Source organism: Bradyrhizobium embrapense, from assembly GCF_001189235.2.
Taxonomy (GTDB): Bacteria; Pseudomonadota; Alphaproteobacteria; order Rhizobiales; family Xanthobacteraceae; genus Bradyrhizobium; species Bradyrhizobium embrapense.
Genome location: NZ_LFIP02000010.1, coordinates 1 through 55,755, shown reverse-complemented (window position 1 = coordinate 55,755; position 55,755 = coordinate 1). Strand labels below are relative to the sequence as shown.

Genomic DNA, 55,755 nt, shown 5'->3' with positions numbered 1-55,755 from the left:
ATTAGCCTGTACAGGATTGGGCTGATGTCGTATCGCCAGAGGCTGTAAATACGCTCAATCGCTCTCGAATCCGGCAGGAATGGACCTCATGGCATCGAACCTGGAAACGCTCGTCACGGTATTCGGCGGATCCGGATTTCTGGGGCGGAACGTGGTCCGGGCGCTCTGCAAGCGCGATTACCGCGTGCGGGTCGCGGTGCGGCGGCCTGAACTGGCCGGCCATCTGCAGCCGCTCGGCCGCGTCGGGCAGATTCATGCCGTCCAGGCCAATGTGCGCTACCCGGCCTCGGTCGAGGCGGCGATGCGTGATTCGCATATCGCGATCAACCTGGTCGGCATCCTGGCCGAAGGCGGCGGGCAGAGCTTTGACGCCGTGCAGGTGAAGGGCGCCGAGACCATCGCCAAGGCAGCCGCCGCCGTGGGCGGGCGGATGGTCCACGTCTCGGCGATCGGTGCCGACGCGGATTCGCCCTCGGGTTATTACCGCGCCAAGGCGAAGGGCGAGCAGGCCGTGCAGGCGGCCCTGCCAGAGGCCACCATCATGCGGCCGTCGCTGCTGTTCGGGCCCGAGGATCAGTTCACCAACCGGTTTGCGGCACTGGCGCGGATGTCGCCGGTGCTGCCGCTGGTCGGCGGCGGGGTCAACAAGGTGCAGCCGGCCTATGTCGCAGATGTCGCGGACGCCGTGGCCAATGCCGTCGACGGCAAGGCGAAGGCAGGCGCGACCTACGAGCTCGGCGGGCCGGAAGTGCTGACCATGCGCGAGGTGATGCAGATCATCCTTCAGATCACCCAGCGCGACCGGGTGCTGGCGCCGCTGCCGTTCGGCCTTGCCAAGCTGCAGTCGTATGTCCTGCAATTCGCGCCCGGCCCCTTCACCTTGACGCCGGACCAGGTCGCTATGCTGCGTTCGGACAATGTGGTGTCGGATGCCGCCAAGGCCGCCGGCCTTACTTTCGCGGGCCTCGGCATCACGCCCGATTCGATGGAAGCGATCGCCCCGCAATATCTCTGGCGCTTCCGCGCGACCGGGCAGTTCCAGAAGAAGAGCGCGTAGGCACCTCTCCAATCGTCGTCCCGGCGAAGGCCGGGATGACGAGATTAGGTCTTACTTTCCCATCGCCAGCGCGATCAGACCGAGCGTGCCGACGATCACGCGCCACCAGGCGAAGAACGTGAAGCCGTGGCGGGTGACGTAGTTGAGGAACGTCTTCACCACGACCATTGCCACGACGAAGGAGACCACGAAGCCGACCGCGATGACGCTGAGATTGTCCGAGGTGAAATCGGCGCGGTTCTTGTAGAAATCATAGACGAACGCACCGACCATGGTCGGGATCGCGAGGAAGAACGAGAACTCCGCCGCCGAGCGCTTGTCGGCGCCGAGCAGCATCGCGGCGACGATGCTGGCGCCCGAGCGCGACACGCCGGGGATCATCGCCAGGCACTGCGCGACACCGATCCAGAAATACATCAGCAGCGGGAACCGGGTCGCGTCGTCCTCGTACACCTTGAGATCGAGCTGATCGACCCAGAGCAGGATGGCGCCGCCGACGATCAGCGTGAAGCAGACCACCCACGGATTGAACAGGAATTCCTTGATGTACTTGCCGGCGATCAGGCCGATCACGACGGCCGGCAAGAACGCCACCAGCACGCCGATCACGAAGCGGCGGTCGTCGGGATTGGAGAACATGCCAAGCGCGACGCGCCACAATCTGGTGAAATAGAGCACGAGGATCGCGAGGATCGCACCGAGCTGAATCAGGATCGCAAAACTCTTCCAGAAATTGCCTTCGCCGAGATTGAAGAAGCGTTCCGCGAGCAGCAGGTGGCCCGTCGAAGAGACCGGCAGGAACTCGGTGACACCCTCGACAATGCCGAGAATCACCGCCCGCAGCATATCCGTCATCATGATCTGATCTGCCCTGTGTGGAAAACCGAATTCTTCTCGCTTATTCGCACATAGGCCGCAATCGCAAAGAATCGTCAAACAATGGGTTACCCGGCCGATTTGCTGGGCTATAGCGTTTTTGTGACCCGCACCATCTGCGGGGGCGGCTTCCGGTTTGCGCGCCGACGCGACATAGAGACGAGCGGAACTGGTCCGGCCAATTCACAGGTCAGGTCACACAGGTTGATGGTTTCTTAAGCGCCACGACACTACCAAGGGCTTCATGTATACGCTGTATCACCATCCGTTCTGTCCGCATTCGCGCTTCATTCGGCTCGTGCTCGGCGAGTATGGCCTCGATCTGCGCCTGGTGGAGGAACGGGTCTGGGAGCGGCGCGAGGCGTTCCTGGCGCTCAATCCGGCGGCGACCACGCCGGTGCTGATCGCCGAGGGATTTCCGCCGATTCCGGGTGCGCCTGTGATCGCAGAATATGTCGACGAGACGCATGGCCTCGACGCCGGCGAACGTCGGCTGCTGCCGACGTCTTCGGCCGAGCGTGTCGAGGTGCGCCGGCTGATGGCGTGGTTCAACGAGAAATTCTTCGAGGAAGCCTCCAACCCGCTGGTGACCGAGCGGATCTACAAGCGCTTCATGAGCGAGGACAATGGCGGCGGCCCGCCGGCACCCGACATCATGCGCGCCGCCAAGGTCAATGTGCGCTATCATCTGAGCTATATCGGCTGGCTGGCGAAGACGCGGAACTATCTCGCCGGCGACCGCCTCACCTACGCGGACCTCGCCGCCGCTGCGCATCTCTCGGCGATCGACTATCTGGGCGACGTGCCATGGAGCGAGGACGACGCGGCAAAGGCGTGGTACGCACGGGTGAAGTCCCGCCCGTCGTTCCGCCCGCTGCTCAGCGAATGGCTGGCGGGGGTGCCGGCGTCGCGCACCTATGTGGACCTCGACTTCTGAGCCAGGCGGTCCGGCTCTCTCCGTCCGATCTCAAGGACGCACTTCGGCGCGAGGCGCGCGCGCTCGGCTTCGATGCCATCGGCTTCACCGATCCTGATGCGACGCGCGAGGCCGGCAGACATTTTCTGGAATTCCTCGGCTCCGGCGGCCATGGCGAGATGGACTGGCTCGCGGCCAATCCGGAACGGCGCACCGACCCGCGCGTGCTGTGGGATGGCGTGCGCTCGATCATCATGCTCGGCGTCAATTACGGGCCCGCCGATGATCCGCTCGATATTCTCGCGTGCCGATCGCATGGCGCAATCTCGGTCTATGCGCAGGGCGACGACTATCACGACGTGATCAAGAAGCGGCTGAAGACGCTGGCGCGCTGGCTCGCTGCCGCGACCGGCGACGAGGTGAAGGTGTTCGTCGACACCGCCGCGGTGATGGAGAAGCCGCTCGCACAGGCCGCCGGCATCGGCTGGCAGGGCAAGCACACCAATCTGGTGTCGCGCCAATTCGGCTCGTGGCTGTTTCTCGGCGCGATCTATACCGCGACCGAGCTGCCGCGCAACGAAGCCGAAGCCGAGCATTGCGGCAGTTGCCGCGCCTGCCAGGACATTTGTCCGACCGCGGCGTTTCCTGCTCCCTACAAGCTCGATGCGCGGCGCTGCATCTCGTATCTGACGATCGAGAACAAGGGTCCGATCCCGCAGGAATTCCGCAAGGCCATCGGCAACCGCATCTATGGCTGCGACGATTGCCTCGCGGTGTGCCCGTGGAACAAGTTCGCCGAGGCCGGCCGCGAGCAGAAGCTTGCGGCACGCGATGCGTTGCGCGCGCCCGCGCTCGCCGATCTCGCGCGGCTCGACGATGCGGCTTTCCGCACATTGTTCACGAAATCGCCGGTCAAGCGCATCGGCCGTGACCGCTTCATCCGCAATGTGCTGATCGCGATCGGCAACTCCGGCGACGCAGACCTCGCCGCCGAAGCGCGTCGTCTGCTCGATGACGCAAGCCCGCTGGTGCGCGGCGCTGCGGTGTGGGCGTTGTCGCAACTGATCGCCCGCGACGCGTTCGCGGCGCTGGCGTCACGTGCCGGCGGCGAGCCTGATCTCAGCGTGCAGCAGGAGTGGCGCGCGGCAGCCGCCTCTTGATTTCATCGCGCTGTTCCCGTCATGGTCGCGGACCATGACAAACCAGCCCTTCTTCACCAGACATGGCGACGGCTTCATGCCGACGTCAGTTGCGAACGGTCCGTGGAGCCCGGAATCGATGCACGGCCGCGTCGTGATCGGCCTGCTCGGCTTCGTCATCGAGGAGCGCCACGGCTCCGACGATTTCGTCCCCGCGCGGCTCACGGTCGACATGTTCCGGCTGCCCAACATCACGACGCCGGTCGAAGTGACGACCAGGCTGGTACGCGATGGGCTCCGCATCAAGGTGATCGAGGCCGAGTTCGTCTCCGGCGGCACCAGCATGGCGCGCGCCTCCTGCCAGTTGTTGCGCAGGACGGAAAATGCACCCGGCAATGTGTGGTCGCCGCCGAACTGGCAGGTGCCCGCGCCCGCCGACATTCCGAAGCCGGCCGATCCAAGGCTCGGCATGAACGGCAAATGGGAGACGCGGCCGATCACAGGCCAGATGGGCTCGCTCGGCGAACGGCGGCTGTGGATGAGCGAAGTCCGCGAGCTCGTCGAAGGCGTGAAGATGACGCCGTTCGTCCATGTCGCGACCGGCGCGGATTTCGCGAGCCCGTTCGCCAATGCCGGCGACCAGGGCCTCGGCTACATCAACAGCGACGTCACGATCTATCTGCACCGTTTGCCGGTGAGTAACTGGATCGGCTTCGAGGTGGTCAATCACCACGCGACAGACGGCATCGCGATCGGCGAGTGCTGGCTCTATGACGAGAAGGGCCCGATCGGCACCTCCACCGTGGCCGCACTCGCCCAGCGCAAGCCGATGAGCAATCCGCCGCCGCCGTAGAATCTCCACCGTCGTCGTTTGGCCCGGTTCAGGCTGCACGCCACGCTGCGATTTAACATGACAGTTTTAAGAATGATCTAGCGCAAGGATAGCGCCGCTTGGGTGACGCATACAGGTGAGACCGAAATCTCATCTTGCCCTGTGTGTCATGAAAGCCCAGATCCTCAAAGAACTCGGACAGGCAGACATACTGCTGCCGTCCCTGGTAGCCGCCGGTCTGTCCGCCAACGATCGCATCAAGGTTCGCCTGAGCGCGCTGCAGGCCGCCGCCGCACATGCGCGGGAACCCGGGCGTCCGGTCAATGAGCTTGCAGTTGAGAGCCATGCCGCCGGCATCGCGCCGGCGGCGATCGCATCCTTGATCAACAGCGCGGATCTGATAGGCGAAAGCCGGCTGACTGCCCCCAATCTCGCAAAGCTGATGAAGGAGATCCAGGGCGACATCGACACCATGATCCGCTCCGTCAGCGCCGGCGATGCAGTGGAAGCGGATAGGGCGCGCGGCCGCCTGAATGCGATTCAAGCCGCTGGACTGCTCGATGCGTCGCCTGAGATCGAGCTTAGCCGGATCACCCGTCTGACAAGTGCGGCGCAAGACGCTGGCGACACCCTGCATCGGCTGGTCATGGATCTGCACAAGGCGTTGAACAGGCTTGCCGTCGGCTGCTCGGAAGAAAATCTGGCGGGGGCACGGGTGTTCGGCCTGCAGAGCGAGGATCGCGTGCCGATCGAAAGTTTCATGCGAGGTCTGGCAGAGACCCGCGCGCTGAAATTCGACCATCCCGGCCTTGATACGATGGCAACCAGATCGGACGGCCGGCTCCTGATTCAGAACGACATCGGAACTACCGACGCGCATGTCCTGGTGGTAGCCGTCAAACGCAATGCGGTGACCGTGACTTATACGGACGTGCACCTGGCTCGCGCAAAATTCTTCGTCTCGCTATTCGGCCACTTCGACGCCGAATGGAGCGGTCTCGATCATCATGCGTCGACGGGATTTGAAGACGGCGGCTTCTTCCTCGTGACCGGCCGATTGCAGGCCAGGACGGCCACGGATCGTAATGAATTCCTTACCGCCGTCGGCTCTGCGCTCGTGTTCCTGATCGACTGGAACAAAGCCCGCAAGCTGTTGCGAAACTGGGTCAACAAGGATGACGCGGCGAAGATTCTCGAATGGGCGGCGCGGCAGCGGGTTGGCCATCGTGGCTTTCTCGAACTCGGCGGCAATGAGTTGCTCGGCAGTGCCGTTCGCAACGCGGCACCAACGCGTATCGGCTTCGGCGAGCGATTGGACCAGGTGCTCGGCCGCACGGCAGCAATGGATTTCCTGAAGAGCGCGCTGCGCCTCTCGACCGAAGCGCTGCTCGCAGGTCATTCGGTCAGGACCGTGCGGGACGAACTCGAGGCCGAGCTGGTCAGGCGCCTGGAGCGCGTCGAGAGCGCGTTGCTTGCTGTGGTGCTGCGGCAGGTCGGGCTGGCACACGACCTCAGCATCACGATCTCTGGCTATATCGCCGGACTGCTGGCCGGCCAGGAGACCGACGGCAAGGCATTGGCCGCGCGCGCCAGCCGGATCGAGCAGAAGGCGGACCGCATCGCGCTCGAAGCGCGCAGGGAGGTCAACCGCTTCGGTGCCCGGCCGATCATCGAACAACTGGTGGACCGCGCGGAGGAGGCCGTCGACGAACTCGAGCAGGCGGCCTTTATAGCTTCCCTGACGTCGGCGAGCGTCGACAAGCAGCTGATCTCCGCACTGGGTGAACTCTGCGCGATTGCCGTCACCGCCGCCGAGGCGGCGGCCAGCGGGCTGGCCGCCGCCGCGGAAGTACCGGAGGGCCGTCGTGCCGATTCCGAGGACGCGCTTGCCGCGGTGGTGCGTCTTGTCGACGCCGAGCACGCCGCGGACTGCCAAGAACGGGCGATCACGTCGCTGGTCTTCACCGGTAACCACGACACCACGACATCGCTCTCGGTGCTCGAACTGGCGCGCGCCATCGAACGTTCGACCGATCGTCTCGCCGGCTTCGGCCATCTGCTCCGGCAGCACGTCATGACTGATCTGGCAGCCTGAAGAGGGGTCCAACATGCACATCGTATGCATTGGCGGGGGATCGACCGCTTTGCACCCTGCCGAAGAGATCGGTGCCAAGGCGGCGAATCTCGCCCGGATGGCCGCGCTTGGTCTTGCGGTGCCGCCGGCGTTCGTGCTGCCGGTCGGGCTGTGCGCCGACATCATCGGCGGGCGGACGGCTGCGGAGCGCCATTTGCTGGACGGATTGAAGGAAGGCATCGGGTTCCTCGAGCGCTCCACCGGCAGGCGCTTCGGCGATCACAGACGTCCGCTGCTGGTTTCGGTGCGGTCGGGCGCAGCCCGCTCGATGCCCGGCATGCTGGACACCGTCCTCAATGTCGGCTGCACGACGCGCGCCGTGCGCGGCTTGATCCGATCGACGGGACGCTCACGGCTCGCATGGGATTGCCGGCGCCGATTTCTGGAGAGTTACGGCGAGGCCGTGCTCGGCCTCGACCCTGCGCCCTTCGCGGCGCGGATCGCCGCGCTGACCGCCGAGGAAGGCGTCGCCAATGACCGCGAGCTCGACAGCGAAGCGATCGAGCGTCTTGCCGGTGAGGAACTGGCGCTGATCGAGGGCGGAGACGATCGCTGGCTCGAGGATGCCGACGAGCAGCTCGAGCGGGCGGCGCGGGCGGTCTATCGATCCTGGATGAGCGAGCGGGCGCAGACCTATCGCCGGCTGCAAAAACTCGAGCATCTGGCGGGAACGGCCGTGACCGTGCAGGCCATGGTATTCGGCAATGGCGGGCTTTCATCGGGAGCGGGCGTCGCGTTCTCCCGCGACCCTTCGACCGGATCGACGCAGCCCGTCATCGATCTGGTACTCGACGCGCAGGGCGAGGACGTCGTGTCGGGCCGGCGCACGCCGGATAGCGGGGAGATGATCGCCCGCGCATTGCCGATGCTCATCGCCGATCTCGGCAACGTCCTGACGCGCCTCGAGCATGAGTTCGGCGACGTCCAGGACGTCGAGTTCACCGTCGAGGACGGAAAGTTATGGATCCTGCAGACGCGTCCGGCAAAGCGCACGCCCCGCGCCGCGCTCAGGATCGCGATCGACCTCGTCCATGACCGGCTCATCACTCCGAAACAGGCACTCGACCGCCTGAGCGATCTCGATCTTGCGTCGCTGGAGGAAGTTTCCCTGGTCTCGGCCGACGATCCGATTGTCGCAGGGATCGGTGCGTCCGGCGGCATTGCCGTCGGGCGTGCCGTCTTCGACTCCGACGCTGCGCAGCGGCTTGCAGCAGCCGGCGATCCCGTCATTCTGATGCGTCCCGATACCAGCACTGCAGACGTTGCCGGTTTTGCCGTGGCCTGCGGCATCGTAACCAGGGTTGGCGCGCGGACCGCTCATGCCGCGCTGGTGGCGCGTCAGATGGGAAAACCGTGTGTGGTGGGCTGCGGCGGCATGACGATCGACGCCGCCAGCGAGCGCGCCGCACTCGGCAAGGCGGTGATTTCGGCAGGCGACTGGGTCACGATCGACGGAGACAGCGGTGGCATCTTTCTCGGGCGGCGGGAAACGCGGACAGTCCGGCCCGAAACGGAGCTTGCCGAAGTCGCGAAATGGCGATCGGAAGTGCGCGGGGCCGCGGTCCGTCGCCGCCGGACGCGCAAATCGGCCGCGGCCTGATCCACGCCGCATTGCAGTCGCCAGTAGCGACGATCAGGTCTCCAGGTGCCGCTTCATCTCCGGCCGCGCCCGCAGCGCAGCGCCCTGCTTGCCGACGATCTTGGCGATCCGCTCCGGCGCGAAGTTGAGGTCGACGAAGGCCGGCGCGGTGTTGGCGACCTCGTGATATTCCGCGATCTTGCCGTCGCGCAGCCGCATGATCGCGACGCCCTCGAACATCGCCCGCGCCCCCTTGGCTTCCGGCAGGGTCGAGCGGTAGCTGAACGTGTAGCGCGCGTAGAGCGTCGTGCCGTCGCTGACGGGATCGTGCATCACCCAGCGGAAATCGGTCGCAGTCCGGTAGAACCAGTCGTCGATCATCTCGGCGATCCTGGCGTGCCCCTCGAACGCGCCATAGAACACGTCGTGGTAGACGCCGTCCTCGGTGAAGAGGCTTGCGAAGGCCTTGCCGTCGCGCTGTTCGACCGCGTCGCAGAACGCGCGCAGCATCGTTGTCGTGTTCATGGCGCCTTTCCCAACCACTTCTGTCATGCCCGCGCATGCGGGGCATCCAGTATTCCAGAGCTCCCGCCTTGAATCGAGAGGCCGCGGCGTACTGGATCATCCGCTTTCGCGGATGATCACATCGAACAAGATGGGCGAAGTTAGCCGATCTCCGCCACCGCGGCGATGATGCGCGCGATGTCCTGTGGCCGCGACAGCCGATGATCGCCGTCCTGGATCATGGTCAGCACCACATCCTCGGCCGGCAGCCGATGCACCAGCGCGAAGGCGTGCTTCCACGGCACGTCGGGATCCTGCGCGCCCTGCAGGATGCGCACCGGACAGCCGACATCGATCTTGCTTCCGAGCAGCAAATGGTTGCGGCCCTCCTCGATCAGATTACGGGTGATCGGATAGGGCGAGCCGTCGCCATATTCGGATGGCCTGAGCCAGACGCCCTTGGTCTCGATCTCGGCACGGATCTCCGGCGAAAAACCCTTCCACATCAATTCCTCGGTGAAGTCGGGCGCCGGTGCGATCAGCACGAGGCCGGCGAGCTGTGCCTTCGCCTTGCCGCGCTTTGCGATCTCGCGCGCCAGCAGCAACGCCATCCAGCCGCCCATCGAGGACCCGATCACGACCTGCGGCCCGCTGCAGAACTGCGAGAAGACCGCGACGCTCTCCTCTAGCCAGCGGCCGATGGTGCCGTCGGCGAATTCGCCGCCGGATTCGCCATGGCCGGAATAGTCGAACCTGACGCAACTGCGGCCGTGCTCGGCGGCCCATGTGTCGAGCGCGATCGCCTTGGTGCCGGTCATGTCGGACTTGAAGCCGCCGAGCCAGAACAGTCCCGGCGCGCTACTTGCGCTGCCCGGCGCGCCACTGGCGCTGCCGGGATTGCTCCCCGCCCGGGCGCGCACCGCGATCCGGCGTGCGCCATGGCCCTCGCCGACCTCGATGAAGGCAGGTTCCTGCTCGGATGCGGTGGTTTGGCTCATGGTTCGGTCACTCGCGTGTCAGAGATCTGGTTTTCAATCGTGGCGCGGCAGCGGTCAACGGCAGCAGGCCCGCCTTGCAGAGCGGGCGCGCCCGCTATATGTGCCGAGCGTGGCCAAAATGCCTCGCAATTGACGGTTTTGCCGCTTAAAAGAGCGAGTTCGCTTGCCCGTCGCAGCGTCTTGCTTCAAAATATCCGCCTTCCCTTTCACAACTTTGGAGAGTTACCCATTCGCCGTCCCAATAGAGCCCCGCCCACAGTCGCAAAAGACGGGCCGCGCACCAATGATGAGATTCGCAACGCGCAGATCCAGCTGATCGATCAGGATGGTGTCAACCAAGGCACCGTCGAAACCATGGTGGCCATCAAGATGGCCATGGAAGCCGGCATGGACCTCGTCGAGATTTCGCCGAATGTCAGTCCTCCGGTCTGCAAGATCATGGACTACGGCAAGTACAAATATTCCGCGCAGAAGAAGGCCGCCGAGGCTCGCAAGAAGCAGAAGGTCGTCGAGATCAAGGAGATCAAGCTCCGCCCGATGATCGACGATCACGACTATGACGTGAAGATGCGCGCCATGCAGCGCTTCTTCGAGGAAGGCGACAAGGTCAAGATCACATTGCGCTACCGCGGTCGTGAGATGGCGCACCAGGAGATCGGCACCAAGCTCTTGGACAAGGTGAAGGCCGACGTTGCCGAGTTCGCCAAGGTCGAGCAGGACGCGAAGTTTGAGGGCCGCCAGGTCGTGATGGTGCTGGCGCCGCGCTAATTCGAGTTTGTCGCTTTGTTGAAATGAAGTGGCCCGCCGGATCGCCCGGCGGGCTGTTTCCATTTTGGTAGCCCGGATGGAGCGCAGCGCAATCCGGGACGGCAGCGTCCGCGGCGCGACCTGCCCCGGATTGCGCTTCGCTCCATCCGGGCTACCGGTTCCGCCAAAATCTCGAAAACAACCCCATGCAAAGGAGCCGACGACTGCTGCGGAGCGGACCGATCTGCCGCCGGTTCCGCGCTTCAAACGTTGCAAAAGCGCCGATCCTCTGTCATAAGCCGGGCCTTCGCCGCCCGGCTGATCAAGGGCTGCCGTGGCGACGTCCAGTGCAGGTTCTTTCAATTCGGAAAAAACCTTAGCACTTTCAACGCTCTAACGAGCATTTTAGCCGGCCGAACGCCTCTTTGGGCGATATTCGTGTTGGGCGACAGGAGAGCTAAATGCCCAAGTTGAAGACCAAGTCGGGCGCTAAAAAGCGCTTCAAGGTGACTGCCACTGGCAAAGTCATGCACGCCCAGCGCGGCAAGCGCCACGGCATGATCAAGCGGACGAAGAAGCAGATCCGGCAGCTCCGCGGCACCCGCGTGCTGTTCAAGACCGACGGCGACAACGTCAAGAAGTACTTCTTGCCGAACGCCTGATCGCGCTCATCCGCTTGAACCCGGCCGCGTCTCGCGCGGCGCCCCGTCACTTCTTCTAGATCTCAAGGATTTCCGTCATGTCTCGCGTCAAACGCGGTGTGACCGCTCACGCCAAGCACAAGAAAGTCTACAAGGCCGCCAAGGGCTATTACGGCCGCCGCAAGAACACCATCCGCGTCGCCAAGCAGGCCGTCGAAAAGGCCGGCCAGTACGCCTTCCGCGACCGCAAGCGCAAGAAGCGCACCTTCCGCGCGCTCTGGATCCAGCGCATCAACGCCGCAGTCCGTCCGTTCGGCATGACCTACAGCGTGTTCATCAACGGCCTGTCCAAGTCGGGCGTCGTGGTGGACCGCAAGGTGCTGTCGGATCTCGCGATCCACGAGCCGGTTGCGTTCCAGGCGATCGCCGAGAAGGCCAAGGCCACGCTGGCCGCCTGATCCTGGCGGGCGATCCTAGCGCGCGCTGGCGCCCGCTTTCAGCGCCTTCTGCGAATAGCGCTGGGCGACCTGCGCCCGGCAGAACGCCGTAAACGAGATGTACATGGTGCCGGATTCATTCCGGTACTTGCGGTCGCAGACCTGCATCTCGTGCTGGTACGTCCGTTTCGGCCCGCCCTTGAGGCCGGACAGGAAGTCCGCCTCGCATTTCTTCTCGACCACGGCACCGAACTGGACGTCGCCGCTGGCGCCGTATTCGCACGCCTCGAAGATCTTCATCGCGCGGTTGCAGCTCGGCGCCTTCTCCAGCACCGCGATGATGTCGTCCATCTGGGTCGATTTGGCAGGACATTCCTCGGTCGCGGCATGCGCCGGGACCAGCATGAACAGGACCGCCGGCACGGCCAGGCAAGATCGCAGCAACATCGTGTGGGTCTCCTTGCACTCCCCTTGGGTAGCGCGGCCTCCGCGCGAAGTTCAATGCCGCCGGCCACGAGCCCGAATGACCGGCTTTTTGCTTGACGTTACGGCCTTCGGGCGGCGACAACCCAGCCGAATTTTGGCGCATGGTTCGGAAGCCGGCTCTTCCCGCCGGATCATGCTCAGCGCAGGAATTGACCGTGTCCGACCTCGCAACGCTCGAAACATCCATCCTCGACCAGATCGCCTCGGCCGCTGACGAGGCCGCCCTCGAGGCGGTGCGCGTCGCAGCACTCGGCAAAAAGGGCTCGATCTCGGCCTTGCTCGCCACCCTCGGCAAGATGTCGCCGGAGGAACGCAAGACAGAAGGCGCGAAGATCAACCTCGCCAAGGATGCGGTGACGCAAGCGCTCGCGGCCAGGCGCGACGTGCTGAAGGCGGCTGCGCTCGATGCCCGCCTTGCCGCCGAGACCATCGACGTCACGTTGCCGCTGCGCGATGCGCCGGCGGAGACCGGCCGCATCCATCCGCTGAGCCAGGTGTGGGACGAGCTCACCACGATCTTCGCCGACATGGGCTTTGCGGTCGCCGAAGGTCCCGACATCGAGACCGACGATTACAATTTCACCAAGCTGAACTTCCCCAAAGGCCACCCGGCGCGCGAGATGCACGACACCTTCTTCTTCAGGCCGAAGGAAGACGGCTCGCGCATGCTGCTGCGGACCCACACCTCGCCGGTGCAGGTGCGCACGATGCTGAGCCAGAAGCCGCCGATCCGCGTGATCTGCCCGGGCCGCACCTATCGCATCGACTCGGATGCGACGCACACGCCGCAATTCCACCAGGTCGAAGGCCTCGTGATCGACAAGGGCTCGCATCTCGGCCACCTGAAATGGATCCTGCACGAGTTCTGCAAAGCGTTCTTCGAGGTCGACCACATCAACATGCGGTTTCGGCCGTCGTTCTTCCCGTTCACCGAGCCGTCGCTCGAGGTCGACATCCAGTGCCGCCGCGACAAGGGCGAGATCCGCTTCGGCGAGGGCGAGGACTGGATGGAGATCCTCGGCTGCGGCATGGTGCACCCGAACGTGCTGCGCGCCTGCGGCATCGATCCTGACGTCTACCAGGGTTTTGCCTGGGGCATGGGCATCGACCGCATCGCGATGCTGAAATACGGCATCGCCGATCTGCGCCAGCTGTTCGAGAACGACATCCGCTGGCTCAGCCACTACGGCTTCAAGCCGCTCGACATCCCGACCATCGCGGGGGGATTGAGTTCGTGAGGCTCGTTCTCAACCATAATCGCATCCGGTCTCTCTCCGTTCCCTCCCCCCTTGTGGGGGAGGGTCAGGGAGGGGGGTAGCCCAGGATGCCGCACGCAGTCGTCAGCGAACGTCAGCGCAACAGAGCGAAGCAGCTTCGCCAAGCGATGACGCGCGCCGAAACGCTGCTGTGGCGCCACCTGAAGGCCAATCGAATGGACGGGGTCGGATTTCGTCGTCAAACGCCGATCAAGAATTACGTCGTCGACTTCGTTTGCTTCTCCGCAAATCTGATCATCGAGCTCGATGGCGACTCGCATGATTTCGAGGAGCGTCAGAAGGCGGACGAACGTCGCGATGCTTTCTTTATCTCTGAGGGCTTCCGGGTTCTTCGCTTCACCAATGAACAAGTGACGTCGAATCTGGAAGGAGTCGTAGAAGCGATCCGCGAGGCGACCAGGGTCGGAGCAAGCGGCTCACCCCCCTCCCTGACCCTCCCCCACAAGGGGGGAGGGAACGGAAACACCGATCAAGATCAATCAGTAACCACCAACAAGAACCGAGGCATGCAGCCGTGAAGTTCACCCTCTCCTGGCTGAAGGAACATCTCGAGACCGACGAGCCGCTCGACAAGCTCGCCGACAAGCTCACCATGATCGGTCTCGAGGTCGAGAACATCGAGGACAAGGCGAAACAGCTCGCCCCATTCACCATCGCACGCGTGATCTCGGCCGAGCAGCATCCGAATGCCGACCGGCTGCGCGTGTGCATGGTCGACACCGGCGACGGCGGCGCGCCGGTGCAGGTGGTGTGCGGTGCGCCGAATGCGCGTGCGGGACTGATCAGCGTGTTCTCGCCGCCCGGCACTTACATCCCCGGCAAGGACATCACGCTCGGTGTCGGCACCATTCGCGGCGTCGAGAGCCGCGGCATGCTGTGCTCGGCGGCCGAATTGCAGATCTCGGAAGACCACGACGGCATCATGGAGCTGCCAGCGGACGCGCCGATCGGCAAGGGCTATGCCGAATGGGCCGCGCTCGGCGATCCCGTCATCGAGATCAATCTGACGCCGAACCGGCAGGACTGCACCGGCGTGCACGGCATCGCGCGCGATCTCGCCGCCGCCGACATGGGCAAGTTCAAGGATTCCGGCATCAGGCCGATCAAGGGCGAATTCCCCTGCCCGGTTCAGGTCAAGGTGGAAGACGCAGCGCTGTGTCCGGGCTTCGCGCTGCGGCTGGTGCGCGGGGTGAAGAACGGTCCGTCGCCGGAATGGCTGCAGAAGCGGCTGACCTCGATCGGCCTGCGCCCGATCAACGCGCTGGTCGACATCACCAACTTCATGACCTACGACCGCGCCCGTCCGTTGCACGTGTTCGACGCCAAGAAGGTGCAGGGCAACCTCACCGTACGCCGCGCGAAAGATGGCGAGACACTGCTCGCGCTCGACGGCCGCACCTACACGCTCGACAGCAAGACTTGCGTGATCGCCGACGAGCATGGCGTCGAGTCGCTCGCCGGCATCATGGGCGGCGAAGCCTCGGGCTGCGACGACAACACCACCGATGTGCTGATCGAATCGGCGTTGTGGAACGAGATCAACATCGCGCAGACCGGCCGCAAGCTCGGCATCAATTCGGATGCGCGCTACCGCTTCGAGCGCGGCGTCGATCCGGCCTTCATGGTGCCCGGGCTCGAGCTCGCCACCAGACTGGTGCTGGAGCTGTGCGGCGGCACGCCGTCCGAGAACGTCGTGGTCGGCAAGCAGTTCGGCGAAGACCGCGTGATCGACTTCCCGCTCAGCGAGGTCAAGCGGCTCGCCGGCATCGAGGTGCCGTTGGTCGAGGTCAAGCTGATCCTCACCCGGCTCGGCTTCATGCTGGCCGGCAACGGGCCCGTCGTGAAGATCGCGATCCCGTCCTGGCGCACCGACGTGCAGGGCAAGGCCGACATCGTCGAGGAAATCGTGCGCATCGTCGGCGTCGACAAGGTGCCGATGACGGCGTTCGAGCGTGGCGAGGAGCCGCGCAAGCCGGTGCTGACGCCGATGCAGCAGCGCACCCGACGCGCCAAGCGCGCGCTCGGCGTCCGCGGCATGGTGGAAGCCGTGACCTGGTCGTTCATCACCAATGATGCGGCAAAACTGTTCGGCGGCGGCCAGAGTGAGCTCGTGCTCGCCAACCCGATCGCGGCCGATCTCTCCGACATGCGGCCGAGCCTGCTGCCCGGCCTCGTCGCGGCGGTTCAGGCCAACATCAACCGCGGCTATCCTGACGTGGCGCTGTTCGAGGTCGGCCAGGTGTTCCGCGGCGACCGCCCGGAAGACCAGCTCATGGCCGCCTCCGGCGTGCGCCACGGCTACGCCTCGTCGAAAGGGATCGGACGGCACTGGACCGGCACGGCCGCAGCCGATGCGATGGATGCCAAGGCCGACGCTTTCGCGGTGCTGGCGGCAGCCGGCGCGCCGATGCAGGCGCTGCAGATCGTGCCCGGCGGTCCCGCCTGGCTGCATCCGGGACGTTCCGGCACCATCCAGATCGGCCCGCAAAACGTGCTCGGCTATTTCGGCGAATTGCATCCGCGGACGGCCGAGGCGCTCGGCGCAGACGGTCCGATGCTCGTGTTCGAGGTGATCCTCGAGCGCATCCCGCAAGGCAAGCAGAGGGCGACGCGCGCCAAACCGGTGCTTGAGCTCTCCGCGTTCCAGCCGGTGTCGCGCGACTTCGCCTTCATCGTCGACCGCGGCGTCAAGGCCGGCGATATCGTCCGCGCCGCACAGAACGTCGACAAGAAGCTGATCACTGATGTGAGCGTGTTCGACGTCTACGAAGGCAAGGGCATCGATCCCGACAAGAAGTCGATCGCGATCGCGGTGACGATCCAGCCGCGCGAGAAGACGATGACCGACCAGGAGATCGACGCGGTCGCCGCCAAGGTCGTCGCCGAGGTGACCAAGAAGACCGGCGGCACGCTGCGGGCGTGAGGCGGGCTGGGGTGCCGCATAGCTGCAGGGCCGCGGACTCAAACCCATCACCGTCACCCTGAGGTGGCCGCTTCTTCAGCGGCCCTCGAAGGGTCGATGGCCCCGTCGGTGGCCGTGCATCCTTCGAGGCTCGCTGCGCTCGCACCTCAGGATGACGGGGGTTGATAACATGGCGCTCGCGTTTGAGGCTCTCTTCGCTCACTCATGACCTCTCTCTCCCTGATCCCCTCCGACATCTCCACCAACATCGCGCTTGCGATCTGCGCGATCGCGTTCGTGTCGGGCACGGCGCGCGGCTTCTCCGGGTTCGGTTCGGCGCTGATCTTCATGCCGCTCGCGAGCAGCGTGGCGGCGCCGCGGCTGGTGGCCGCGCTGCTGCTGATCATCGATTTCGTCGCCGCGGCGCCGCTGCTGCCGAACGCCTGGACCCACGCCGACCGCAAGGCCACCGCGGTGATGGTCGCAGGCGCGCTGGTCGGCGTTCCCGTCGGCACTTATTTCCTGACCGTGCTCGAGCCGGTGACGACGCGCTGGATCATCTCCTGCTTCGTCGCGGCGCTGCTCGCGCTGCTGCTGTCCGGCTGGCGCTACCACGGCAAGGATCACCCCGCGCTCTCGATCGGCGTCGGCGGCCTGTCCGGCTTCTGCAGCGGCCTCGCACAGACCGGCGGGCCGCCGATCGTGGCCTACTGGCTGGGGCGCCCGATCTCGTCGGTGATCTCGCGCGCCAACATCGTGCTGTTCTTCGGCGCCTCGGATTTCTTTTCGCTGGCCAGCTACTGGTTCACCGGACTGATCACGATCGAATCGGTCAAGTTCTCGCTGATCGTAGGTCCGGTCTACGGCATCGGCGTCTGGTTCGGCGCCGCGCTGTTCGGCAAGGCAAGCGAGCAGATGTTTCGCGCGATCTGCTACGCGCTGATAGCAGCCGCGGTCATCGTCGGCCTGCCTGCGCTTGATGGCATTTTGCGCGGCGGTTAGGGTCGCGTTCGGAATAAAGCCAAGGGAGGAAGACCATGATCGATCGCCGCAATGCATTGAAACTGGCGCTCGGCAGCGCTGCCCTGCTCGCGGCCCCCGGCGTGCACGCCCAAGGCACAAAGCCGCGCACACGCATCGTGTTCCTCGGCACCAAGGGCGGACCGCGGGTCGGCATCGGCGCCTCCAATCCCGCCAATCTCGTCGTCGTCAACGACACGCCGTTCGTGATCGATTGCGGCATGGGCGTCAGCCGCCAGCTGGTCAATGCCGGCGTGCCGATCCCGTCCGTGAAATACATCTTCATCAGCCACCACCATTCCGATCACAATCTGGAATACGGCAATCTGTTCTACAACGGCTGGGCGGCCGGCCTCTCGACGCCGGTCCATTCGTTCGGCCCCAAGGGCATCGAGGCGATGACCAAGGAATATTGGGAGCTGAACAAGTTCGACGTCGAGACCCGGATCGCGGATGAAGGCCGGCCCGATCCGCGCGAGCTGCTGATCGCCAAGGACATCACCGACGACGGTGTGGTGCTGAAGACGCCTGACGTCACCGTCACCGCGTTCCGCACGCCACATCCGCCCATCGTCGACAATTTCGCCTACAAGTTCGAGACGGCGGACGGTGTGATCGTGTTCTCCAGCGACACCGCCTACAATCCGAAGCTCGCCGAGTTCGCCAGGGGTGCCGACGTGCTTGTGCACGAGTGCCTGTACATTCCGGCGGTCGATCGGCTGGTGGCGAAGACCAGGAACGGCGCGACGCTGAAGAAGCACCTGCTCGACAGCCACACATCGACGGAAGATGTCGGCCGCATCGCAGCCGCCGCGGGCGTCAAGACGCTGGTGCTGAGCCACTTCGTTCCCGGCGACGACCCTGATGTTACCGACGACGACTGGACGCGGGACGTGAAGACCAATTTCAAGGGCCGGATCGTGGTGGCCAAGGATCTGATGGAACTGAAGCTGCCCGTGTGAGGCGGATGTGCGACTCCAAGATCGTGCAACAAACCCGCTGTCGTCCCGGGCAAGCGAAGCGCGGCCCATAACCACAGGCCCTGATTGCTGCACGACGCGGCGCCACAGCTCACTCCTGCGACACGCCCCTGTGGGTGATCGGTCCCGGCTTTCGCCGCGACGACAGCTGTTATGCGGCAGCGTTCTGGTCGCATATCGAGCAGCGCTACCCGATCTCACCCCACCGTCAATTCATCGGCCCGGCAGAGCGCGGCGCTTGTGTTTTGCGGCGGGCGCTGCAGGTTCCGGCGTCGTCTCCTTCACCCCTCCGATCCGGCGCAGCGCGGCGTCGGCGGCGCGCTCGCCGCTCTCCCAGGCGCCGTCGACCGTGCCCCATAGCGTCTCATGCGTGGCCTCGCCGGCGAGATACATCGCGCCGATCGGCTCGGACAGGATCCGGCGCGAGAATTGCGCGCCGGGCGCCGCCGCCGACATCGCGCCGAGGATGAAGGGCTGCGCATTCCAGCGCGTCGCGCTGGTCTTCTTCACGGCGGCGCCGGCCTCGCTGCCATAGAGCTTGCTCAGCCACTCCACTGCGAAAGCTGTCATCGCCTTCTCGCCCTGTACAGACAGGTCGCGGCCGAACGAGCCTGCGACGTCGATGGTGCACAACGAGGAGCCCGCGATATTGCCGTAGAACAAAGCCGTCCTGGTCGAATTGCTCTGCTCGACGATGACGTCATCGCGCGACAGCCCGAGCGGATTGCCGGGGATCTGCAACGCGATGCGGTCGTAGCTGCCGAGGGTCAGCTTGGCGGCCGCGTCGAGCGCGCGCTTCGGCAGCTCCGGTGCAAACTTGATATTGCCGCTCGCCAGCACGTTGCTCGACACCGTGACGATGGCCGCGCGCGCGACAATCTTGCCGGATGCCGTCTCGACCGTCACGTCGCGATTGCTCCACAGGATGCGCTGCGCCGGTGTCGACAGCACGAGCGGCAGCCCCTCACCGAGCTTTGCGATCAAGGCCCCGAGCCCCTGCCGGCAGGCGATCGCGGTGTTGCGATCCTGCGCTCGCACCTTGTCGACGGCCGAGAGGTCCTTCAGATCCTTGCCGCTGAAATTGGCGCCGAGCAGGAATTCAGCGGTGCCGGCCCAATCGCCGAGATCCTTCGGCATGGCAGCAGCGCAGGCGATATCGCCCTTGCGCGAGGCGTCGTCGATGGCGCGATTGGCACGCACCAGCGCCGCCAGAAACTCCTCGGTCTCGCCGGGGCGAGCGTAACGACGGCCGATGCGAATCTTCTGGCCGGCGGGCGCCGTGACGATGTCGAGGCCCGCCGAGCGCGCCAGGCGGATCATCGGATTGGTTTCGGGATTGTGCATCCAGCGCGCCCCCCGGTCGAACGGCACGTCGAAGGTCGTTGCATCGGTCTGGCAGCGCCCGCCGACCTGGCCGGACGCCTCCACCACGATCACCTTGCGGTTCGCGGCGGCGATCCGCCGCGCCGCGGCGATGCCCGCGGCCCCCGCGCCGATCACGACGATGTCGGCCTCGCGCGGCAGCGGCGCGGCGACAACTCGCCCGCCGAGCGCGGGCGCCAGCGCGAGAGCTGCAGACGCCGACAGGAAATCGCGGCGGGTCACTGGCATGACATAGCTTCTGGCATGGTTTCCGGGGACTTGCGGAGAAAGGGAACGCTTCGCGAACTGTGCCGCATCTCACCGACCGCAGCAACCATCATGGTAAATCAATCATGATTGATCCGCCGATGGCATGAACTAAATTGCAACGGCTTGCGACCATGATTAAGTGAACGGAAGCGGTCGTAGAACCGCTGGGGGGAATCCATGGGCGTAATGCTCGATACCGTCGGTAAATGGATCGCGGGGTACCTGTCGAAGGAAGTGCCCGGCTACGAGCCGTTCACGCCGAGCGATCCCGACCATCTGCGTGGCATCATCCAGGAAGGCGATGTCCTGCTGGTCGAGGGCAACAACCGGATTTCCGGCATCATCAAATACCTCACGCAATCGACCTGGTCGCACGCGGCGCTGTTCGTCGGACCGATCGACGGCGCATTCGAACCAGACGGCGAGCAGCATGTGCTGATCGAGGCCAATGTCGGCGAGGGCGTCACCTCCGCGCCGCTGTCGAAATATTTCACCTATCACACCCGCCTCTGCCGCCCGGTCGGGCTGTCCTTCGAGGACCGCACCACGGTGTGCCGCTACGCCATCAACCGGATCGGCTTCGGGTACGACACCAAGAACATCGTCGATCTCGCACGCTATCTGTTTCCGCTGCCGATCCCGCAGCGCTGGCGGCGCCGCATGATCGCGTTCGGCTCCGGCGATCCGACCAAGATCATCTGCTCGGCGCTGATCGCGCAGGCGTTCGACGCCGTGCGTTACCCGATCCTGCCCAAGATCACGCGCGCCGCCAGCCGCAAGGCGCGCCGCGAGATCCTGCACATCCGCGATTCCTCGCTCTACATGCCGCGCGACTTCGACATCTCGCCCTATTTCGAAATCGTCAAACCCACCATCGTGCACGGTTTCGACTACACGGCCCTGCACTGGGCCGACAAGCAAAAGCCGCTCCAGGAGGTAGCCGGCGAATTCAGTGTGTTTCCAGAGCGCAAGTCGCCGCCGCTTGTTCCTGAAGCGACTGACGAAGAGACGGCGCTTCCGGCTGCGGAAATGACCGCGGCAGAGATCGCGCCGGCGTGACGGACGCGGGCGTCGGGCTCGACATGTCGAGCACCGGCCGCGTCAACCATTGATCCGGAATCCGTCTTATCGTCCCGCTTCGTCGTTGAGTTCTCGCGGCCGCATCATTAGGGTGCGCGCGCTTCAAGCTTGCTTTCATTCGGTAGTTTTACGGTGCTTTCGCTCATCAATTTCTCGGCGATGGCCGCGGCGTCGGAGAAGGATCCGGCGCGCTGGCGTCGTCCATTGATCACATGGCTGGAGGGAATCGAGACCGGCTGGTCGATCCCGATCCTGCTCGTCGTCTTCGTCGCGATCTGGACTGCATATCTCGTCATCGCCTATCTCGGCGCCGGCCTGCACCCCGACGTGCTCGAGACCTGGACGCTCGGCCGGCATCTCGCATGGGGATACCCCAAGCATCCGCCGTTGATGGGCTGGATCGCGCGGGGCTGGACTGCGGTTTTTCCTCTGACCGACTGGTCGCTTCAGTTGATGGCGATGGGCAACGCGGCGGTGGCGCTGTGGGCGGTCGATCTGATCGCCCGCCGCTTCGTCCGTGGCGAGAAGCGGGCGATCGTGCTGCTGCTGTTGATGCTGCTGCCGGTCTATCAATTCCATGCCCAGCGGTTCAACGCGAACACGGTGCTGCTGGCGCCTTGGCCGCTGGCGACTTACTGCTTCCTGCGTGCGTTCGAGGCGCCGAGGCAGCTCGGCTGGGCGATCGCGGCGGGGGCCGCGTGCGCACTCGCGATGCTCGGCAAGTATTACTCGATCTTCCTGGTCGCAAGCTTCGTGTTCGCTTCCGTGCTTCATCCGGATCGCCGCCGCTACCTGCTGTCGGCTTCGCCCTGGATCTCGGCGCTGGCCGGCATGCTCGTGCTTGGGGCGCATCTGCACTGGCTCGCCACGACAGGGGCGACGACGTTCGACTATGCGCTCGCGCATGCCGGCGTCGATCATGTCGCCGCACTGTGGGAAGTCACCTATTTCATCCTGGGCCTGATCGCAGCGCTCGCGATCCCGGCGGTGACCTGGGTATTCATTGCCGGCCCCCGGCTGGCGCGGCTGCCGGCCGATTTCCGCGCGATGAACGCCGGGCTCCGCCTGCTGCTGCTGGTCGCAATTGGAACCATCCTGTTTCCGGCGATCGTCTCGCTCGCGGTCGGCACCGACCTGCCCTCGCTCTGGGCGGTGCAGGGTCTCTTCCTGTTCGTGATCCTGATCGTGTGCACGACGAGCTACCCGATCGAGCGCTTCTACGCGGTCAACTTGGCTGTCATGGTGGCCGGGATCGCCATTCTCGCGGTCGTCGTCGGCGCACCGATCCACGCCCTTTATCGGAACGCTTACGGCTACGAAGAAGGCCGCGACTTCTATCACGCCGCCGCGGCAGAGCTCACCGCGCGATGGCGCGACGCGGCCGGGACGCCGCTCGCCGCCGTCAGCGGCGACGACGCGCTCGCCTTCGCTGCCGCCTTCTACAGCCCGGATCATCCGCGCTATGCCCGGCCGTTCGCCTATCAGTACACCTGGGGCCTGCCGCGCAAGACCACGCTCGATCGCGGCTGGGCCGCATTGTGCTTCGCCGACCAGACGGACTGCCTGAGCTGGATGGCGCGCACGACGTTGCGCGCAACCGACGTCTTTCGCTCCGAGTTCGATGCACAGGCGACGCTGCTGGGCAGGCCCGGTCGGACACGGCGGGTCGTGATGCTCATCGTCCCGCCTTATCGCGAGACACCGCCTGTGCAGCCCGATGTCGAGGACTTCAGCTCGATCCGCCGCACGCGCGACTGATCAGAACGTCGCCGCCAGCGTCAGGCGCACGGCGAGCGGCTCGGCGGGATGCACATGACGGTCGGCGACGCCATCGATCGGCTCGCCCGGCAGCCGCGACAGATAGTAATATTCGATCTGGTTGGTTTGCGCATTGAAGAGATTGAGGACGTCGAGCTGCAGCCGCATGCCGTTGTCGAATTTGTAGCCGGCGCGGGCGTTGACGATGAACGACGACAGCGAACGCACGCTGTCGTCCTCGATCAGCGGACGCGGGCCGAAATAGCGGGCGCGCAGGCTGCCGAACCAGCCGGTGTCGCGGCCGAAGGTGACGCCGCCGCTGGCGACCCAGGCCGGAGCGCCGGGAATAAAATTCCCGATCGGATCGAAATCGGTGAAGCGGGCGCGGGTATAGGCGAGGTCGAAATCGAGACTCATCCATGGCAGCACTTTGTACTGGTTGGTCCACTCGACGCCGACCCGCCGGCTCGGGCGGCTCGGCTCGGTGGTGCCGGCGTCGCCGACGAACAGCAGTTCGGAATCGAAGTCGAGCACGAACACCGCGAGCGACGAGGTGAGACCGTCGATCGCCTTGCTGCGGATGCCGAGCTCGGCCCCCTTCGAACGCACCAGGAGCGGGACGCGTCCGAGCGGCGTCATCTTGTCGTTGGGATCGACGGTGATGGTCGCGCCGCGGATATCATTGGAATGCAGGCCGAACCCGACATTGCCGTAGAACTCGGTCCTGGACCAGGGGCCGAGCACGATGCCGGCCTTCGGGCTCGTCATCGCCGCCTGCGCGTTGCCGGAATTCTGCGGCGCGTCGCTCAGCACGTGGCCCGCGAAATAGTCCTCGCGGATGCCCACCGTAGTGCGCAGCCAGTCAGTCCAGCGCGCGGTGCTATCGGCCCACAGCGCGACGCTGCCCTCCTGCACCTGGTCGTTGCGTACGGTAGACAGGATCTCGCGCTGCGCGGTCTTGAACAGGCCGACATTGATGTCGTCGTAGCGCGTCTGCACACCGACCCGGGTCTGGGTGTCGATGCCGGCGATACGGATATCCGCGGCATGGCTGGCATCGAAGCCATAGACGGTGCGCCTGTCGGTCTGGCTGAACTGATCGCCGTTGATGGGATCGTCAAGGAAGTAAGTGAAGTCGTTGTAGAGCTGCAGCGAGGAGTGGATCACGTAGGCGTTGAGCCTGGTCTGCCCGTAGTCGCTGGACTGCGCCCAATTGCCGGACAGGCTAAAGCGGCTGGAGATGCCGCCGTCGGTCGGATCGAGCGAGCCGTAACGGCCGATCAGACCCCGATCGATCGCGCGCTGCGCCACCTGGTCGGTCGAATTCCAGCCGTTGGAATAGGCCATCGCGGTCAACGAGAAGCCGTCGGTCGCGGTGCCCTGGCTGTAGCGCAGGACGCCATTTAGCTTGCGGATGTCGTCGGGCACGTCCCACGGGCCATTGTACTTGGTGGCCTCGAAGGCTGCGAGCAGCGTCCCGTCACCGATCTTGGTCGAGCCCGCCGCCATCGCGCGCTGGTAGCCGAAGCTGCCGGCGGCCAGCTCCACGATATTCTTGGAAAGCCGATCGAGGTAGTTGATGTCGACCGCGCCCGCGGACGCGAAGTCGCCCTTGTCGGCGTAGTAGGGACCCTTGCGGACATCCATTGACCGGATCAACTCCGGGATCAGGAAATTTATGTCGGCATAGCCCTGGCCGTGACCATGGGTCGGCATGTTGACCGGCATGCCGTCGACGGTGATGGCGAGATCGGTGCCGTGGTCGAGATTGAAGCCGCGCAGAAAATACTGATTGGCTTTGCCTTCGCCGGAATGCTGGGTGACGATCAATCCCGGCACCGCCTCCAGGACCTCGCCGACGCGCGAGACCGGCCGTGCATTCACCTCCTCGCCGCTGATCTGCCGCTCGCTCGCCGCGGTCGGTTGCAGGCTGGAGGCAGACACGGTCGCAGAGTGGCCGCTGACGCCGGTCGCCGGCACAGCTTGGCTCGCTTGCGGTGCCGTGGGCGTGCGGCGACCAGCGGCGACGTGATGTCGACGCTGCGATGGCCCGGCGCGCTTGGGCGGAGCCTGATCGGGCGAGGTCACGGTCACCGGCGGCAATTGCCCGGGCGCGGTGGGAAGCATCTGCGCTTCGGCGATCGGCGCGAATGCTGCAATGGATGCGGCGGCGGGAAATATCCGCCATGCAGTACGACGCAATGCGCATGCCCCCGCATGATACCTGCTACAGTCACGCGACGACCGCACCAGCCCAAACCAATCCCGGCGAAACGACGCTAGCAAGCTCGGTATGATGATTCAAGATCAATGTCATACTGACGACCAAGACGGATAGTCCATGCAACGCATCACCATTACCATCGAGGATGATCTGCTCGCGGAGATCGACGCCGCCGCCGAAGCGCGCGGCTATCAGAACCGCTCCGAGATCATCCGCGATCTCGCGCGCGCCGGCCTGCAACAGAGCGCGGAGCACGCGCCGTCAGGGCAATGCGTCGCGGCACTGGTCTATGTCTACGATCACGCCGCGCGCGACCTGTCGAAGCGGCTGGTGCAGAATTTCCATGGCCATCACGATCTGTCGTTGGCCACGCTGCATGTGCATCTCGACGACGACAGCTGCATGGAGGTGACGGCGCTGAAGGGCGCCAGCAGCGAGGTCCGCCACCTCGCCGACCACGTCATCGCCGAGCGCGGGGTGCGCTACGGCCGCGTCGTGATGATCCCGACAGCGGCGGACAAGAAGCCGCGCAAGCGGGGGCACCGGCACGATTGAGCTTGCGTGCCTCCATCCGGGCTACGCAGGCGTCACGCCGCCTTCGCGTTGGTGCCGCGCGGCAGGCCGGCGCGGGCGAGGCCGCCGTAGAGCTGCTCGTTCGGCATCTCGGCCTTCAGGATCGCGCGCACCTCGACCAGCCGGTCGAGATCGATGCCGGTCGGAAATCCCTTGCTCTCGCAGAGGAAGACGAGGTCCTCGAACACGACATTGCCGGTCGCGCCCGGCGCGAACGGGCAGCCGCCGAGACCGCCGAGCGAGCCGTCGAGCACGCGGGCGCCCTCGTCGAGCGCGGCGGAGGCATTGGCGATGCCCATGCCGCGGGTGTCGTGCAGATGGACGCAGACCGGCCTGGAGCCTGCGATCCTCACCGCGCCCCGCGTCAGCTCGCCGACCTGCTTCGGCCCGGCATAGCCGACGGTGTCGGCGATCGCGACCATGTCGACGCCGACCTCGTAGAGCTTCTCGGTGAGGCGCAGCACTTCCTTCGGATCGACCGCACCCACGATTGAGCAGCCCAGCCCCATCGAGATCGCGGCATTGACCAGCGGCTTGTGTGCGCTGGCGTCGCGCAGCTCGCAGAGACGCTTGATGTTCGCGATTGCCGACTCGCGCGAGCGGTTGGCATTGGCCTGGCTGTGCTCCTCGGTCGCCGACACCACCGAAGCGATCTCGGCGACCCCGGAGGCCAGCGCCTCGTTGACGCCGCGCTCGTTCAGCGCCAGCGCGATGCCATGCGCCCCGGGCAGCGATGCGATGGTGGCAACCACATCGCGGACATCGACGAACTGCGGAAAGGTCTTGGCCGGCAGGAACGAGCCGACCTCGAAGTGCCGGACGCCGGCGGCATATTCGTCGCGCACCCAGCGCTGCTTCGCCGCGGTGGAGGGGAATGTCTTCACGAGCTGCAGGCCGTCGCGCAGACCGACCTCGCGCAGGCTTACCTTGTCGTTGGGATAGATATCGTGGACGCGGGTCATGTCAGCCTCACGCAGCGTTTCCGGTTGATGAAATTGTCTGTTGCGCGAGTTCAGCGCGCACATCATCGGTATCGGCGCCAAGCACCGGCACTGTCAGGCCTTCGCCGATGTTGCTGCCGTTCCACTCGACCGGCAGCGCAGGGACGCGGAACGGCTTGCCGTCAGCGTTGACATTGTTGACGAGTCCACCCGGACGCAACACATGCGGGTCCTGCAAAAGGTCCTCGGGCCGGTTGATCGGCGAGAAACAGATGTTGAGCGCGTCGAGCCGCGCCGAGAGGTCGGCGACGTTCCAGCCCTCGATCACCTCGGCGACGCGCGGAATGATGCGGTCGCGCGCCATGATGCGGTCCGTGGTCGAGCTCAACGACGGATCGTCCGCGAACTCCTGCAAACCGAACTCGCGGCAAAAACTCTGCCAATGGCCTTCGGTGACGACCCCGATGAAGATGCGATCGCCGCCGGCGGTATCGAAGATGTCGTAGATCGGCCAGGCATGCTCGCGCTCCGGCATCGAGCGCGGCTTGCGCCCGGTCATCTCGTATTCGACCATGTGCTGGGCAACCAGGAACAGGCAGTTCTCGAACAGGCCGATGCGGATGTCGGCGCCATCAGTGTTGCCGCCGCGCTTCTGGTAGAGCGCGGCGAGGATCGAGATCACGCCGAACATGCCGCCCATGATGTCGTTGGCGGAAGAGCCGACGCGCTGCGGCTTGTCGCGCGTGCCGGTCATCGCCGCGAGCCCGGACATCATCTGCACGACCTCGTCGAGCGCCGGCCGGTGATCGTAGGGCCCGGAGAGAAAGCCCTTGTGGCCGGCGATGATCAGATGCGGATACTTCGCGCGCAGCTCCTCAGGCCCGAGCCCCTGCTTGTCGAGCTGTCCGTCGCGGAAATTCTCCAGGAACACGTCGGCGCTCGCGAGCAGCCGGTGCATCGTGTCGCGGTCCTCGGGCTTGGCGAGGTCGAGCACGACGCTGCGCTTGCCGCGATTGAACAGCGGGAAGAACGAGACGCCCATACCGCCGAGCGAGCGGGTCTTGTCGCCGGCGGGAGGCTCGACCTTGATCACTTCGGCGCCGAGTTGCGCCAGGATCATGCCGCAGGTCGGCCCCATCACCATGTGGGTCATCTCGATGACCCTCACGCCCTCCAGCGGCAGTCCGCTCCCGGTCATCGGTTTCTCCGTGCTCGTTGCGCTCGTTTGAGTGATCGGCGCAGGTTAGGCTTCCGCACGCTATCTGAAAAATATAATCTGTCGAATAGTCTATTCGTCGTTTTAGAACGCTCATCCCGTATGGATTCACGCCAGCTCCGCTATTTCATCGCAGTTTACGAGCAGCGCAACCTGTCGCGGGCGGCGGATCAGGCCAATGTCGCGCAATCTGCGCTCAGCCACCACATCGCCAATCTGGAGGCGGAATTCGCCACACCGCTGTTCGAGCGCAAGCCGCGCGGCATGGAACCGACCGCGGCAGGTGAGCGGCTGTACGAGCATGCCCGCATAATCCTGCGGGCGATGGCGGCGGCCGAGCGCGAAATCAAGGAAGGCGGCAGCGCGATTGCCGGCGAGATCTCGATCGGCATGGCCAATTCCGGCATGAAGGCGATCGGCGTGCCGCTGATGCGCACCGTGCTGGCGAAGTATCCCAACCTGAAGCTGTCGCTGACCGAAAGTCTCTCCGGCGCGACACTGCTGCATCTGATGAGTTCCGAGGTCGACCTGGCACTGGTCTACAATCCGCCGTCGGAAAAGGATCTGATCGCCGAGCCGGTGCTGGAGGAGCAGATGTTCTGCGTCGGCACGGAGAAGCTGATCGGCAAGAAGGGACCGATCACGTTCGACGAGGTAGCACAGCTGCCGCTGATCCTGCTGCGGCACGGGCTGTCGGCCCGCGCCCTATTGGATGACCCCGTGCCGCTGAAGCGGCTGGAGGCCAATGCCATCCTGCACCTCAATTCGACCAGCGGCATGATCGGCGCGCTGACCGCAGGTCTCGGCTGCACGATCGCCACGACGCACTTCGTCAGCGAGCCCTTGAAAGCGCGATTGCTGGTCGCACGCGAGGTGATCGAGCCGAAGCTGAGCCGGACGCTCTATCTCTGCCGCCTGCGCAACCGGCCGATGACCTACGTCATGGAGGAGATGTGCCGGCTGATCCGCTCCCTGATCGCCGAACAGGTCGGACGCGGCGCCTGGGAGGCAACGCTCCTGATCTAAATGTGCCTCCAAGCGCATCAGAAGCAACGCTATCGAAAATATCGAACGGTTCCTTCGATATGTTCGTCTGGATTTCTGGCACCCGGCCGCCAAACATGCCGGAGCGGCACGCCTTCGCAAGAAGGGCGGCCGCCGGACCATTCGGGGAGGACCATCATGAGCGCCGTCGAACTCGGCTCGGTTGCCGATCTTGCCAACACGACTTGCGGACCTGACGAGATCTCGCGCCGGCTCGAGGCGCTGCCGACTTCCGGCTATGTCTGGCGGCTCGTGATCCTGCTCTCGCTCGGCGGCTGCTTCGAAATCTACGATCTGTTCTTCACCGGCTACATCGCGCCGGGCCTCGCCCGCAGCGGGCTGATGACCACGACGACCCAGGCGTTCTTCGGCTTTTCTGGGATCGGCGCCTTCGTCGCGGCGACCTTCGCCGGCCTGTTCATCGGCACCTTCTGCCTCGGCTTTCTCGCCGATCGCTACGGGCGCAAGACCGTGTTCACTTATTCGCTGCTGTTCTACAGCGCGGCGTCGGTGATTATGGCGTGCCAGACGACGCCGGGCGGCCTCTTGCTGTGGCGCTTCATCGCCGGGATCGGGATCGGCATCGAGGTCATCACCATCGACGCCTACATCACCGAGCTGGTGCCGAGCTGGATGCGCGGCCGGGCCTTTGCCATTAACCAGGCGGTGATGCTGTCGGCGGTGCCTGTTGTCGCGGCGCTGTCGTGGTGGCTGGTGCCGCTGTCGCCTTTCGGCGTCGATGGCTGGCGCTGGGTGGTGCTGATCGGCGCCGCCGCCAGCATGATCATCTGGGTGCTGCGGCTCTACGTGCCGGAAAGCCCGCTCTGGCTGGCTCGGCATGGCCGCCTTGCCAAGGCCGAAAAGATCATGCGGACGCTCGAGGCTGCATCGCCTGCCGCCGCGCCGCGCCCTGTCCGCACCGCAGCGACCACGCCGGCGCGTGCGCCAATCGAGACCGGCTATGCCGATCTGTTCCGGCCGCCCTATGCCTCGCTCGTCCTGCTGTTCATGATCTTCAATCTGTGCCAGGCGTTCGGCGTCTACGGCTTCTCCAACTGGGTTCCAGCGCTGCTGGTCGAGAAGGGCATCAACGTCACCAAGAGCCTGCAATATTCCTTCATCATCGCCTTCGCCTATCCGCTCGCGCCGCTGCTGGCCGCAACCTTCGCCGACCGCTTCGAGCGCAAATGGATCATCTGCGGCGCCGCCGCCGCGATCTCGGTGTTCGGCCTCGCCTTCGCGCAGCTCACCGAGCCGGTGCTCCTGATCGCCAGCGGCGTGCTGGTGACCGGCGCCAACATGACGCTGTCCTATGCCTATCACGCCTACCAGACCGAGGTGTTCCCGACCGCGATCCGGGCGCGCGCCGCAGGGCTCGTCTATTCGATGAGCCGGCTCAGCGCGACCTTCTCCGGCTTCATCGTGGCGTTCATGTTGAAGGAGGCCGGCGCCATTGGGGTGTTCGGCCTGATCACCGCAGCGATGGTCATCGTGATCATTACGATCGGAGTCTGGGGACCCAACGTCCGCGGCAAGCCGCTCGACGCCTAGCGCATTAACACTCTCATCGCGACACACGCGGCACTTGCCGAAGCCATAATGGGTGGCTACCTCTCGCTCGTCAATTTGCAGAGGTAACCCGGTCATGTTCGACGCCGCCGTCAAGGCGCTTTCGCAAATCCTGTCGCCGCCGATGCGCACGATCCTGTGGCGCTCGATCGGCCTTGCGCTGGTGCTGATCACCGTGCTGGCAATCGGATTGCAGCGGCTGCTGAGCTGGTTTGCCGAAACCGGCGAGGTCTGGGCCGAAGGCATGCTCGGCCCCGGCTTCCATTCCACGCTGCACGTGCTGTCCTGGATCATCTCGATCTCTGCCGGCCTCGGCGTCGTGCTCGGCGGCATCTTCCTGATGCCGGCGATCACCTCGCTGGTGGCGAGCCTGTTCGTCGACGACGTCGCCGACCATGTCGAGCGCGAGCACTATCCGGCCGACCATCCCGGCGTCGCACTGCCGGTCACGCTCGCGACGATCGAAGGCGTCAAGACGGCACTGCTGACGGTCCTGGTCTACCTGGTCGCGCTGCCGTTCGTGCTGTTCGCGGGCGCGGGCTTCATCATCTTCTTCATCGCGACCGCCTGGCTGCTCGGGCGCGAATATTTCGAGCTCGCCGCGATGCGCTTCCGCTCGCCTGATGACGCCAAGGCGATGCGCAAGGAGAATGCCGCGGCCGTGTTCACCGCCGGCCTGTTCATCGCCGCCTTCGTCTCGATCCCGATCATCAATCTGGCGACGCCGCTGTTCGGGATGGCCTTCATGGTGCACATGTACAAGCGGCTGTCGGGCCCGCGGCGCGAGCTGATCGAGCCGGCGCGGCGCAGCAACGTGTCCTCGATCTAGACGGCATTCCGCGGCACCTGCACCGATGCAGGCGTCCGATCGCGCGCCAATGGTACCAGCAGAAGCCCGACGATCGCCACGCCGGCGAGCAGCGCCCATGCCTCGTTGACGCTGAGCGCGAGCGATGCCCGCTCGACCAGCGGTCGAACAAACGCCACCGCCGCCTCGTCCGGCGCACCTGGCGGACGGTTGATCAGCAACATTGGATCGAGGCCGATCGCCTGTGCCGCGTTGAGATCGCCTGCCAGCAGGCGTGCACGAAAATCCTCACCATAAATTGGGCTTCGCCCGTAGAGGATGGTGTCGATTAAGGCGATCCCGATCGCGCCACCCAGATTGCGCATCAGGTTGAACAGTCCGCTGGCATCGGCAACCTCCGCCTCCGGCAAGGCACCCAATGCAATGCGGGTCGGCGGCAACAGGCAGAACATGATCGCGACGCCGCGCACGATTTGCGGCCAGAACATCTCTCCGAAATCTGCCGTGCGGGGCTGAAAGGCGCTCAAGCCGAGACCCAGCGCGAACAGGGCGAAGCCCGCGCTCGTCAACGCAAGCGCGCCGATACGGCTTTCGAGGATGGCCGCCAGCGGCGCGGCGACGAGCTGTGCGACTCCCGTGACCAGCATGACGGTGCCGATCTCGAAGGCATCATGGCGGCGGACGAAGCCGAGGAACACCGGCATCAGATAGGTCGATCCATAGAGGCCGATGCCGAGGCAGAAGCTCAGCGCGCAGCCGATCGCGAACGAACGCCGCCTGAAGAGCGTCAATCGCGCGATCGGATGTGCCGCGCGGAGCGTGCGCCGGATCAGCAGCGCCATCCCGGCCATGCTTCCGGCCAGCAGGCTGAGGCAAAACATCGAGCCCCAGCCGCGCTGCGGCGCTTCCTTCAAGCCGATCATCACGCTTGCGAGCGCCGCTGCGAGCAGGACCAGCGACCACGTGTCCAGTCTGGCGAATGCGCGGAGACTCGCGCTCTGCTTCGGAAGCAGCAGCGGCGTGACGATCGCCGCAATCGTTCCCGGAATCAGGTTGATCAGGAACAGCCACGGCCAAGACCAGGTCTGCGTGATCCAGCCGCCGACAACAGGTCCGACGGTCGGTGCGAGCACCGCGACGACACCGCCGATCGTGGTCGCCACCGCATGGAGCCGCGCCGGGAACAGCATGAACACGGCGGAGAACACCGCGGGGATCAGGACGCCGCCGGAAAATCCCTGCAGCACACGAAAGGCCAGCAGCACGGCAAAGCCGCCGCTGACGGCGCAGCCGACCGAGGCGATCGTGAACACGCTCACGGCGAACGCGAACAGCCATCGCAATGACAGCGCATGGGTGAACAATCCGGTCAGCGGGATCGCGATCACCTCCGCGATCAGATAGGCGGTCTGGATCCAGCTCATCGCGGACGGCGAGATCGCCAGCGCACGCTGGATCGTCGGCAGCGCGGTCGCGACGACCTGGATGTCGAGGATCGCCATGAACATGCCGATGCACATCAGCAGGAAGCCCGCCCAGGTCGCCGCCGACGGGCTGTCGGTTGGGTGATCCGCCCGGTCGCTCATGGCGTGCTGACGCGCGGCCAGTCCGCAACCGAGAGCGCGCGGCTCTCGGCGCGAATCCGGATCGTAAGCACCGCGAGATTCAGCAAGGTGAAAATCAGCGCTAACTCCCGCAGATGCAGTGCGAGCGGAAGCAGCGCGATCTCGCCGACGACGACGGCATAGTTCGGGTGCGGGAAATATCGGTACGGCCCGGATGCGACCAGCGGCGTGCCTGGCAACACGATGATGCGCGTGGTCCAGCGCGGCCCGAGCGCAGCGACCACCCACAGCCGCAAGCCCTGCAACGCCAGAAAGGCCGCGAGTATCGCCAGGTTGACATCCTGGTTGCGGCCCCAGATCCACAGCGCGGTGAGCCAGCCGGTGTGGACCAGCACGATGAGCGGATAGTGAGCGGCACCGACCTCGACCGCGCCTTGCGCCAGCAGCCGCGCCGTATTGCGACGTGACAGAACGAGCTCGCCGAGACGCTGCAAGGTGACCAGCGCAAGAATGAGCGAAGCCAGGCTCATGCCGCGTGCCTGAGCGCAACGCAGCTGAGCGTGAAGCCGGGCCCGAGCGCGGTGAGCAGCGAGCGCGGCGGCAAGCCGTTGGCGCGGGCGCGTTCGAGAACGAAGAGAACGGTCGGGGCCGACATGTTGCCGCACGCCGCGATGACGTCGCGTTCGTGACCAAGCGTGCCCTGGTCGAGCGTGAGCGCGCGCTCCAGCGCGGCGATGACCTTGGCGCCGCCGGGATGACAGAGGAAGCGATCGATATCATCGGCCGTCAGCTCCATCCGCGCCAGGATCTCGGCAACGGCCGGCCCGACATGGTCGCGAACGAAATCCGGAATGGTGCGCTGAAAGACGACACCGAATCCTTCCGGATCGACCGTCCAGCCCATGATGCCGAGCGTATCCGGCCACAGCTTTTCGCCGGCCGCCTCGATCCGGGTCGCACCGCCGTCGCCGGCGCGCAGCACGATCGCAGCGGCGCCATCGCCGAACAGGCTGGCCGCGACGATATTCGCCTTGGTGAGCTCATCATGGCGAACCGCGAGGGTGCAGAGCTCGAGCGCAACCAGCAGCACGTTCGCACCAGGCTGTGCCTGCGCCAGCCGCGCCGCGATCGACAGGCCCGACACGCCGCCCGCGCAGCCGAGGCCGAACACCGGCACGCGCGATACATCAGTCCGCAAGCCGAGCTTGCCGGCGACGCGCGCCTCCAGCGTTGGCGTGGCAATGCCCGTCGAGCACACCGTGACCACGACATCGATGTCGCTGCCGCTCAGGTCGGCGCGCGCAATCGCCTTGCGGGCGGCTTCGACGAACAGCGCCTCCGCGCCTTCCAGGAACGCCTGCGTGCGCTCGGGCCAACCGCGGCGCTCAAGATACCATTCGATCGGCTTCACGCCGTAGCGATGCTGGATGCCGGTGTTGGCGAACAGGCTGGAGAGCGTGGCGAATTCGGGATAACGGTCGGCGAGGAGATCGCGCGCGGCCTGCAGGACTTGTCCCTGGTGGAACAGATGCGGTGGAACCGCCGTCGCCATGGAAACAAGCGCGGCCGTCTGCTTGGTCTCGATCATCGTGGCTCCCGTTCCCCCGCTTATGGAACCACGCGACCTGCAAAATATTTCAGACGCCCGCGAGATAGCCGGAGCGATGCATTCACTATAAATTGACCCCGCCGGCGAAATGCACGCCGCGCGGTTTCGCAGATCAGGGCGCGGCGGCGTCCGGCTTGCGCAGCACGATCTTCGCGAAACCGAACGGCACCGGCGACAGCGGGCCCTGCGGCGCGCGCGTGATCAGGGCGACCAGGAACAGCGCCAGGATCGCGAGCCAGAAGCACAGCCAGAAGCCGTCGATGTAGGCGAGCGTGTTGGCCTCGCGCTGCACCAGCGCCGCGAGCGTTCCGACGGCGCGCCCTGCGGCTGCGCCGATGCCGTGGCCGGAAAATTCACCGGCCAACCGCTTCAGCAGGTTCACGACGTCGACATCGCCGCCCTGGACATGCTGGCCGAGATAGTTCGAATGGATCTGCTCGCGGACACGCAGCCAGGTGCCCATCAGGGCGATGCCGATCTCGGCGCCGCCGAGCCGCATGATCTGGATATAGGCCGCGAATGCCGTCGCCCGTGACGGGTCGGAGTTCGACAGCGCCATGATGATGATCGGCAGCAGCGTCAGCGCCTGCCCGACCGACGTGAGCAGCACGATGCCGATAAAATCCTCGCGCGCCCAGACATGGCTCAGCTGCGTGCCCCAGAGATTGGCGGCGGCGAATGCCGAGAAGCCGAGCACCACGACGATGCGCGGATCGAGGTGACGAAGCAGAACAATCGAGATCGGCACCAGCACGAACATCGGCAGCGCACCGTAGCTGAACAGCAGCGCGCCCGACTGCTCCGGCCGCAGGCCGCCGACGGTGCCGAGGAAATTCGGCACCAGCGACGAATTCGACAGGCTGGTCAGCGTGTAGAGCAGGATGACGATCAGCGAGAGCCCGATATTGCGCGAGAACAGCACGTTGAAATGCGCCCACGGCCGGCGCGCGACCATCTCGTTGATCATGAAGGCGACGATCAGGAGGCCGCCGCCGATCAGGAGCGCCATCACGGTGCCTGACGAGAGCCAGTCCAGCCGATTGCCCTGATCGAGCCCGGCATAGACCATCCCCAGGCCGGCGCCGAGCAGCAGCATACCGCCCCAATCGGCATGGTGCAGCAGGTCGCGATTGACCGATTCCTTCGGGGTGCCGAGATACACCATCAATCCCATCAGCGGCGCGATCACGACACCCTGCCAGTACAGCCACTGCCAGCCGAGGTGCTCGACATAGAAGCCGACCAGCGAGCTCGATGAATCCAGCGCAAAGCCGACGCGGATCGAATACATCGCGATCGCCGGCAGCCACCAGCGGATCGGCAAATTGCGCAGGATGATCATTAGCGTCGCCGGCACGAAGGTGCCCAGCAGCATGCCGTGCGCAATGCTGAGCGCGATCAGCGTCGTGTAGTCGTGCACGAACGGGATGGTCAGCGAGACCATGGCATAGACGAGGCTCGGAATGCCGAGGACGCGGCGCAGGCCGAACGCGGTGGCGAGCCACGCCACCGCGGGCGCGATGAAGATCTGCGAACCGATCGCCGCGGTCGAGAGCCAGGCGCCCTCATCGAAGCTGAGCGAGAACGCGCCCCGCAGGTCAGGCAGGCCAACCGTGGTCAGGCGGCTGTCGAAATTCGCCAGGAACGCGCCGAGCAGCACGGCGACGACGGCGAACAGCGGATAGCGCGCGACGTCGCCGCGCGAGACCGGACCGCTGTTGCGGTCGTCACTCTCCGCCATTGGCGGCCGCCTCGCCGGTATTGATCCGCGTCACCACGGACATGCCCGGCAGCAGGCGCGCGAGCAACGGCTGGTCCTTGTCGAACTGGATGCGCACCGGGATGCGCTGCACCACCTTGGTGAAATTGCCGGTGGCGTTATCGGGCGGCAGCAGCGCGAATTGCGATCCGCTGGCCGGCGCTATGCGTTCAACCGTGCCGCGCAGCTTCTGGCCGGAGAATGTATCCACGGTGACCTCGACCGGCTGGCCCGGCCTGACGTTGGTCAGCTGGGTTTCCTTGTAGTTGGCGATCACATAGACGTTCGGCAGCGGCACCACATTGACCAGACTGGTGCCGATGTTGACGTAGTCGCCGGGCTGAACCTGGCGCTCGCCGGTGACGCCGTCGAACGGCGCGACGATCTTGGTGTAGCCAAGCTTGAGCCTGGCAGAAGCCAGCAGCGCCTTGGCGGCGTCGAGATCGGCGGCGCGCTGCTTCTTGGTGCCCTGCAGAACCTCAAGCTGATGGCGCTGGGCTGCGATCACCGCGCGGCTGGCTTTCACATCGGCCTCAGCCTTGGCGTAGGAAGCCGTCGCCTGCTCGAGCCGCTGCCGCGTGCCGGCATCGGTTTGCGACAGCGACTGCTGACGCTCCTGCTCCTGACGCGCCAGGGTCTGCTGCGCTTCCGCTGACAGCCGCGAGGCCTCGGCCTGCGCGATGGTCGCATATTGCAGCTCGACCTGGTTGTTGAGGTTGTCGAGCGCGGCTTGCGCGCCGACCACACCCGCCTCGGCCTGCGCGACCTGCGCCTGATAATCGGCAGGATCGATCTGCACCAGCAGATCGCCGGCCTTGACGCGCTGGAAATCGGAGACCGCGACCGTCAGTACTTCGCCGGACACGCGGCTGGAAAGCTGGGTGAGCTCGGCCCGTATGTAGGCATCATCTGTGGTCTGGATTTTTGCGCTGCCGACCCACGCGTTCCAGCGCGAGGTCGCTACGACGACGAAGGCGATCGCGACGAGCACGGCGAACAGCGGGATGGCGAAGCGGCGCCAGAAGCCCTTGGTCGCAGATTTCGGCGTGACCGCCGTCGCCGGAGCAAGAGCCGGCTGGGTGGCCCGTGAGGCACCATCTTGGACCTGCTCTGTCACACTATACTCCCCATTCACGCACCGGAACGCCGGGCGAGCCTAATAACACATGATGACGATCATGGCTTAGACGGTCTTCTCCGGCCATCGGCAAAGATCGTTGATCAGGCAAACATCGCAGCGCGGACCGCGGGCGAGGCAGGTGTAGCGGCCATGCAGGATCAGCCAATGATGGGCGTGCAGCATGAATTCGGCCGGGATCACCTTCTCCAGCCCGAGCTCGACCTCGAGCGGCGTCTTGCCGGGCGCGAGGCCGGTACGGTTGCCGACACGGAACACGTGGGTGTCGACCGCCATCGTATGTTCGCCGAACGCCATGTTGAGCACGACATTCGCGGTCTTGCGGCCGGCGCCGGGCAATGACTCGATCTCGGCACGGGTGCGCGGCACTTCGCCGCCGAACTCGGCGATCAGCTTCTCGGACAGCGCGATGACGTTCTTCGCCTTGTTGCGATAGAGCCCGATGGTCTTGATGTAGTCGCGCACCCTGTCTTCGCCGAGCTCAAGCATCTTCTGCGGCGTGTCGGCGACCGCAAACAGCGCGCGCGTCGCCTTGTTGACACCGGCGTCGGTTGCCTGCGCCGACAACACCACCGCGACCAGCAGCGTGTAGGGATTGAGGTGCTCGAGCTCGCCCTTCGGCTCCGGATTGGCTTTGCGGAACCGGTCGAACGCCTCAAAGACCTCCGCCGCCGTCCATGGCTTCGGCTTTGCGGTTTTCTTGGCAACCTTCTTGGCGGCCTTGGTCGCCGGCTTCTTTGCCGCGCGTTTGGGCAGCGGGGTTGCCGCTCTCGCAGCTTTCTTCTTCGGCGCGGACCGAACGCTTGAGGTGTCGGCGCGTTGAGAGCGGATGATTTTGGCCATGAACGGGATATACTGATACGTTATGACCGCAGGCAACGACTTTGATCCGGGCGAAGACCCCGGGGGAGACCTCAGGGCCGATGCCCGCGACGTCGATGCGCCCGAGGGGGAGCCGAAGCTGTTCTCGGCGCTGCTCACGCCGCACCGCTCGCTGAATCGCACCGGCTTCATCGTGCTGATGTCGTTCGTCACCGTGGTCAGCTTCGTCGCCGGCGCGGTGTTCTGGTGGCTCGGCGCCTGGCCGATCTTCGGCTTCTTCGGTCTCGACGCGCTGGTGATCTATTGGGCGTTCAAGGTCAATTTCCGCACCGCCAGGGCGAGCGAGGAGATCACCGTCACGCCGTCGGAACTGCGGGTGCGCCGGATCAGCCACCGCGGCCATGTGGCCGAATGGGTGCTCAATCCGCTCTGGGTGCGGTTCGAGCAGATCTCGCACGAGGAGTTCGGCATCGAGCGGCTTTATCTGGTGTCCCGGGGCCGCCGGGTCAGCGTCGGCAGCTTCCTGAGTCCCGACGAAAAGGCCAGCTTTTCGAAGGCCTTGACCGCGGCGTTGAATACCGCGAAACGCGGTCCGACCTACACCCCCATTCACTAGGCCCGCTTGTCAGAAATCGGGTGGTCTGGACGCGCCATGGCTCCTAAATCAGACACCATGATGACACTCGCCATACACGATCAGCGCCTGGCCAAGCCGGGCCTCCAGAGCGCCGCGCTGCGCGACTACGACTCGGTGCGGCGCGCCATCGCGTTCATCTCCGAGCACTGGCGCGCACAGCCGACCATCGAAGCGATGGCCGATGCCGCGGCCGTCACGCCGGATGAACTGCACCATCTGTTCCGCCGCTGGGCCGGGCTGACGCCGAAGGCCTTCATGCAGGCGCTGACGCTCGATCACGCCAAGAGCCTGCTGCGCGATTCCGCCAGCGTGCTCGACGCGGCGCTCGACTCAGGTCTTTCAGGCCCGGGACGGCTGCACGATCTGTTCGTCACGCACGAGGCGATGTCGCCGGGCGAATGGAAGACCGGCGGCGGCGGCATGACGCTGCGCTACGGCTTCCACCCCTCGCCGTTCGGCACCGCGATCGTGATCGCAACAGACCGCGGACTCGCAGGCCTTGCCTTCGCCGACCCGGGCGACGAGCAGACGGCGTTTGCGGACATGAAACGGCGTTGGCCGAATGCGACCTATGTCGAGGACACCGCTGGCACCACCGCGCTGGCGCAGCGCGTGTTCGATACGAAGTTGTGGCGGGCGGACCAGCCGCTGCGCGTCGTCCTGATCGGCACCGACTTCGAGGTGCGCGTGTGGGAAACGCTGCTCAAGGTGCCGATGGGCCGCGCGGTGAGCTATTCCGACATCGCTTGCAAGATCAACAGCCCGAGGGCCTCGCGCGCGGTCGGCGCCGCAGTCGGCCGCAATCCGGTGTCGTTCGTGGTGCCCTGTCATCGCGCGCTCGGCAAGAGCGGCGCGCTGACCGGCTATCACTGGGGTATCACCCGCAAGCAGGCAATGCTGGGCTGGGAAGCGGGACAGGTGGGCTTGCACTGACCTCTATCTCGTCATTCCGGGATGGTCCGAAGGACCAGACCCGGAATCTCGAGATTCCGGGTTCGATGCTGCGCATCGCCCCGGAATGACAACATCAAACCTCTACCCCGCCAGATCGACCTTCGATGCAACGGTGGAATCGGCGTTGAGCCGATAGACCACCGGCGCGCCGGTCGCGAGTTCGCGCTTGAGGATCTGCTCCGGCGAAAGCTTCTCCAGCACCATGATCAGCGCGCGCAGCGAGTTGCCGTGGGCGGCGATCAGCGTGCGCTGGCCGCGCAGCACGCCGGGCAGGATCTCCTGCACGTAGTAGGGCAGCGTGCGCGCCAGCGTATCCTTCAGGCTCTCGCCGCCGGGCGGCGGCACGTCGTAGGAGCGGCGCCAGATCAGGACCTGGTCCTCGCCCCATTTCTTGCGGGCGTCATCCTTGTTGAGACCGGAGAGATCGCCGTAGTCGCGTTCGTTGAGCGCCAGATTCTTCGTGGTCGGCAGTTCGGTCTGGCCGATCTGCTCCAGCATCAGCTTCAGCGTGTGCTGCGCGCGCGTCAGATCGGAGGTGAAGGCCACGTCGAACGACAGGCCTTGCGCCTTCAGCTTGCGGCCGGCTTCCTTGGCTTCCGCGATGCCCTGCTCGGTGAGATCGGGGTCCTTCCACCCGGTGAACAGGTTCTTCAGATTCCATTCGCTCTGACCGTGACGAACGAGCACAAGAAGACGATCACTCATTTCAGATTCCGTTTTCGCTTGGCTGGATTGATTTCGTCGGCGGGCTCAGTCGCTCAGCCCGAGCACGTCGGTCATCGAGTACATGCCGGGCTTCTTGCCGTGCGCCCACAGCGCCGCCTTCAGCGCACCCTGCGCGAACAGCGCGCGGTCCTCGGCATGATGCGACAGCGTGATGCGCTCGGAGGGACCGGCAAAGATCACGCTGTGATCGCCGGCCGCAGTGCCGCCGCGCAACGAGGCAAAGCCGATATCGCCGGCGCGCCGCGCCCCGGTCAGGCCATCGCGGCCGCGCGCCGAATGCTGGTCGAGCGCGATTCCGCGCCCCGCAGCGGCAGCTTCGCCGAGCATCAAGGCGGTGCCCGACGGCGCATCGATCTTGGACTTGTGGTGCAGCTCGAGGATTTCGATGTCAAAACTCTGGTCGAGCGACTGCGCGACGCGCTTGACCAGCGCGGCGAGCAGATTGACGCCGAGGCTCATATTGCCCGACTTCACCACGATCGCGCGGTCGGTGACGCTGCGGATCACCGCATCGTCGGACTGCGACAGGCCGGTGGTGCCGATGACGTGGACCAGGCCGCGCTCGGCCGCGATCGCGACATTGGCGATGGTCGCAGCCGGCACGGTGAAATCCAGGATGCCGTCGGCGTTCGCCGACATCGACCACAGATCGGCCGACAGCTTGACGTCGTTGGCGGGAAGGCCGGCGAGCACGCCGGCGTCCTTGCCGAGCAGCTCCGAGCCCGGCGCTTCCAGCGCGCCGACCAGCACCGCTCCGGGGGTTTCGGAAATCACCCGCGTCAGCGTGCGGCCCATCCGGCCGCCGGCTCCCGCAACGATCAAACGCATGTCAGCCATGGCTCACCTCTCACCGCCGTATAAAGCATGATCCGGCAAAGGGGAAACCGGTTTTCCGGCGCGGGATCATGCCTAAACCGCGGTCATCGGCGACTGTTCCAGCCAGCCGAACCGGCGGCCGGTGTCCGAGGCTACGGGCTGTCGTACCCCTCGATGATGATGAGATCGGCGATCGAGTGCGGCTGCCGCACCTTGATGTTGGCCTGGTATTCCGGCGAATTGTAGCAGGCGAGCGCGGTGGCGTAGTCCGGGAATTCGATCACGACATTGCGCGAGCGGCTCTGCCCCTCCACGCCGGTGAACTTGCCGCCGCGCACGATGAACTTGCCGCCGAATTTCTGGAAGATCGCCGGATTGGCCGCCATGTAGGGCTTGTAGCCTTCCTCGTTGTGAACGTCGACGCGTCCAATCCAGTATCCCTTCGCCATCTCTGTTCTCCCTTGTTGCTGGTTCAGGCGAGCGCCTGAGCTATCTCGGCATGAATGGCGTCAGCCGCGGCCTTCGGATCGGCGGCTTCCATCACCGGGCGTCCGACCACCAGATAGTCAGCGCCGGCGGCAATGGCACGGGCCGGGGTCATGATGCGCTTCTGGTCGCCGGTCGCCGAGCCCGCGGGGCGAATGCCCGGGGTCACCAGATTCATCCGATCGCTCACGATCTTGCGCAGAGCGGCGGCTTCCTCGGGCGAGCTGACGAGGCCGTCGACACCGAGCGCCTGCGCCTGTCTGGCGCGCGCTTCGACGAGATCGGAGACATTGAGGCGATAGCCCGCCGCGTGCAGATCGCTGTCGTCGTAGGAGGTCAGCACCGTCACCGCGAGGATCTTCAGGCCCGAGCCGGCACGCGCCTCGACCGCTGCCTTCATGGTCTGCGGATAGGCATGCACGGTGAGAAAGGTCGCGCCGAGGGCGGCGACGCTTTCGACGCCGCGGGCGACCGTATTGCCGATGTCGTGCAGCTTGAGATCGAGAAAGACCTTCTTGCCGCTGCCCGCGAGCTGCTTCGCCAGCGACAGCCCGCCGGCGTAACCGAGCTGATAGCCGATCTTGTAGAAGGTGACGGCATCGCCGAGCCTGTCGATCATCGCCTCGGCCGCAGCGACCGACGGCAGATCGAGCGCTACAATCAACCGGTCTTTCGGAGCGATCATCTGGGCTGGCTGCATGTCACCTCACATCATGCGTTGGGAATGGTCGATCAGCTGCCGCACCAGCGCCCGCATCGCGTCGATATCGGCCGGATGCTTCAGATGATCCATATCGTCATAGGCCTGCTCGGCGAATGACAGCGCGAGCTGGTTCGGGATCACGGCGGCATGGCACGCCGTCAGGATCAGGCGCAGCGCGGCCAGTGCGCGCGTGCCGCCGAGCCGGTTGCCGGACGCCGCGGCGATCGCGAAGGCGCGGCCGTGGAACACCTGGCCGCGGGTCTCGTGCGGGTCCTGCACGCGGCTCACCCAGTCGATCGTGTTCTTCACCAGCGCCGGCACCGAGGAATTATATTCCGGCGTCACGATCAGCACGCCATGATGGGCGCCGATCATCCGCTTCAGGTTGACGGCGTGCTGCGGCACGCCCGATTTGGCCTGCAGATCGCCGTCATAGATCGGCAGCGGGAAATCGCCGAGCGAGATCCGCGTGACGTCGGCCCCGAGTTGTGCGAGCTCATGCGCCAGCACGGCGGCTAGCTTCGCGTTGAGCGAGCCCGATCGCAGCGATCCCGGGATCACGAGGATTTTCAGCGCCGACATTTTGAAATCGCAGGTGTAGGTCGCACCCAGCGCGACGGCGCCGGAAGGTCAGCCCTTGCGATACACCCAGACCCGCGCGGGCGGAAGGTTCATCCAGATCCGCTCGGAGGCCTCTGTGGACACGCCGGGCAGCGACTTCGGAATCGGCGGCGCCACCGAATAGGTGAACTGGACGAACGGCGCACCGGGCGCGAGGGCCAGAAAGGCGTCGCGGACCAGCTTCAGGCGGGTCAGCATCGGCTTGGTGACCAGCGGCAGGCCGGAGACCACGGCCGAGGCTGGCGTCTTCAGGACGTCCCACAGCGTATCGCGAAGGCGGTAGGCGTCGCCCTGGACCACCCTTGCCTGCGGATAGCGTTCGCGCAGCAACGCGCAGAAGCCTGGATTGTATTCGACCAGGACGAGACGCTTTTGATCGACACCGTGTTCGATCAGCGCATTGGTGATCGGCCCGGTGCCGGGTCCGAGCTCGACAACCGGCCCGTCGGCTTCGGCATCGACATATTGCGCCATGGTGCGTGCAAGCAGCCGTCCGGACGGCATCACCGCGCCCATATGCAGCGGCTTCTCCATCCATGAACGGAGGAAACGAACCTCGTCGTCGAGACGGAGGGGCTTCTTCGACGCACGCACGGACGATTGCAGAGGCATGTCGCTACCAGGCGGGACCGCGCACAATCGAGCGGTTGTCAGAAAACGGTCATAAACACGTATAGATCGAAGTCGTTACGGTCAAGCATAACGACTGCGGCTAGACGGAGCGGCTTCCGAAGAAGTCCTTGACCTTAGAGAAGAAACCCGCCGCCTCCGGTTGCGTTGCGCCGGACGAGAGTTTTTCGAACTCCATCAGCAATTCTTGCTGCTTCTTGGTCAGATTCTGCGGCGTTTCGACCACAACCTGGACATACATGTCGCCGGTCTGGCGCGAGCGCAGCACCGGCATCCCCTTTGATGCGATGCGGAATCGACGGCTGGACTGGGTCCCGGCCGGCACCTTCACCTTGGTCTTGCCCTTGTCGATGGTCGGCACCTCGAACTCGCCGCCAAGGGCCGCAGTCACCATCGAGATCGGCACGCGGCAGTGCAGGTCGGCGCCGTCGCGCTGGAAGAACTGGTGGGTGGCCAGCGACAGGAAAATGTAGAGATCGCCGGGCGGTCCGCCGCGGACGCCGGCCTCGCCTTCGCCGGCGAGACGAATCCGCGTGCCGTCCTCGACACCCGGGGGAATGTTGACCGACAGCGTGCGCTCGCGCGTCACCCGGCCGGAGCCGGCGCAGGAGGCGCAGGCGTCCTCGATCATCTGGCCGCGGCCCTGACAGCCGGGGCAGGTCCGCTCCAGCGTGAAGAAGCCCTGGGCCTGCCGGATACGGCCGGCGCCGCCGCAATGCGAGCAGGTCTTCGGCTTGGTGCCGGCCTTGGCGCCGGTGCCGGAGCAGGATTCGCAGGTGACCGAGACCGGGATCTCGATCTGCGCGGTCTTGCCCTGGAAGGCCTCCTCGAGCGTGATTTCCATGTTGTAGCGCAGGTCGGCACCGCGTTCGCGGCCACCGCCACCGCGGCGCTGCCCGGCCATGCCGAACAGATCCTCGAAAATGTCGGAGAAGGAGGAGGCGAAGCCGGCGCCGAAGCCGGGGCCGCCGCCGCCCATGCCCTGCTCGAACGCGGCATGGCCGAAGCGGTCATAGGCGGCGCGCTTGTCGCCGTCCTTCAGCACCTCGTAGGCTTCGTTGATTTCCTTGAAACGCACCTCGCTGGTGGCGTCGCCCGGGTTCTTGTCCGGATGCCATTTCATCGCGAGCTTCCGGAAAGCCGATTTCAGCTTGGTCTCGTCCGCGTCCCGTTCAACCTCGAGGGTCTCGTAATAGCAGCGCTTGGTGGACATCCTTCAATTCCGTCCGAAGTTCATCGCGATCGCCGAAGATTGCGCAAAGGATTGCGCCGAGAATCGCGTCAAGGATTGCGCTTGTCTGGAAGATGCAGCGATCGCCTTAAAGAAAAATGACCCCCACTCCTCCGAGACGCCTGGCGTGCTCATTGGTGTGAGGGTCATGATCGCAAATCCGCTTAGGCAGACTTCTTGCTGTTCTTGTCGTCGTCGACCTCGGTGAACTCCGCGTCGACAACGTCATCCTTCGCAGCGTCCTTGGCCGCATCGGCCTCGGCCTGCTGCTTGTACATGGCCTCGCCGAGCTTCATCGAGGCCTGTGCCAGCGTGTTGGTCTTGGCCTTGATCGCCTCGGCGTCGTCGCCCTTCAGCGCTTCCTTGAGGTCGCTGACGGCGTCCTCGATCGCACGGCGATCGGTCTCCGGGATCTTCGAGCCGTGTTCGGCCAACGCCTTCTCGGTCGAATGCACCAGGCCGTCGGCATGGTTCTTGGCATCGACCGCCTCGCGGCGCTTCTTGTCCTCGGCCGCGTTAGCCTCGGCGTCCTTGACCATCTTGTCGATGTCGGCCTCGGACAGACCGCCGGATGCCTGGATCCGGATCTGCTGTTCCTTGCCGGTCGCCTTGTCCTTGGCCGAGACGTTGACGATGCCGTTGGCGTCGATGTCGAAGGTCACCTCGATCTGCGGCATACCGCGCGGAGCCGGCGGAATGCCCATCAGGTCGAACTGGCCGAGCATCTTGTTGTCGGCCGCCATCTCACGCTCGCCCTGGAAGACCCGGATGGTGACCGCGCCCTGATTGTCTTCGGCGGTCGAGAACACCTGGCTCTTCTTGGTCGGGATCGTGGTGTTGCGGTCGATGATGCGGGTGAACACGCCGCCCAGCGTCTCGATGCCCAGCGACAGCGGGGTCACGTCGAGCAGCAGCACGTCCTTGACGTCGCCCTGCAGCACGCCGGCCTGGATCGCAGCACCGATCGCGACGACTTCGTCGGGATTGACGCCCTTGTGCGGCTCCTTGCCGAAGAACTGCTTCACCACTTCCTGGATCTTCGGCATGCGGGTCATGCCGCCGACCAGCACCACTTCGCCGATCTCGCCGGCGGTCAGGCCGGCATCCTTCAGCGCCTTGCGGCACGGCTCGATGGTCTTCTCGACGAGGTCGGCCACCAGCGCCTCGAACTTGGCGCGGGTCAGCTTCATCGTCAGATGCTTCGGACCGGTCTGGTCGGCCGTGATGAACGGCAGGTTGATTTCGGTCTGCGTGGTCGACGACAGCTCGATCTTGGCCTTCTCGGCGGCTTCCTTCAGGCGCTGCAAAGCGAGCTTGTCGTTACGCAGGTTGATGCCCTGCTCCTTCTGGAACTCGTCGGCGAGGTAGCCGACCAGGCGCATGTCGAAGTCTTCACCGCCGAGGAAGGTGTCGCCGTTGGTCGACTTCACCTCGAATACGCCGTCGCCGATCTCGAGGATCGAGACGTCGAAGGTGCCGCCGCCGAGGTCGTACACGGCGATCGTGCCGGATTTCGACTTGTCGAGACCGTAGGCCAGCGCGGCAGCCGTCGGCTCGTTGATGATGCGCAGCACTTCGAGGCCGGCGATCTTGCCGGCATCCTTGGTGGCCTGACGCTGCGCGTCGTTGAAATAAGCAGGAACCGTGATGACGGCCTGATCGACCTTCTGGCCGAGATGCGCCTCAGCGGTCTCCTTCATCTTCTGCAGAATGAAGGCCGAGACCTGCGAGGGCGAATAGGTCTTGCCGTCGGCTTCGACCCAGGCATCGCCGTTCGATGCTTTGACGATCTTGTAGGGAACGAGCTTCTTGTCCTTTTCGACCATCGGGTCGTCGTAGCGGCGGCCGATGAGGCGCTTCACCGCAAAGAACGTACGCTCGGGATTGGTCACCGCCTGGCGCTTCGCCGGCTGTCCGACGAGGCGCTCGCCATCGTCGGTGAAAGCAACGATCGACGGCGTCGTTCGCATGCCCTCGGCATTCTCGATCACCTTGGCGTTCTTGCCATCCATCACGGCGACGCACGAATTCGTGGTGCCGAGGTCGATCCCAATGACCTTACCCATGGTTTTGATATCCTCTTTGCTACGGCAGGTTGGTTGGGCCCTGACGGCGCTCCGTACCGAACCCCCAGACGTTCACATACTCGCGATATTGCGACGGTGAGCCTGATATAGGAGGGAGGGTCCTGCCCGCAAGGACTGGACGCAACGTTGAGGCCTGAAAAGACTGACGTTTGAAAGATTGTGTCAGCCCGACCGTGGCAGCGGTTCAAGCCCGGACCAAGTTAACAAATCGGCAATGATCCCTCCCGCCATCGACCGCGACGTCAGCGCTGTTGAGTGAACGCTCACAAACGTCGTATGCGAGAGCGGCGCATGGGTCGGGGGCGCGCTGTTTGGCCGCTGGCGGCCGCAGGTGAGCGTTCTTTGGAAATGCCGGGAAACTGGAAAGTGCCTGCCAATCAAGGCGAAAAGCCCATGGAATCGCGCCTGCGGGCCCCGAGCGGAGATTTGGCGGCCTGTTGCAGGGCCATCAAAACCGCTAAAAGCGGTCCGACTGAAAGAGGCCATCCAGCCCTGCACCGGCCCCGTTGCGCGGCCACCAAGCAAAACCGGTAGATCCCCCATGACGCCTTTTCGAGCTCTCGTTGCGGTCGCCTTGCTGATTGCTGCCACCTGTCGTGGCTTTGCCGCCGACGTGGTGTTTCCGCCGGGCGCGCATGTCGGGATGAAACCGCTGGTCGGCCTCGTCCGCGCCAAATTGTTCATCGGCTTCGAGACCGAGGACCAGGGCGTCAAGGTCCTGATCGCCGACCTGCCCGCGGACGCCTACAACGAGGTCGTGACCGCCTTCAAGGCCAACCCCGCCGGCACCGGAAACATCAAGCCCGAGAGCCTCGAGACGTCGGCCGGCCTCGCCTACTACACCGTGGAGAGCGCCCGCGACGGCGCCAGCAATGTGCGCCGCTACTCCATGATCCTGCCGGGCCCGACCTTCTCCGGGTACGTCGCGGTCCAGGTGCCGGAGAACGCCAGCAAGATCTACACCGACGACGCCGTCCGCCAGATGTTCGCCTCGGCCGAAATCCGCAAGGAGGTGCCGGTCGACGAGCAGCTCGGCATGATGCCGTTCAAGGTCACCGAGCTCGGCAGCTTCAAGAACATCCGCATGCTGGCGCCGGGCGCAGCGCTGCTGATGGCCGACGGCGACGACAAGGGCCTCGAGACCAAACCCTTCATGCTGCTCGGCGTGATCGGCTCGGCGCCGGCCACGCCCGACGATCGCGGCCGCTTTGCCCAGCAGATCGCCACCACGATCCCCGGCGTGCGCGACGGACGGATCACCATGTCCGAACCGATCCGGATCGACGGCCAGCCCGGCTTTGAGACCCGGATCGACGCCATCAGCGGCAAGGACAACACCCCGGTGACCATCGTGCAGTGGCTGCGGTTCGGCGCGCAGACATCGGTGCGGATCATCGGCAGCTCGCCGCGCACCGATTGGGAGACGGCCTTCCCGCGCTTCCGCGCGGTCCGCGACGGCATCCAGCCGCGCGGCTGATCGGTTCGCCAGGCCTTTCGAAAAATCGGACTTTCGCAGGTCCACGAACGGAACTAGCCTCCTCCAGCGGTATCAAAGCGAGGAGGGGCGCGATGTTGGATCGACGACAGATAGTTGCAGGCCTCGGCACGCTGGCGCTTGCGACCCTGGTTCCCAGGAGTCTCTGGGCGGCTGCGATCAAGCCCGACGACGGCTCCGCGCTGCTTGTGATCGACGTGCAGAACTGCTTCCTGCCCGGCGGCAGCCTTGCGGTGAAGGACGGCGAGCAGGTGGTGCCGGTCATCAACAAGATCGCCAAGAGCTTTGCCAATGTGGTGATGACGCAGGACTGGCACACGCCCGGACACGTGTCGTTCGCGTCGGTCCATGAAGGCAAGAAGCCGTTCGAGACCATCGACCTCGCCTACGGCAAGCAGGTGCTGTGGCCCGACCACTGCGTGCAGGGTACTGATGGCGCCTCGCTGTCCAAGGAACTCGCGATCCCGCAGGCCGAGCTGATCATCCGCAAGGGTTTTCACAAGGACGTCGACAGTTACTCCGCCTTCACCGAGGCCGACGGCAAGACCACCACCGGGCTTGCCGCCTATCTGAAGGCGCGCAATGTCGAGCGGGTTTTCGTCGCCGGGCTCGCCACCGATTTCTGCGTGGCCTGGACCGCTCTCGACGCGCGCAAGGCCGGCTTCGAGACCTATGTCGTGGAGGACGCCTGTCGCGGCATCGACACCCAGGGATCGCTGGCCAAGGCCTGGACCGACATGGACAAGGCCGGCGTCAAGCGGATCCAGTCGTCGGATATCGCTTAGGCGCCAGCGCGCGAGGTCCGCATGGCCGAGCCTGCGGCCCCCGCCGAATTCGATTTCGCCTGGCGTCCGCCATCGCCGCGGATGGCGGGCCTGATTGTCGGGATCACGGGCTATCGCGAGACGGCCGCGGGCCGGTTCTTCCACCGCCAGACCGCGCCGCTCATTGTGCCCTTCATCGTCAGCTTCGGCTCGCCCTATCTGATCGCGCTGGCGCGGCAGCCCGGACCGTCCGACCTTCAGCTCAGCTTCACCGCGGGACTGCACGCCGGCCCCGTCAACATCGAGTCCGACGGCCGCGCCGAGTCCGTGCAAATGGATTTCACGCCGCTCGGCGCCTATCACTTCTTCGGAGGTGCCATCACTGAGCTCGTCGGGCGCATGGTCGATATTGGCGATGTGCTGGGCCACGACGCGCGGCGGCTACGCGATCAGCTCGGAGCCGAACCGTGCTGGCAGCACCGCTTCGATCTGCTCGAGGATTTCGTGTTGCGCCGCCTTGGCCGCGGACCGTCCGAGGAAGTCGCGTTCGCTTATCGCATGTTGGCGCGATCGGGCGGCACCGCCCGGATCACGGCGGTTGCTTCGGAGATCGGTTGGAGCCGCAAACACCTCGCCGGCCGGTTTCGATCCGAGCTCGGCCTCGCGCCCAAGCCGGTGGCGCGCATGATGCGCTTTCATCGGGCTTGCCGGCTTGCGCAGGCTGGCGCGGCCGACGGCTGGGCCGCAATTGCTGCCGAGAGCGGCTATGCCGATCAAGCCCATCTTGTGCGTGAATTCGTCGAGTTTGCCGGGGAATCACCGACCGCCTGGGCACGCCGCCTGACGTTGACCGACAGCCGGCTGTCCCATTCCGGCGAGCTGCAGCCCGACTGGTAACAAACCTTCAAGCCGAAGCCGCATTGCCTCGTGCAGAGTGGCGTCATCAGCCAACGAGGTGAGCCGCCATGACGCACGACATCGAACCGCCACGCATCTATCCGACCCTGCGCTGCAAGGACGCCGAGGCGATGATCGGCTGGCTCAAGGCCGTGATCGGATTCACCGAACACGTGGTCTATCGCGACGGCGGCGTGATCCACCACGCCGAGCTCGCCTACGGTTCCTCGATGCTGATGCTCGGCCAGAGCCGCGACGATGCCTATGGCAAAATAGTCGGCGATGTCGCCGGCCGCCGCACCGATTCAATCTACATCGCCGTCGACGATCCCGACGCCCTGTATGCGAAGGCTCGGGCGGCGAGAGCCAAAATCGAAATGGAACTACGTGACACGGATTATGGCAGCCGTGATTTCGCCTGCCGTGACCCGGAAGGAAATCTCTGGAGTTTCGGCACCTATTGGCCGAAGGCGCATGAGAAGCCGCTGCCGTGAAGCCACGACAGCGCGCTCACACTCTCGCAGTCAAAGTCGGTTGGATCAGACCGTGATGTCGGCGCTCGGAGCCGCCTTGGCGCCGCCCTTGGAGACGCCGACCAGCGCCGGACGCAGGATGCGCTCGCCGATCATGTAGCCCGCCTGCACGACCTGCACCACGGTGCCCGACGGCACCGAGGTGTCCGGCACCTCGAACATCGCCTGCTGGAAGTTCGGATCGAACTTCTCTCCGATCGGATCGAACTTCTTGACGCCGTTCTTCTCCAGCGCGTTGAGCAGCGACCGCTCGGTCAGCTCGACGCCTTCGATCAGCGCCTTCAGGCCGGGATCCGCCGCTTCCTTGGTCTCGGCCGGCACGGCGTCGAGCGCGCGCTGCAGATTGTCGGCGATATCGAGCACGTCGCGAGCGAAGCCGGTGATGCCGTAGATCTTGGCGTCGGCGACCTCGCGGCGGGTGCGCTGACGGAGATTCTCCATCTCGGCCAGTGTGCGCAGCGTCCGGTCCTTCGCCTCGGCGAGTTCCTTGGCCAGCGCCTCAGCCGATCCCACTTCGGGATCGTCAGGCATGATGTAGGGCTTCGAGACCACGGGCTCACCCGTCGGCGCCGAATTCTCGGTGTTGTCATTGGCCCGGTTCGGATCGGTCATGGCTTGCCTTCTCGAAAACTCGCGTCGGTTCAAATCTTGGGGATTGCTTGCCGGGATATCGTGCTTTGGGCGGCGAAAATCAAGCGCAACATGCCGCCTTCGGGAACAGGAACCTCCGACTTGGGTGACGAAAACCCGTCAAATGAAAGCGAAATGCACTCCGGTCAGCCGCCCAGCATCTTGCTGACGATGCGCGCGGCATAATCGACGGTCGGGATCACCCGCGCATAGTTCAATCGCGTCGGTCCGATCACGCCGAGGACGCCGACGATCCGGCCCTGGGCGTCGCCATAGGGCGCGATGATGGTGGAGGAACCCGACAGCGAGAACAGCTTGTTCTCCGAACCGATGAAGATCCGCACGCCCTCGCCGCGCTCGGCTCGGCCGAGCAGATCGATCACGCCGCGCTTGGTCTCGAGATCGTCGAACAGCGACTTGATGCGTTCGAGATCGTCGAGCGCATGCAGATCCTCGAGCAGGTTGGCGTGCCCGCGCACGATCAGCTGGCGGTCCTCGCTCTCGCCGCCGGACCAGCTCGCGATGCCGGCCGCGACGACCTTCTGGGTGAGCTGATCGAGCTCGGCGCGGTTTTGCGCCAATGCCGTCTCGAGCTCGAGCCGCGCTTCGGCCAGCGTCCGGCCGCGGATTCGCGCGTTGAGGAAATTGGTTGCCTCCGTCAGGGCCGACGACGGAACACCGGGCGGCAGCGCCAGCACCCGGTTCTCGACCTGGCCGTCCTCGCCGACCAGCACGACCAGCGCCTTCTCCGGCTCCAGCCGCACGAATTCGATGTGCTTCAGCCGCGCATTCGACTTCTGCGTCAGCACCACGGCAGCCGCGCGGGTCAGCCCCGACAGTTGGGTCAACGCCTCGCCGAGCGCCGCCTCGACCGATTGCGCACGTCCGACGGCGGCGAGCTGGGTCTGGATCGATTGCCGCTCGGCCTCGGTGAGGTCGCCGACCTGCATCAGGGCGTCGACGAAGAAACGCAGGCCAAGCTCGGTCGGCAGCCGGCCGGCCGAGGTGTGCGGCGCATAGATCAGGCCGAGCTGCTCGAGATCCGACATCACATTGCGGACCGAGGCCGGCGACAGCGGTAATGCGATCAGGCGCGAGATGTTGCGCGAGCCGACCGGCTCGCCGGTCGCAAGGTAGCTTTCGACGATTTGACGAAAAATGTCGCGCGAACGCTCGTTGAGCTGGGCGAGCCCGGCATGCGGCGCGATCAGGCCTATCGGATCGTGGTGAGTCACACTCCAGTCCCTCACAATTGCTGCCTAATTTGTCGATCCGGAAGGCCGGTGACAAGCATGCAATCGGCCCCCAGGTACCGGGCCATACCGGGGGCCGAAAACCCCCGCCAAAACCCCGCCAAAACCCTTGGCAAGACCCTTGCCGCTGCCGCTTCCCCCTCCTACAAGCACGCCCAGCCTTAATCTCTCGGAATTCTGGAGGATTTCCATGCGGCCAAGCCGCCGTGCGCCCGATGAACTGCGTCCCGTGTCGCTGGAACGCGGCGTCGTCAAATATGCCGAGGGTTCCTGCATGGTGAAGTTCGGCGACACCCACGTACTGGTGACCGCCACGCTGGAAGAGCGGCTGCCGCCATGGCTGAAGGGCCAGGGCCGCGGCTGGGTCACCGCCGAATACGGCATGCTGCCGCGCGCCACCCTGGAACGCACCCGCCGCGAGGCCTCCGCCGGCAAGCAGGGCGGCCGCACGGTCGAGATCCAGCGGCTGATCGGCCGCTCGCTGCGCGCCGCCGTCGACCTCGAGGCGCTCGGCGAGCGCCAGATCACGGTCGATTGCGACGTCATCCAGGCCGATGGCGGCACCCGCACCGCCTCGATCACCGGTGCCTGGGTGGCGCTGGCCGACTGCATCAACTGGATGAAGACCCGCAACATGCTGAAGACCAACGTGTTGCGCGACAACGTGGCGGCGATCTCCTGCGGCATCTACCAGGGCACGCCGGTGCTCGATCTCGACTATGCCGAGGACTCCGAGGCCGACACCGACGCCAATTTCGTCATGACCGGCGACGGCCGCATCATCGAGGTGCAGGGCACCGCCGAGAAGACGCCCTTCTCGCAGGACGAATTCCTGGCGCTGATGGCCTTGGCGCGCAAAGGTGTCGCGCGTCTGGTCGACTTGCAAAAGATCGCGGTGGCGTAGTCAGATTGGCCATGCATCGCCGAATCACCGGAAGGCTCGTGATCGCCACCCATAATCCCGGCAAGCTTGCCGAGATGCGGGAACTGCTGGCGCCGCATGGCGTCGAGGCGGTGTCGGCCGGCGATCTCGGCCTCGCCGAGCCCGAGGAGACCGGCGACACCTTTCGCGCCAATGCCGCGATCAAGGCCATCGCCGCGGCAAAGGCGACGGGACTGCCGGCCTTCGCCGACGATTCCGGCCTCGTGGTCGACGCGCTCGACGGCGCACCCGGGATCTACTCGGCGCGCTGGGCGGGCGACGGCAAGGATTTCATGGCGGCGATGACGCGGATCGAGCGCCTGCTGCAAGAACGCGGCGCCACGACGCCGGAGCAACGCAAGGCGCACTTCGTCTCAGCGCTGTGCGTGGCCTGGCCCGACGATCACCTCGAAGAGGTCGAGGCCCGGGTCGACGGAACCCTGGTCTGGCCGCCGCGCGGCACCGCCGGATTCGGCTATGATCCGGCGTTCCTGCCCGACGGATACACGCGGACCTTCGGCGAGATGAGCAGCATCGAGAAGCACGGCCTGCCGCCGCTCGGACTCGGCCTGTCGCATCGCGCGCGCGCCTTCGTGAAGCTCGCGGAGATCTGCCTTGAGCCACGCTGAACGAGAAGCTTTCGGCGTCTACGTGCACTGGCCGTTCTGCCTGTCGAAATGTCCGTATTGCGATTTCAACAGCCACGTGCGGCATGCGCCGGTCGACGAGGCGCGCTTCGTGCGCGCCTTCGCCCGCGAGATCGAAACCACGGCGGCGCGGGTGCCGGGGCGCGAAGTGTCCTCGATCTTCCTCGGCGGCGGCACGCCCTCGCTGATGCAGCCGCAGACCGTCGGCGCCGTGCTCGATGCGATCGGCAAGCACTGGCAGGTCGCGCACGATGTCGAGGTGACGCTCGAAGCCAATCCGACCAGTGTCGAGGCGACGCGGTTTCGCGGCTATCGCACAGCCGGCGTCAACCGCGTCTCGCTGGGCGTGCAGGCACTGGACGATGCGTCGCTGAAGGCACTAGGCCGCTTGCACACCGCGCGCGAGGCGCTGGACGCGGTCGCGATCGCCCGAAGCGCATTCGACCGCTACTCGTTCGATCTGATCTATGCGCGGCCCGACCAGACGCCGCGGATGTGGGCCGACGAACTGAAGCAGGCGATCTCGGAAGCGGCCGAGCATCTGTCGCTCTATCAGCTCACGATCGAGGAAGGCACACCGTTCTTCGGGCTGCATGCCGCCGGCAAATTGCAGACCCCGGATGAAGCGACCGCGCGCGCGCTCTACGACGTGACCCAGGAGGTCTGCGCACGCGAAGGATTGCCGGCCTACGAGATCTCCAACCACGCCCGCGCGGGCGCCGAGTGCAAGCACAACCTCGTCTACTGGCGCGGCGAGGAATATGCCGGCATCGGTCCCGGCGCGCATGGAAGGCTCGATATCGACGGCGTCAGGCACGCGACCGCGACCGAACGGCGCCCCGAGGCCTGGCTGCTGAACGTCGAGGAGCGTGGCCACGGCGTCGTCACCGATGACAGCCTCAACAGCGAAGAGCGCGCCGACGAATTTCTCTTGATGGGGCTGCGGCTCGCCGAAGGCATCGATCCCAGGCGCTATGCGAAGCTCTCGGGCCGTCAGCTCGATCCGCACCGGATCGCGATGCTGCGCGAGGAAGGCGCGATCGCCGTCGATGCCGATGGACGGCTGCGCGTGACCAAGTCGGGATTCCCGGTGCTCGATGCCGTCGTGGCGGATCTCGCCGCCTAGAGCATGATTGGTTCATGTTGAAGCGTATCCGGCGTTTGCGATGTAGTTGGCGCATTCCTGGGGCGTGAAGCAGTTGAGTAGAGCGCCGATGCGCATCCAGGTTGCTTCGACGGTTCGCTCGGCAGCTTTTCGGAGCAAGGTCTTGAGCTTGGCGAAGACCTGCTCGATCGGATTGAGATCCGGGCTGTAGGGCGGCAAGAAGAACAACTTTGCGCCGGCGGCGCGGATGGCGCGACGGACGGTCTTGCCTTTGTGACTGCCGAGGTTGTCGATGATGACAATGTCGCCAGGCTTAAGTGTCGGAACCAGCATTTGCTCGGAACCAGCATTTGCT

Annotated in this window: 54 protein-coding genes; 29 read left to right on the top strand and 25 right to left on the bottom strand. The window is 65.2% G+C overall.

The window, feature by feature from the left end; translation table 11 throughout:
• Window positions 1-88 precede the first annotated feature (88 nt).
• Window positions 89-1,057 carry a complex I NDUFA9 subunit family protein gene (locus tag AKN83_RS31580; RefSeq protein WP_050404348.1) on the top strand — a complete coding sequence of 323 codons (969 nt, stop codon included), beginning with the start codon at window positions 89-91 and terminating at the stop codon, window positions 1,055-1,057.
• A 51-nt stretch (window positions 1,058-1,108) separates the two neighbouring features.
• Here the strand turns inward: AKN83_RS31580 and AKN83_RS31575 are convergent, their stop codons facing one another.
• The gene (locus tag AKN83_RS31575; protein ID WP_050404298.1) at window positions 1,109-1,915 is read right to left on the bottom strand and encodes an undecaprenyl-diphosphate phosphatase; all 807 of its coding nucleotides are present in this window, start codon (window positions 1,913-1,915) and stop codon (window positions 1,109-1,111) included.
• Window positions 1,916-2,177: 262 nt separating this feature from the next.
• Between AKN83_RS31575 and AKN83_RS31570 the strand changes: the two genes are divergently transcribed.
• The 5 genes from AKN83_RS31570 (at window position 2,178) to AKN83_RS31550 (ending at window position 8,554) form a co-directional block, all read left to right on the top strand.
• The gene (locus AKN83_RS31570) at window positions 2,178-2,870 is read left to right on the top strand and encodes a glutathione S-transferase family protein (RefSeq protein WP_050404299.1); all 693 of its coding nucleotides are present in this window, start codon (window positions 2,178-2,180) and stop codon (window positions 2,868-2,870) included.
• Window positions 2,819-4,009 (top strand): tRNA epoxyqueuosine(34) reductase QueG, encoded by a 1,191-nt coding sequence (gene queG, locus AKN83_RS31565; RefSeq protein WP_050404300.1) that lies wholly within the window; start codon window positions 2,819-2,821, stop codon window positions 4,007-4,009. The genes AKN83_RS31570 and queG overlap by 52 nt, the downstream gene beginning before the upstream one ends.
• Before the next feature lie 34 nt (window positions 4,010-4,043).
• On the top strand, window positions 4,044-4,841 hold the full coding sequence (locus tag AKN83_RS31560) for an acyl-CoA thioesterase domain-containing protein (protein WP_050404349.1): 798 nt from the start codon (window positions 4,044-4,046) through the stop codon (window positions 4,839-4,841).
• 148 nt (window positions 4,842-4,989) lie between these two features.
• Window positions 4,990-6,915: a hypothetical protein gene (locus AKN83_RS31555; protein ID WP_050404301.1), complete on the top strand. Its 1,926-nt coding sequence runs from the start codon at window positions 4,990-4,992 to the stop codon at window positions 6,913-6,915.
• A gap of 13 nt (window positions 6,916-6,928) precedes the next feature.
• Window positions 6,929-8,554, top strand: a complete 1,626-nt coding sequence (locus AKN83_RS31550) for a PEP/pyruvate-binding domain-containing protein (RefSeq protein WP_050404302.1) — start codon at window positions 6,929-6,931, stop codon at window positions 8,552-8,554.
• 33 nt (window positions 8,555-8,587) lie between these two features.
• Here the strand turns inward: AKN83_RS31550 and AKN83_RS31545 are convergent, their stop codons facing one another.
• Both AKN83_RS31545 and AKN83_RS31540 read right to left on the bottom strand, forming a co-directional pair.
• Window positions 8,588-9,058 carry a nuclear transport factor 2 family protein gene (locus AKN83_RS31545; protein WP_050404303.1) on the bottom strand — a complete coding sequence of 157 codons (471 nt, stop codon included), beginning with the start codon at window positions 9,056-9,058 and terminating at the stop codon, window positions 8,588-8,590.
• A 140-nt stretch (window positions 9,059-9,198) separates the two neighbouring features.
• On the bottom strand, window positions 9,199-10,035 hold the full coding sequence (locus AKN83_RS31540) for an alpha/beta hydrolase (protein ID WP_050404304.1): 837 nt from the start codon (window positions 10,033-10,035) through the stop codon (window positions 9,199-9,201).
• A 228-nt stretch (window positions 10,036-10,263) separates the two neighbouring features.
• Here AKN83_RS31540 and infC point away from each other — a divergent pair, with 228 nt between their 5' ends.
• The 3 genes from infC to rplT all read left to right on the top strand — a co-directional run bounded on the left by infC (window position 10,264) and on the right by rplT (window position 11,881).
• On the top strand, window positions 10,264-10,803 hold the full coding sequence (infC, locus tag AKN83_RS31535) for a translation initiation factor IF-3 (protein WP_050404350.1): 540 nt from the start codon (window positions 10,264-10,266) through the stop codon (window positions 10,801-10,803).
• A 440-nt stretch (window positions 10,804-11,243) separates the two neighbouring features.
• Entirely contained in the window at window positions 11,244-11,444 is a 201-nt protein-coding gene (gene rpmI, locus AKN83_RS31530) for a 50S ribosomal protein L35 (protein ID WP_008539890.1), read from the top strand.
• Between the two features lie 77 nt (window positions 11,445-11,521).
• A complete protein-coding gene (rplT, locus tag AKN83_RS31525; RefSeq protein WP_050404305.1) occupies window positions 11,522-11,881 on the top strand; it encodes a 50S ribosomal protein L20 in 360 nt (119 codons plus the stop codon).
• Window positions 11,882-11,896: 15 nt separating this feature from the next.
• Here the strand turns inward: rplT and AKN83_RS31520 are convergent, their stop codons facing one another.
• The gene (locus tag AKN83_RS31520) at window positions 11,897-12,307 is read right to left on the bottom strand and encodes a hypothetical protein (protein WP_050404306.1); all 411 of its coding nucleotides are present in this window, start codon (window positions 12,305-12,307) and stop codon (window positions 11,897-11,899) included.
• 194 nt (window positions 12,308-12,501) lie between these two features.
• Here AKN83_RS31520 and pheS point away from each other — a divergent pair, with 194 nt between their 5' ends.
• The 5 genes from pheS to AKN83_RS31495 all read left to right on the top strand — a co-directional run bounded on the left by pheS (window position 12,502) and on the right by AKN83_RS31495 (window position 18,507).
• Window positions 12,502-13,584 (top strand): phenylalanine--tRNA ligase subunit alpha, encoded by a 1,083-nt coding sequence (gene pheS, locus AKN83_RS31515; RefSeq protein ID WP_050404307.1) that lies wholly within the window; start codon window positions 12,502-12,504, stop codon window positions 13,582-13,584.
• 86 nt (window positions 13,585-13,670) lie between these two features.
• Complete coding sequence (locus AKN83_RS31510; RefSeq protein WP_063695624.1) at window positions 13,671-14,141, top strand: endonuclease domain-containing protein; 471 nt, start codon at window positions 13,671-13,673, stop codon at window positions 14,139-14,141.
• Complete coding sequence (gene pheT / locus AKN83_RS31505; protein ID WP_050404309.1) at window positions 14,138-16,546, top strand: phenylalanine--tRNA ligase subunit beta; 2,409 nt, start codon at window positions 14,138-14,140, stop codon at window positions 16,544-16,546. The genes AKN83_RS31510 and pheT overlap by 4 nt, the downstream gene beginning before the upstream one ends.
• A 204-nt stretch (window positions 16,547-16,750) precedes the next feature.
• Window positions 16,751-17,527, top strand: a complete 777-nt coding sequence (locus AKN83_RS31500) for a sulfite exporter TauE/SafE family protein (protein WP_050404310.1) — start codon at window positions 16,751-16,753, stop codon at window positions 17,525-17,527.
• A gap of 35 nt (window positions 17,528-17,562) precedes the next feature.
• A complete protein-coding gene (locus tag AKN83_RS31495; protein WP_050404311.1) occupies window positions 17,563-18,507 on the top strand; it encodes an MBL fold metallo-hydrolase in 945 nt (314 codons plus the stop codon).
• Between the two features lie 231 nt (window positions 18,508-18,738).
• Here AKN83_RS31495 and AKN83_RS31490 read toward each other — a convergent pair whose 3' ends face one another.
• Window positions 18,739-20,136 carry a flavin monoamine oxidase family protein gene (locus AKN83_RS31490; protein WP_050404312.1) on the bottom strand — a complete coding sequence of 466 codons (1,398 nt, stop codon included), beginning with the start codon at window positions 20,134-20,136 and terminating at the stop codon, window positions 18,739-18,741.
• 198 nt (window positions 20,137-20,334) lie between these two features.
• Between AKN83_RS31490 and AKN83_RS31485 the strand changes: the two genes are divergently transcribed.
• On the top strand, window positions 20,335-21,216 hold the full coding sequence (locus tag AKN83_RS31485) for a YiiX/YebB-like N1pC/P60 family cysteine hydrolase (protein WP_244522176.1): 882 nt from the start codon (window positions 20,335-20,337) through the stop codon (window positions 21,214-21,216).
• A 180-nt stretch (window positions 21,217-21,396) separates the two neighbouring features.
• Complete coding sequence (locus tag AKN83_RS31480; protein ID WP_050404351.1) at window positions 21,397-22,995, top strand: glycosyltransferase family 39 protein; 1,599 nt, start codon at window positions 21,397-21,399, stop codon at window positions 22,993-22,995.
• Here the strand turns inward: AKN83_RS31480 and AKN83_RS31475 are convergent, their stop codons facing one another.
• Window positions 22,996-25,122, bottom strand: a complete 2,127-nt coding sequence (locus AKN83_RS31475) for a TonB-dependent receptor (RefSeq protein ID WP_050404314.1) — start codon at window positions 25,120-25,122, stop codon at window positions 22,996-22,998.
• Window positions 25,123-25,336: 214 nt separating this feature from the next.
• Here AKN83_RS31475 and nikR point away from each other — a divergent pair, with 214 nt between their 5' ends.
• Window positions 25,337-25,774: a nickel-responsive transcriptional regulator NikR gene (gene nikR / locus AKN83_RS31470; protein ID WP_050404315.1), complete on the top strand. Its 438-nt coding sequence runs from the start codon at window positions 25,337-25,339 to the stop codon at window positions 25,772-25,774.
• Between the two features lie 32 nt (window positions 25,775-25,806).
• Here nikR and AKN83_RS31465 read toward each other — a convergent pair whose 3' ends face one another.
• Window positions 25,807-26,754 (bottom strand): hydroxymethylglutaryl-CoA lyase, encoded by a 948-nt coding sequence (locus tag AKN83_RS31465; RefSeq protein ID WP_050404316.1) that lies wholly within the window; start codon window positions 26,752-26,754, stop codon window positions 25,807-25,809.
• Between the two features lie 7 nt (window positions 26,755-26,761).
• Window positions 26,762-27,931, bottom strand: a complete 1,170-nt coding sequence (locus AKN83_RS31460; RefSeq protein ID WP_050404317.1) for a CaiB/BaiF CoA transferase family protein — start codon at window positions 27,929-27,931, stop codon at window positions 26,762-26,764.
• 120 nt (window positions 27,932-28,051) lie between these two features.
• Between AKN83_RS31460 and AKN83_RS31455 the strand changes: the two genes are divergently transcribed.
• From AKN83_RS31455 to AKN83_RS31445, 3 genes are all read left to right on the top strand, one after another.
• The gene (locus AKN83_RS31455) at window positions 28,052-28,975 is read left to right on the top strand and encodes a LysR family transcriptional regulator (RefSeq protein ID WP_050404318.1); all 924 of its coding nucleotides are present in this window, start codon (window positions 28,052-28,054) and stop codon (window positions 28,973-28,975) included.
• A gap of 156 nt (window positions 28,976-29,131) precedes the next feature.
• On the top strand, window positions 29,132-30,544 hold the full coding sequence (locus AKN83_RS31450; RefSeq protein WP_050404319.1) for an MFS transporter: 1,413 nt from the start codon (window positions 29,132-29,134) through the stop codon (window positions 30,542-30,544).
• Window positions 30,545-30,638: 94 nt separating this feature from the next.
• Window positions 30,639-31,391, top strand: coding sequence for a sulfate transporter family protein (locus tag AKN83_RS31445; RefSeq protein ID WP_050404320.1), 753 nt, complete (start codon window positions 30,639-30,641; stop codon window positions 31,389-31,391).
• Here the strand turns inward: AKN83_RS31445 and AKN83_RS31440 are convergent.
• The 6 genes from AKN83_RS31440 to nth form a co-directional block, all read right to left on the bottom strand.
• The gene (locus AKN83_RS31440; protein WP_063695623.1) at window positions 31,388-32,956 is read right to left on the bottom strand and encodes a DHA2 family efflux MFS transporter permease subunit; all 1,569 of its coding nucleotides are present in this window, start codon (window positions 32,954-32,956) and stop codon (window positions 31,388-31,390) included. The genes AKN83_RS31445 and AKN83_RS31440 overlap by 4 nt on opposite strands.
• Window positions 32,953-33,465, bottom strand: a complete 513-nt coding sequence (locus AKN83_RS31435; RefSeq protein WP_063695622.1) for an isoprenylcysteine carboxyl methyltransferase family protein — start codon at window positions 33,463-33,465, stop codon at window positions 32,953-32,955. The genes AKN83_RS31440 and AKN83_RS31435 overlap by 4 nt, the downstream gene beginning before the upstream one ends.
• Window positions 33,462-34,523 (bottom strand): type III polyketide synthase, encoded by a 1,062-nt coding sequence (locus AKN83_RS31430; RefSeq protein ID WP_050404321.1) that lies wholly within the window; start codon window positions 34,521-34,523, stop codon window positions 33,462-33,464. The genes AKN83_RS31435 and AKN83_RS31430 overlap by 4 nt, the downstream gene beginning before the upstream one ends.
• A 133-nt stretch (window positions 34,524-34,656) precedes the next feature.
• Window positions 34,657-36,285: an MFS transporter gene (locus AKN83_RS31425; RefSeq protein ID WP_050404322.1), complete on the bottom strand. Its 1,629-nt coding sequence runs from the start codon at window positions 36,283-36,285 to the stop codon at window positions 34,657-34,659.
• Entirely contained in the window at window positions 36,272-37,420 is a 1,149-nt protein-coding gene (locus AKN83_RS31420; protein ID WP_430641588.1) for an HlyD family secretion protein, read from the bottom strand. Before AKN83_RS31420 ends, AKN83_RS31425 begins: the two co-directional genes overlap by 14 nt.
• 66 nt (window positions 37,421-37,486) lie before the next feature.
• The gene (nth, locus tag AKN83_RS31415) at window positions 37,487-38,284 is read right to left on the bottom strand and encodes an endonuclease III (protein WP_050404323.1); all 798 of its coding nucleotides are present in this window, start codon (window positions 38,282-38,284) and stop codon (window positions 37,487-37,489) included.
• A 22-nt stretch (window positions 38,285-38,306) separates the two neighbouring features.
• On the opposite strand from nth, the gene AKN83_RS31410 reads away from it, so the two are divergent.
• Together AKN83_RS31410 and AKN83_RS31405 are read left to right on the top strand one after the other, a co-directional pair.
• Window positions 38,307-38,879, top strand: a complete 573-nt coding sequence (locus AKN83_RS31410) for a DUF2244 domain-containing protein (protein WP_050404324.1) — start codon at window positions 38,307-38,309, stop codon at window positions 38,877-38,879.
• 57 nt (window positions 38,880-38,936) lie between these two features.
• Window positions 38,937-39,833, top strand: a complete 897-nt coding sequence (locus AKN83_RS31405) for a methylated-DNA--[protein]-cysteine S-methyltransferase (protein WP_050404325.1) — start codon at window positions 38,937-38,939, stop codon at window positions 39,831-39,833.
• Window positions 39,834-39,935: 102 nt separating this feature from the next.
• On the opposite strand, the gene AKN83_RS31400 is transcribed toward AKN83_RS31405, so the two are convergent.
• From AKN83_RS31400 to dnaK, 8 genes are all read right to left on the bottom strand, one after another.
• On the bottom strand, window positions 39,936-40,559 hold the full coding sequence (locus AKN83_RS31400; protein WP_050404326.1) for a 2,3-bisphosphoglycerate-dependent phosphoglycerate mutase: 624 nt from the start codon (window positions 40,557-40,559) through the stop codon (window positions 39,936-39,938).
• Window positions 40,560-40,604: 45 nt separating this feature from the next.
• On the bottom strand, window positions 40,605-41,417 hold the full coding sequence (dapB, locus tag AKN83_RS31395) for a 4-hydroxy-tetrahydrodipicolinate reductase (protein WP_050404327.1): 813 nt from the start codon (window positions 41,415-41,417) through the stop codon (window positions 40,605-40,607).
• 131 nt (window positions 41,418-41,548) lie between these two features.
• Complete coding sequence (locus tag AKN83_RS31390; RefSeq protein ID WP_050404328.1) at window positions 41,549-41,845, bottom strand: DUF1330 domain-containing protein; 297 nt, start codon at window positions 41,843-41,845, stop codon at window positions 41,549-41,551.
• Window positions 41,846-41,868: 23 nt separating this feature from the next.
• Entirely contained in the window at window positions 41,869-42,582 is a 714-nt protein-coding gene (pyrF, locus tag AKN83_RS31385; protein ID WP_050404329.1) for an orotidine-5'-phosphate decarboxylase, read from the bottom strand.
• Window positions 42,583-42,588: 6 nt separating this feature from the next.
• The gene (locus AKN83_RS31380; protein ID WP_050404330.1) at window positions 42,589-43,167 is read right to left on the bottom strand and encodes an NADPH-dependent FMN reductase; all 579 of its coding nucleotides are present in this window, start codon (window positions 43,165-43,167) and stop codon (window positions 42,589-42,591) included.
• Window positions 43,168-43,215: 48 nt separating this feature from the next.
• The gene (locus AKN83_RS31375) at window positions 43,216-43,818 is read right to left on the bottom strand and encodes a class I SAM-dependent methyltransferase (protein ID WP_050404331.1); all 603 of its coding nucleotides are present in this window, start codon (window positions 43,816-43,818) and stop codon (window positions 43,216-43,218) included.
• Window positions 43,819-43,918: 100 nt separating this feature from the next.
• Window positions 43,919-45,049 carry a molecular chaperone DnaJ gene (dnaJ, locus tag AKN83_RS31370; protein WP_050404332.1) on the bottom strand — a complete coding sequence of 377 codons (1,131 nt, stop codon included), beginning with the start codon at window positions 45,047-45,049 and terminating at the stop codon, window positions 43,919-43,921.
• A gap of 182 nt (window positions 45,050-45,231) precedes the next feature.
• Complete coding sequence (gene dnaK / locus AKN83_RS31365; protein ID WP_050404333.1) at window positions 45,232-47,133, bottom strand: molecular chaperone DnaK; 1,902 nt, start codon at window positions 47,131-47,133, stop codon at window positions 45,232-45,234.
• 562 nt (window positions 47,134-47,695) lie between these two features.
• Between dnaK and AKN83_RS31360 the strand changes: the two genes are divergently transcribed.
• From AKN83_RS31360 to AKN83_RS31345, 4 genes are all read left to right on the top strand, one after another.
• Window positions 47,696-48,631, top strand: a complete 936-nt coding sequence (locus tag AKN83_RS31360; RefSeq protein ID WP_050404334.1) for a hypothetical protein — start codon at window positions 47,696-47,698, stop codon at window positions 48,629-48,631.
• 92 nt (window positions 48,632-48,723) lie between these two features.
• Complete coding sequence (gene pncA, locus AKN83_RS31355; protein WP_050404335.1) at window positions 48,724-49,434, top strand: bifunctional nicotinamidase/pyrazinamidase; 711 nt, start codon at window positions 48,724-48,726, stop codon at window positions 49,432-49,434.
• 21 nt (window positions 49,435-49,455) lie between these two features.
• A complete protein-coding gene (locus tag AKN83_RS31350) occupies window positions 49,456-50,310 on the top strand; it encodes an AraC family transcriptional regulator (RefSeq protein WP_050404336.1) in 855 nt (284 codons plus the stop codon).
• A 68-nt stretch (window positions 50,311-50,378) separates the two neighbouring features.
• Window positions 50,379-50,804 carry a VOC family protein gene (locus tag AKN83_RS31345; RefSeq protein WP_050404337.1) on the top strand — a complete coding sequence of 142 codons (426 nt, stop codon included), beginning with the start codon at window positions 50,379-50,381 and terminating at the stop codon, window positions 50,802-50,804.
• A gap of 45 nt (window positions 50,805-50,849) precedes the next feature.
• On the opposite strand, the gene grpE is transcribed toward AKN83_RS31345, so the two are convergent.
• Together grpE and hrcA are read right to left on the bottom strand one after the other, a co-directional pair.
• Window positions 50,850-51,455, bottom strand: coding sequence for a nucleotide exchange factor GrpE (gene grpE, locus AKN83_RS31340; protein ID WP_050404338.1), 606 nt, complete (start codon window positions 51,453-51,455; stop codon window positions 50,850-50,852).
• 164 nt (window positions 51,456-51,619) lie between these two features.
• Window positions 51,620-52,708, bottom strand: a complete 1,089-nt coding sequence (gene hrcA, locus AKN83_RS31335) for a heat-inducible transcriptional repressor HrcA (RefSeq protein WP_050404339.1) — start codon at window positions 52,706-52,708, stop codon at window positions 51,620-51,622.
• Window positions 52,709-52,916: 208 nt separating this feature from the next.
• On the opposite strand from hrcA, the gene rph reads away from it, so the two are divergent.
• The 3 genes from rph to hemW are packed head-to-tail and all read left to right on the top strand — an operon-like array spanning window position 52,917 to window position 55,421.
• Entirely contained in the window at window positions 52,917-53,630 is a 714-nt protein-coding gene (rph, locus tag AKN83_RS31330; RefSeq protein ID WP_021078183.1) for a ribonuclease PH, read from the top strand.
• An 11-nt stretch (window positions 53,631-53,641) separates the two neighbouring features.
• Complete coding sequence (gene rdgB / locus AKN83_RS31325; RefSeq protein WP_050404340.1) at window positions 53,642-54,277, top strand: RdgB/HAM1 family non-canonical purine NTP pyrophosphatase; 636 nt, start codon at window positions 53,642-53,644, stop codon at window positions 54,275-54,277.
• Window positions 54,264-55,421: a radical SAM family heme chaperone HemW gene (gene hemW / locus AKN83_RS31320; protein WP_063695621.1), complete on the top strand. Its 1,158-nt coding sequence runs from the start codon at window positions 54,264-54,266 to the stop codon at window positions 55,419-55,421. Before rdgB ends, hemW begins: the two co-directional genes overlap by 14 nt.
• A gap of 12 nt (window positions 55,422-55,433) precedes the next feature.
• Here the strand turns inward: hemW and AKN83_RS31315 are convergent.
• The coding region (locus AKN83_RS31315; protein ID WP_172803652.1) for a transposase at window positions 55,434-55,755 on the bottom strand (322 nt) is incomplete at its 5' end.

Excerpts from the sequence above, each read along its gene's own strand:
- AKN83_RS31580 (WP_050404348.1), top strand. The coding sequence starts at position 89 with ATGGCATCGAACCTGGAAACGCTCGTCACGGTATTCGGCGGATCCGGA.
- AKN83_RS31575 (WP_050404298.1), bottom strand. The coding sequence starts at position 1,915 with ATGATGACGGATATGCTGCGGGCGGTGATTCTCGGCATTGTCGAGGGT.
- AKN83_RS31570 (WP_050404299.1), top strand. The coding sequence starts at position 2,178 with ATGTATACGCTGTATCACCATCCGTTCTGTCCGCATTCGCGCTTCATT.
- queG (WP_050404300.1), top strand. The coding sequence starts at position 2,819 with ATGGCTGGCGGGGGTGCCGGCGTCGCGCACCTATGTGGACCTCGACTT.
- AKN83_RS31560 (WP_050404349.1), top strand. The coding sequence starts at position 4,044 with ATGACAAACCAGCCCTTCTTCACCAGACATGGCGACGGCTTCATGCCG.
- AKN83_RS31555 (WP_050404301.1), top strand. The coding sequence starts at position 4,990 with ATGAAAGCCCAGATCCTCAAAGAACTCGGACAGGCAGACATACTGCTG.
- AKN83_RS31550 (WP_050404302.1), top strand. The coding sequence starts at position 6,929 with ATGCACATCGTATGCATTGGCGGGGGATCGACCGCTTTGCACCCTGCC.
- AKN83_RS31545 (WP_050404303.1), bottom strand. The coding sequence starts at position 9,058 with ATGAACACGACAACGATGCTGCGCGCGTTCTGCGACGCGGTCGAACAG.
- AKN83_RS31540 (WP_050404304.1), bottom strand. The coding sequence starts at position 10,035 with ATGAGCCAAACCACCGCATCCGAGCAGGAACCTGCCTTCATCGAGGTC.
- rpmI (WP_008539890.1), top strand. The coding sequence starts at position 11,244 with ATGCCCAAGTTGAAGACCAAGTCGGGCGCTAAAAAGCGCTTCAAGGTG.
- rplT (WP_050404305.1), top strand. The coding sequence starts at position 11,522 with ATGTCTCGCGTCAAACGCGGTGTGACCGCTCACGCCAAGCACAAGAAA.
- AKN83_RS31520 (WP_050404306.1), bottom strand. The coding sequence starts at position 12,307 with ATGTTGCTGCGATCTTGCCTGGCCGTGCCGGCGGTCCTGTTCATGCTG.
- AKN83_RS31510 (WP_063695624.1), top strand. The coding sequence starts at position 13,671 with ATGCCGCACGCAGTCGTCAGCGAACGTCAGCGCAACAGAGCGAAGCAG.
- AKN83_RS31500 (WP_050404310.1), top strand. The coding sequence starts at position 16,751 with ATGACCTCTCTCTCCCTGATCCCCTCCGACATCTCCACCAACATCGCG.
- AKN83_RS31495 (WP_050404311.1), top strand. The coding sequence starts at position 17,563 with ATGATCGATCGCCGCAATGCATTGAAACTGGCGCTCGGCAGCGCTGCC.
- AKN83_RS31490 (WP_050404312.1), bottom strand. The coding sequence starts at position 20,136 with ATGCCAGTGACCCGCCGCGATTTCCTGTCGGCGTCTGCAGCTCTCGCG.
- AKN83_RS31485 (WP_244522176.1), top strand. The coding sequence starts at position 20,335 with ATGGGCGTAATGCTCGATACCGTCGGTAAATGGATCGCGGGGTACCTG.
- AKN83_RS31480 (WP_050404351.1), top strand. The coding sequence starts at position 21,397 with ATGGCCGCGGCGTCGGAGAAGGATCCGGCGCGCTGGCGTCGTCCATTG.
- AKN83_RS31475 (WP_050404314.1), bottom strand. The coding sequence starts at position 25,122 with ATGCTTCCCACCGCGCCCGGGCAATTGCCGCCGGTGACCGTGACCTCG.
- nikR (WP_050404315.1), top strand. The coding sequence starts at position 25,337 with ATGCAACGCATCACCATTACCATCGAGGATGATCTGCTCGCGGAGATC.
- AKN83_RS31465 (WP_050404316.1), bottom strand. The coding sequence starts at position 26,754 with ATGACCCGCGTCCACGATATCTATCCCAACGACAAGGTAAGCCTGCGC.
- AKN83_RS31460 (WP_050404317.1), bottom strand. The coding sequence starts at position 27,931 with ATGACCGGGAGCGGACTGCCGCTGGAGGGCGTGAGGGTCATCGAGATG.
- AKN83_RS31455 (WP_050404318.1), top strand. The coding sequence starts at position 28,052 with ATGGATTCACGCCAGCTCCGCTATTTCATCGCAGTTTACGAGCAGCGC.
- AKN83_RS31450 (WP_050404319.1), top strand. The coding sequence starts at position 29,132 with ATGAGCGCCGTCGAACTCGGCTCGGTTGCCGATCTTGCCAACACGACT.
- AKN83_RS31445 (WP_050404320.1), top strand. The coding sequence starts at position 30,639 with ATGTTCGACGCCGCCGTCAAGGCGCTTTCGCAAATCCTGTCGCCGCCG.
- AKN83_RS31440 (WP_063695623.1), bottom strand. The coding sequence starts at position 32,956 with ATGAGCGACCGGGCGGATCACCCAACCGACAGCCCGTCGGCGGCGACC.
- AKN83_RS31435 (WP_063695622.1), bottom strand. The coding sequence starts at position 33,465 with ATGAGCCTGGCTTCGCTCATTCTTGCGCTGGTCACCTTGCAGCGTCTC.
- AKN83_RS31430 (WP_050404321.1), bottom strand. The coding sequence starts at position 34,523 with ATGATCGAGACCAAGCAGACGGCCGCGCTTGTTTCCATGGCGACGGCG.
- AKN83_RS31425 (WP_050404322.1), bottom strand. The coding sequence starts at position 36,285 with ATGGCGGAGAGTGACGACCGCAACAGCGGTCCGGTCTCGCGCGGCGAC.
- nth (WP_050404323.1), bottom strand. The coding sequence starts at position 38,284 with ATGGCCAAAATCATCCGCTCTCAACGCGCCGACACCTCAAGCGTTCGG.
- AKN83_RS31410 (WP_050404324.1), top strand. The coding sequence starts at position 38,307 with ATGACCGCAGGCAACGACTTTGATCCGGGCGAAGACCCCGGGGGAGAC.
- AKN83_RS31405 (WP_050404325.1), top strand. The coding sequence starts at position 38,937 with ATGATGACACTCGCCATACACGATCAGCGCCTGGCCAAGCCGGGCCTC.
- AKN83_RS31400 (WP_050404326.1), bottom strand. The coding sequence starts at position 40,559 with ATGAGTGATCGTCTTCTTGTGCTCGTTCGTCACGGTCAGAGCGAATGG.
- dapB (WP_050404327.1), bottom strand. The coding sequence starts at position 41,417 with ATGGCTGACATGCGTTTGATCGTTGCGGGAGCCGGCGGCCGGATGGGC.
- AKN83_RS31390 (WP_050404328.1), bottom strand. The coding sequence starts at position 41,845 with ATGGCGAAGGGATACTGGATTGGACGCGTCGACGTTCACAACGAGGAA.
- pyrF (WP_050404329.1), bottom strand. The coding sequence starts at position 42,582 with ATGCAGCCAGCCCAGATGATCGCTCCGAAAGACCGGTTGATTGTAGCG.
- AKN83_RS31380 (WP_050404330.1), bottom strand. The coding sequence starts at position 43,167 with ATGTCGGCGCTGAAAATCCTCGTGATCCCGGGATCGCTGCGATCGGGC.
- AKN83_RS31375 (WP_050404331.1), bottom strand. The coding sequence starts at position 43,818 with ATGCCTCTGCAATCGTCCGTGCGTGCGTCGAAGAAGCCCCTCCGTCTC.
- dnaJ (WP_050404332.1), bottom strand. The coding sequence starts at position 45,049 with ATGTCCACCAAGCGCTGCTATTACGAGACCCTCGAGGTTGAACGGGAC.
- dnaK (WP_050404333.1), bottom strand. The coding sequence starts at position 47,133 with ATGGGTAAGGTCATTGGGATCGACCTCGGCACCACGAATTCGTGCGTC.
- AKN83_RS31360 (WP_050404334.1), top strand. The coding sequence starts at position 47,696 with ATGACGCCTTTTCGAGCTCTCGTTGCGGTCGCCTTGCTGATTGCTGCC.
- pncA (WP_050404335.1), top strand. The coding sequence starts at position 48,724 with ATGTTGGATCGACGACAGATAGTTGCAGGCCTCGGCACGCTGGCGCTT.
- AKN83_RS31350 (WP_050404336.1), top strand. The coding sequence starts at position 49,456 with ATGGCCGAGCCTGCGGCCCCCGCCGAATTCGATTTCGCCTGGCGTCCG.
- AKN83_RS31345 (WP_050404337.1), top strand. The coding sequence starts at position 50,379 with ATGACGCACGACATCGAACCGCCACGCATCTATCCGACCCTGCGCTGC.
- grpE (WP_050404338.1), bottom strand. The coding sequence starts at position 51,455 with ATGACCGATCCGAACCGGGCCAATGACAACACCGAGAATTCGGCGCCG.
- rph (WP_021078183.1), top strand. The coding sequence starts at position 52,917 with ATGCGGCCAAGCCGCCGTGCGCCCGATGAACTGCGTCCCGTGTCGCTG.
- rdgB (WP_050404340.1), top strand. The coding sequence starts at position 53,642 with ATGCATCGCCGAATCACCGGAAGGCTCGTGATCGCCACCCATAATCCC.